Annotated in this window: 67 protein-coding genes and 1 riboswitch (2 of these 68 cut by a window edge); of the genes, 10 read left to right on the top strand and 57 right to left on the bottom strand. The window is 38.3% G+C overall.

Annotated features, from left to right (window positions below; all coding sequences use genetic code 11):
- The 4 genes from tnpA to ASG01_RS07055 all read right to left on the bottom strand — a co-directional run.
- Positions 1-42: the beginning of an IS200/IS605 family transposase gene (gene tnpA, locus ASG01_RS07070; RefSeq protein WP_202966978.1), read on the bottom strand. Its footprint begins 327 nt before the window's first position; 42 of the gene's 369 nt are visible here — the first part of the coding sequence; the start codon lies at positions 40-42; the stop codon falls past the left edge of the window.
- A 127-nt stretch (positions 43-169) separates the two neighbouring features.
- Positions 170-1,369: an O-succinylhomoserine sulfhydrylase gene (locus ASG01_RS07065; RefSeq protein ID WP_055861898.1), complete on the bottom strand. Its 1,200-nt coding sequence runs from the start codon at positions 1,367-1,369 to the stop codon at positions 170-172.
- A gap of 15 nt (positions 1,370-1,384) precedes the next feature.
- Positions 1,385-2,926, bottom strand: a complete 1,542-nt coding sequence (locus tag ASG01_RS07060) for an ACT domain-containing protein (RefSeq protein ID WP_055861895.1) — start codon at positions 2,924-2,926, stop codon at positions 1,385-1,387.
- Complete coding sequence (locus tag ASG01_RS07055; RefSeq protein WP_082498301.1) at positions 2,927-3,865, bottom strand: alpha/beta fold hydrolase; 939 nt, start codon at positions 3,863-3,865, stop codon at positions 2,927-2,929.
- A 63-nt stretch (positions 3,866-3,928) separates the two neighbouring features.
- Positions 3,929-4,036, bottom strand: a riboswitch (SAM riboswitch).
- Between the two features lie 171 nt (positions 4,037-4,207).
- Between ASG01_RS07055 and ASG01_RS07050 the strand changes: the two genes are divergently transcribed.
- Together ASG01_RS07050 and ASG01_RS07045 are read left to right on the top strand one after the other, a co-directional pair.
- Positions 4,208-6,820, top strand: coding sequence for an MGH1-like glycoside hydrolase domain-containing protein (locus ASG01_RS07050; protein ID WP_055861892.1), 2,613 nt, complete (start codon positions 4,208-4,210; stop codon positions 6,818-6,820).
- Between the two features lie 169 nt (positions 6,821-6,989).
- Positions 6,990-8,693, top strand: coding sequence for a T9SS type A sorting domain-containing protein (locus ASG01_RS07045; RefSeq protein ID WP_055861889.1), 1,704 nt, complete (start codon positions 6,990-6,992; stop codon positions 8,691-8,693).
- Between the two features lie 55 nt (positions 8,694-8,748).
- Here ASG01_RS07045 and ASG01_RS07040 read toward each other — a convergent pair whose 3' ends face one another.
- From ASG01_RS07040 to ASG01_RS07015, 6 genes are read right to left on the bottom strand one after another with little or no spacing between them, the layout of a single operon-like run.
- Positions 8,749-9,168: an OsmC family protein gene (locus ASG01_RS07040; RefSeq protein WP_055861885.1), complete on the bottom strand. Its 420-nt coding sequence runs from the start codon at positions 9,166-9,168 to the stop codon at positions 8,749-8,751.
- Between the two features lie 9 nt (positions 9,169-9,177).
- Positions 9,178-10,500 (bottom strand): DUF58 domain-containing protein, encoded by a 1,323-nt coding sequence (locus ASG01_RS07035; protein ID WP_055861882.1) that lies wholly within the window; start codon positions 10,498-10,500, stop codon positions 9,178-9,180.
- A gap of 34 nt (positions 10,501-10,534) precedes the next feature.
- Positions 10,535-11,566, bottom strand: a complete 1,032-nt coding sequence (locus ASG01_RS07030; RefSeq protein ID WP_055861879.1) for an AAA family ATPase — start codon at positions 11,564-11,566, stop codon at positions 10,535-10,537.
- Positions 11,567-11,596: 30 nt separating this feature from the next.
- Entirely contained in the window at positions 11,597-12,760 is a 1,164-nt protein-coding gene (locus tag ASG01_RS07025; RefSeq protein WP_055861875.1) for a hypothetical protein, read from the bottom strand.
- 6 nt (positions 12,761-12,766) lie between these two features.
- Positions 12,767-13,564, bottom strand: coding sequence for a DUF4129 domain-containing protein (locus ASG01_RS07020; protein ID WP_055861872.1), 798 nt, complete (start codon positions 13,562-13,564; stop codon positions 12,767-12,769).
- 18 nt (positions 13,565-13,582) lie between these two features.
- Positions 13,583-14,602: a stage II sporulation protein M gene (locus ASG01_RS07015; protein WP_055861868.1), complete on the bottom strand. Its 1,020-nt coding sequence runs from the start codon at positions 14,600-14,602 to the stop codon at positions 13,583-13,585.
- Positions 14,603-14,627: 25 nt separating this feature from the next.
- Between ASG01_RS07015 and ASG01_RS07010 the strand changes: the two genes are divergently transcribed.
- Together ASG01_RS07010 and ASG01_RS07005 are read left to right on the top strand one after the other, a co-directional pair.
- Positions 14,628-15,374: an RDD family protein gene (locus ASG01_RS07010; protein WP_055861865.1), complete on the top strand. Its 747-nt coding sequence runs from the start codon at positions 14,628-14,630 to the stop codon at positions 15,372-15,374.
- 67 nt (positions 15,375-15,441) lie between these two features.
- Positions 15,442-15,732 carry a GNAT family N-acetyltransferase gene (locus ASG01_RS07005; protein ID WP_055861864.1) on the top strand — a complete coding sequence of 97 codons (291 nt, stop codon included), beginning with the start codon at positions 15,442-15,444 and terminating at the stop codon, positions 15,730-15,732.
- On the opposite strand, the gene ASG01_RS07000 is transcribed toward ASG01_RS07005, so the two are convergent.
- The 5 genes from ASG01_RS07000 to smpB form a co-directional block, all read right to left on the bottom strand.
- Positions 15,721-16,692, bottom strand: coding sequence for a glycosyltransferase family protein (locus ASG01_RS07000; protein ID WP_055861861.1), 972 nt, complete (start codon positions 16,690-16,692; stop codon positions 15,721-15,723). The genes ASG01_RS07005 and ASG01_RS07000 overlap by 12 nt on opposite strands.
- A gap of 1 nt (position 16,693) precedes the next feature.
- Entirely contained in the window at positions 16,694-17,518 is an 825-nt protein-coding gene (locus tag ASG01_RS06995) for a UDP-2,3-diacylglucosamine diphosphatase (protein WP_055861859.1), read from the bottom strand.
- 60 nt (positions 17,519-17,578) lie between these two features.
- Positions 17,579-18,319: a YebC/PmpR family DNA-binding transcriptional regulator gene (locus ASG01_RS06990; protein WP_055861856.1), complete on the bottom strand. Its 741-nt coding sequence runs from the start codon at positions 18,317-18,319 to the stop codon at positions 17,579-17,581.
- Positions 18,320-18,416: 97 nt separating this feature from the next.
- Entirely contained in the window at positions 18,417-19,886 is a 1,470-nt protein-coding gene (locus tag ASG01_RS06985) for an OmpA family protein (RefSeq protein WP_055861854.1), read from the bottom strand.
- A gap of 77 nt (positions 19,887-19,963) precedes the next feature.
- Entirely contained in the window at positions 19,964-20,422 is a 459-nt protein-coding gene (smpB, locus tag ASG01_RS06980; protein WP_055861851.1) for an SsrA-binding protein SmpB, read from the bottom strand.
- A 115-nt stretch (positions 20,423-20,537) separates the two neighbouring features.
- Here smpB and ASG01_RS06975 point away from each other — a divergent pair, with 115 nt between their 5' ends.
- Complete coding sequence (locus tag ASG01_RS06975) at positions 20,538-22,160, top strand: ABC-F family ATP-binding cassette domain-containing protein (RefSeq protein WP_055861849.1); 1,623 nt, start codon at positions 20,538-20,540, stop codon at positions 22,158-22,160.
- Between the two features lie 125 nt (positions 22,161-22,285).
- Here the strand turns inward: ASG01_RS06975 and ASG01_RS06970 are convergent, their stop codons facing one another.
- Complete coding sequence (locus tag ASG01_RS06970) at positions 22,286-23,110, bottom strand: ferritin-like domain-containing protein (RefSeq protein WP_055861847.1); 825 nt, start codon at positions 23,108-23,110, stop codon at positions 22,286-22,288.
- Positions 23,111-23,139: 29 nt separating this feature from the next.
- The gene (locus ASG01_RS06965) at positions 23,140-23,847 is read right to left on the bottom strand and encodes a ferritin-like domain-containing protein (protein ID WP_055861844.1); all 708 of its coding nucleotides are present in this window, start codon (positions 23,845-23,847) and stop codon (positions 23,140-23,142) included.
- A gap of 218 nt (positions 23,848-24,065) precedes the next feature.
- On the opposite strand from ASG01_RS06965, the gene recJ reads away from it, so the two are divergent.
- The 3 genes from recJ to ASG01_RS06950 are packed head-to-tail and all read left to right on the top strand — an operon-like array spanning position 24,066 to position 26,767.
- Positions 24,066-25,796: a single-stranded-DNA-specific exonuclease RecJ gene (gene recJ / locus ASG01_RS06960; protein ID WP_055861841.1), complete on the top strand. Its 1,731-nt coding sequence runs from the start codon at positions 24,066-24,068 to the stop codon at positions 25,794-25,796.
- Between the two features lie 18 nt (positions 25,797-25,814).
- Positions 25,815-26,399, top strand: a complete 585-nt coding sequence (nadD, locus tag ASG01_RS06955; RefSeq protein WP_055861838.1) for a nicotinate (nicotinamide) nucleotide adenylyltransferase — start codon at positions 25,815-25,817, stop codon at positions 26,397-26,399.
- A 29-nt stretch (positions 26,400-26,428) separates the two neighbouring features.
- Positions 26,429-26,767 carry a DUF3817 domain-containing protein gene (locus ASG01_RS06950; protein ID WP_055861831.1) on the top strand — a complete coding sequence of 113 codons (339 nt, stop codon included), beginning with the start codon at positions 26,429-26,431 and terminating at the stop codon, positions 26,765-26,767.
- Between the two features lie 43 nt (positions 26,768-26,810).
- Here ASG01_RS06950 and ASG01_RS06945 read toward each other — a convergent pair whose 3' ends face one another.
- A complete protein-coding gene (locus ASG01_RS06945; protein ID WP_055861828.1) occupies positions 26,811-27,083 on the bottom strand; it encodes a hypothetical protein in 273 nt (90 codons plus the stop codon).
- A 603-nt stretch (positions 27,084-27,686) separates the two neighbouring features.
- On the opposite strand from ASG01_RS06945, the gene ASG01_RS06940 reads away from it, so the two are divergent.
- Positions 27,687-29,918: an outer membrane beta-barrel family protein gene (locus ASG01_RS06940; RefSeq protein ID WP_055861825.1), complete on the top strand. Its 2,232-nt coding sequence runs from the start codon at positions 27,687-27,689 to the stop codon at positions 29,916-29,918.
- Between the two features lie 172 nt (positions 29,919-30,090).
- Here ASG01_RS06940 and ctlX read toward each other — a convergent pair whose 3' ends face one another.
- From ctlX to eno, 4 genes are all read right to left on the bottom strand, one after another.
- The gene (gene ctlX, locus ASG01_RS06935) at positions 30,091-31,014 is read right to left on the bottom strand and encodes a citrulline utilization hydrolase CtlX (RefSeq protein ID WP_055861822.1); all 924 of its coding nucleotides are present in this window, start codon (positions 31,012-31,014) and stop codon (positions 30,091-30,093) included.
- Between the two features lie 76 nt (positions 31,015-31,090).
- Complete coding sequence (locus ASG01_RS06930; protein ID WP_055861819.1) at positions 31,091-32,005, bottom strand: dimethylarginine dimethylaminohydrolase family protein; 915 nt, start codon at positions 32,003-32,005, stop codon at positions 31,091-31,093.
- A 202-nt stretch (positions 32,006-32,207) separates the two neighbouring features.
- A complete protein-coding gene (locus ASG01_RS06925; RefSeq protein WP_055861816.1) occupies positions 32,208-33,494 on the bottom strand; it encodes a citrate synthase in 1,287 nt (428 codons plus the stop codon).
- A gap of 78 nt (positions 33,495-33,572) precedes the next feature.
- Positions 33,573-34,865, bottom strand: coding sequence for a phosphopyruvate hydratase (eno, locus tag ASG01_RS06920; RefSeq protein WP_055861814.1), 1,293 nt, complete (start codon positions 34,863-34,865; stop codon positions 33,573-33,575).
- Between the two features lie 217 nt (positions 34,866-35,082).
- Here eno and ASG01_RS06915 point away from each other — a divergent pair, with 217 nt between their 5' ends.
- Positions 35,083-35,505, top strand: a complete 423-nt coding sequence (locus ASG01_RS06915) for a hypothetical protein (RefSeq protein WP_055861811.1) — start codon at positions 35,083-35,085, stop codon at positions 35,503-35,505.
- Positions 35,506-35,563: 58 nt separating this feature from the next.
- Here ASG01_RS06915 and rplQ read toward each other — a convergent pair whose 3' ends face one another.
- The 35 genes from rplQ to rpsL form a co-directional block, all read right to left on the bottom strand.
- Positions 35,564-36,091 (bottom strand): 50S ribosomal protein L17, encoded by a 528-nt coding sequence (gene rplQ / locus ASG01_RS06910; protein ID WP_055861808.1) that lies wholly within the window; start codon positions 36,089-36,091, stop codon positions 35,564-35,566.
- Between the two features lie 6 nt (positions 36,092-36,097).
- Positions 36,098-37,093: a DNA-directed RNA polymerase subunit alpha gene (locus tag ASG01_RS06905; RefSeq protein WP_055861806.1), complete on the bottom strand. Its 996-nt coding sequence runs from the start codon at positions 37,091-37,093 to the stop codon at positions 36,098-36,100.
- A gap of 32 nt (positions 37,094-37,125) precedes the next feature.
- On the bottom strand, positions 37,126-37,734 hold the full coding sequence (gene rpsD / locus ASG01_RS06900) for a 30S ribosomal protein S4 (RefSeq protein WP_055861803.1): 609 nt from the start codon (positions 37,732-37,734) through the stop codon (positions 37,126-37,128).
- 19 nt (positions 37,735-37,753) lie between these two features.
- Positions 37,754-38,143 (bottom strand): 30S ribosomal protein S11, encoded by a 390-nt coding sequence (gene rpsK, locus ASG01_RS06895; protein WP_034756441.1) that lies wholly within the window; start codon positions 38,141-38,143, stop codon positions 37,754-37,756.
- A gap of 12 nt (positions 38,144-38,155) precedes the next feature.
- Positions 38,156-38,533 (bottom strand): 30S ribosomal protein S13, encoded by a 378-nt coding sequence (rpsM, locus tag ASG01_RS06890; RefSeq protein ID WP_050378498.1) that lies wholly within the window; start codon positions 38,531-38,533, stop codon positions 38,156-38,158.
- Positions 38,534-38,536: 3 nt separating this feature from the next.
- Positions 38,537-38,653 (bottom strand): 50S ribosomal protein L36, encoded by a 117-nt coding sequence (rpmJ, locus tag ASG01_RS15685; RefSeq protein ID WP_007839480.1) that lies wholly within the window; start codon positions 38,651-38,653, stop codon positions 38,537-38,539.
- A gap of 171 nt (positions 38,654-38,824) precedes the next feature.
- The gene (gene infA / locus ASG01_RS06885; protein ID WP_055861802.1) at positions 38,825-39,040 is read right to left on the bottom strand and encodes a translation initiation factor IF-1; all 216 of its coding nucleotides are present in this window, start codon (positions 39,038-39,040) and stop codon (positions 38,825-38,827) included.
- Positions 39,041-39,043: 3 nt separating this feature from the next.
- A complete protein-coding gene (secY, locus tag ASG01_RS06880) occupies positions 39,044-40,423 on the bottom strand; it encodes a preprotein translocase subunit SecY (RefSeq protein WP_055861799.1) in 1,380 nt (459 codons plus the stop codon).
- A gap of 9 nt (positions 40,424-40,432) precedes the next feature.
- Positions 40,433-40,882 (bottom strand): 50S ribosomal protein L15, encoded by a 450-nt coding sequence (gene rplO, locus ASG01_RS06875; RefSeq protein ID WP_055861796.1) that lies wholly within the window; start codon positions 40,880-40,882, stop codon positions 40,433-40,435.
- Between the two features lie 97 nt (positions 40,883-40,979).
- Positions 40,980-41,156: a 50S ribosomal protein L30 gene (rpmD, locus tag ASG01_RS06870; RefSeq protein ID WP_007839493.1), complete on the bottom strand. Its 177-nt coding sequence runs from the start codon at positions 41,154-41,156 to the stop codon at positions 40,980-40,982.
- 10 nt (positions 41,157-41,166) lie between these two features.
- Positions 41,167-41,688, bottom strand: a complete 522-nt coding sequence (gene rpsE, locus ASG01_RS06865; RefSeq protein WP_055861793.1) for a 30S ribosomal protein S5 — start codon at positions 41,686-41,688, stop codon at positions 41,167-41,169.
- Between the two features lie 19 nt (positions 41,689-41,707).
- Positions 41,708-42,061 (bottom strand): 50S ribosomal protein L18, encoded by a 354-nt coding sequence (gene rplR / locus ASG01_RS06860; RefSeq protein WP_055861790.1) that lies wholly within the window; start codon positions 42,059-42,061, stop codon positions 41,708-41,710.
- Between the two features lie 14 nt (positions 42,062-42,075).
- Positions 42,076-42,621 (bottom strand): 50S ribosomal protein L6, encoded by a 546-nt coding sequence (rplF, locus tag ASG01_RS06855; RefSeq protein WP_055861787.1) that lies wholly within the window; start codon positions 42,619-42,621, stop codon positions 42,076-42,078.
- Between the two features lie 17 nt (positions 42,622-42,638).
- The gene (rpsH, locus tag ASG01_RS06850) at positions 42,639-43,037 is read right to left on the bottom strand and encodes a 30S ribosomal protein S8 (RefSeq protein WP_055861784.1); all 399 of its coding nucleotides are present in this window, start codon (positions 43,035-43,037) and stop codon (positions 42,639-42,641) included.
- Positions 43,038-43,185: 148 nt separating this feature from the next.
- Positions 43,186-43,455, bottom strand: coding sequence for a 30S ribosomal protein S14 (gene rpsN / locus ASG01_RS06845; RefSeq protein ID WP_047442254.1), 270 nt, complete (start codon positions 43,453-43,455; stop codon positions 43,186-43,188).
- Positions 43,456-43,458: 3 nt separating this feature from the next.
- Positions 43,459-44,010 (bottom strand): 50S ribosomal protein L5, encoded by a 552-nt coding sequence (rplE, locus tag ASG01_RS06840; RefSeq protein WP_055861781.1) that lies wholly within the window; start codon positions 44,008-44,010, stop codon positions 43,459-43,461.
- Positions 44,011-44,021: 11 nt separating this feature from the next.
- Positions 44,022-44,348, bottom strand: a complete 327-nt coding sequence (rplX, locus tag ASG01_RS06835; RefSeq protein ID WP_055861779.1) for a 50S ribosomal protein L24 — start codon at positions 44,346-44,348, stop codon at positions 44,022-44,024.
- Positions 44,349-44,365: 17 nt separating this feature from the next.
- The gene (gene rplN, locus ASG01_RS06830; RefSeq protein WP_034684837.1) at positions 44,366-44,734 is read right to left on the bottom strand and encodes a 50S ribosomal protein L14; all 369 of its coding nucleotides are present in this window, start codon (positions 44,732-44,734) and stop codon (positions 44,366-44,368) included.
- Positions 44,734-44,991 (bottom strand): 30S ribosomal protein S17, encoded by a 258-nt coding sequence (gene rpsQ / locus ASG01_RS06825; RefSeq protein WP_052186088.1) that lies wholly within the window; start codon positions 44,989-44,991, stop codon positions 44,734-44,736. The genes rplN and rpsQ overlap by 1 nt, the downstream gene beginning before the upstream one ends.
- 11 nt (positions 44,992-45,002) lie before the next feature.
- Positions 45,003-45,191, bottom strand: coding sequence for a 50S ribosomal protein L29 (rpmC, locus tag ASG01_RS06820; protein ID WP_055861776.1), 189 nt, complete (start codon positions 45,189-45,191; stop codon positions 45,003-45,005).
- A 12-nt stretch (positions 45,192-45,203) separates the two neighbouring features.
- Positions 45,204-45,629 (bottom strand): 50S ribosomal protein L16, encoded by a 426-nt coding sequence (gene rplP / locus ASG01_RS06815; protein WP_055861772.1) that lies wholly within the window; start codon positions 45,627-45,629, stop codon positions 45,204-45,206.
- A gap of 78 nt (positions 45,630-45,707) precedes the next feature.
- A complete protein-coding gene (gene rpsC, locus ASG01_RS06810) occupies positions 45,708-46,463 on the bottom strand; it encodes a 30S ribosomal protein S3 (protein WP_055861771.1) in 756 nt (251 codons plus the stop codon).
- 7 nt (positions 46,464-46,470) lie between these two features.
- Positions 46,471-46,869, bottom strand: coding sequence for a 50S ribosomal protein L22 (gene rplV / locus ASG01_RS06805; protein WP_055861768.1), 399 nt, complete (start codon positions 46,867-46,869; stop codon positions 46,471-46,473).
- Between the two features lie 2 nt (positions 46,870-46,871).
- Entirely contained in the window at positions 46,872-47,150 is a 279-nt protein-coding gene (gene rpsS / locus ASG01_RS06800) for a 30S ribosomal protein S19 (RefSeq protein WP_055861765.1), read from the bottom strand.
- A 2-nt stretch (positions 47,151-47,152) separates the two neighbouring features.
- On the bottom strand, positions 47,153-47,974 hold the full coding sequence (gene rplB, locus ASG01_RS06795; RefSeq protein ID WP_055861763.1) for a 50S ribosomal protein L2: 822 nt from the start codon (positions 47,972-47,974) through the stop codon (positions 47,153-47,155).
- A gap of 80 nt (positions 47,975-48,054) precedes the next feature.
- A complete protein-coding gene (gene rplW / locus ASG01_RS06790) occupies positions 48,055-48,345 on the bottom strand; it encodes a 50S ribosomal protein L23 (protein ID WP_055861760.1) in 291 nt (96 codons plus the stop codon).
- A gap of 3 nt (positions 48,346-48,348) precedes the next feature.
- Positions 48,349-48,978, bottom strand: a complete 630-nt coding sequence (gene rplD / locus ASG01_RS06785) for a 50S ribosomal protein L4 (protein ID WP_055861757.1) — start codon at positions 48,976-48,978, stop codon at positions 48,349-48,351.
- The gene (gene rplC / locus ASG01_RS06780; protein ID WP_055861754.1) at positions 48,969-49,595 is read right to left on the bottom strand and encodes a 50S ribosomal protein L3; all 627 of its coding nucleotides are present in this window, start codon (positions 49,593-49,595) and stop codon (positions 48,969-48,971) included. Before rplC ends, rplD begins: the two co-directional genes overlap by 10 nt.
- A gap of 270 nt (positions 49,596-49,865) precedes the next feature.
- Positions 49,866-50,630, bottom strand: a complete 765-nt coding sequence (locus tag ASG01_RS06775; RefSeq protein WP_055861750.1) for a GLPGLI family protein — start codon at positions 50,628-50,630, stop codon at positions 49,866-49,868.
- A 3-nt stretch (positions 50,631-50,633) separates the two neighbouring features.
- Entirely contained in the window at positions 50,634-50,954 is a 321-nt protein-coding gene (locus ASG01_RS06770) for a hypothetical protein (protein ID WP_055861747.1), read from the bottom strand.
- A gap of 239 nt (positions 50,955-51,193) precedes the next feature.
- The gene (locus tag ASG01_RS06765; protein WP_055861744.1) at positions 51,194-51,682 is read right to left on the bottom strand and encodes a low affinity iron permease family protein; all 489 of its coding nucleotides are present in this window, start codon (positions 51,680-51,682) and stop codon (positions 51,194-51,196) included.
- A 710-nt stretch (positions 51,683-52,392) separates the two neighbouring features.
- Positions 52,393-52,698 carry a 30S ribosomal protein S10 gene (gene rpsJ / locus ASG01_RS06750; protein ID WP_002661363.1) on the bottom strand — a complete coding sequence of 102 codons (306 nt, stop codon included), beginning with the start codon at positions 52,696-52,698 and terminating at the stop codon, positions 52,393-52,395.
- Between the two features lie 17 nt (positions 52,699-52,715).
- The gene (gene fusA / locus ASG01_RS06745; RefSeq protein ID WP_055861736.1) at positions 52,716-54,833 is read right to left on the bottom strand and encodes an elongation factor G; all 2,118 of its coding nucleotides are present in this window, start codon (positions 54,831-54,833) and stop codon (positions 52,716-52,718) included.
- A 6-nt stretch (positions 54,834-54,839) separates the two neighbouring features.
- Positions 54,840-55,316 carry a 30S ribosomal protein S7 gene (rpsG, locus tag ASG01_RS06740; RefSeq protein ID WP_055861733.1) on the bottom strand — a complete coding sequence of 159 codons (477 nt, stop codon included), beginning with the start codon at positions 55,314-55,316 and terminating at the stop codon, positions 54,840-54,842.
- A gap of 23 nt (positions 55,317-55,339) precedes the next feature.
- Positions 55,340-55,657 carry the 3' portion of a 30S ribosomal protein S12 gene (gene rpsL, locus ASG01_RS06735; protein WP_055861730.1) on the bottom strand. 96 nt of this gene lie beyond the right edge of the window, so 318 of the gene's 414 nt are visible here — the last part of the coding sequence; its start codon lies off the right edge, out of view; the stop codon is at positions 55,340-55,342.

The raw sequence follows: 55,657 nt of genomic DNA, 5'->3' as shown, positions 1-55,657 counted from the left end.
AAAAACTATGTGAACATATATTTTACTTAAAGATTGTGACATAATTTACATCAATTAAAAAATGTTGCTGCCGCCCTTTCAGGGCTTATTATCTGTATTCTTTATTACCTGCGGCTTCACCGCAGGCTGTTGATTTTGCCCTTTCAGGGCAAACCCAAACCCAAATACTTTAACCCAACGCCTGCTTCAAATCTGCAATAATATCGTCCACATTTTCCAAACCTACCGAGCAACGAACCAAGCCTGCAGTAATTCCCACTTCATTTCTTTCATCATCAGAAAGCTTGGAGTGCGTTGTAGATGCCGGATGCGTCACAATTGTTCTGGTATCACCAAGATTGGCAGACAGTGAGCACATTTTTATTTTATCTAAAAAGTTTCTTCCACCTTCAATTCCGCCTTTGATTTCAAAAGCGACTACATTTCCACCTAGCTTCATTTGTTTTTTGGCAATCTCATAGCTCGGATGTGATTTTAAAAACGGATATTTTACCAAGTCAACTTTAGGATGATTTTCTAAAAACTCTGCAACCTTCAAAGCATTTTCACAATGTTTTTCAACACGAATTGCCAATGTTTCCAGGCTTTTAGACAAAACCCAGGCATTAAAAGGTGACATTGCAGGACCTGTATTTCTTGCAAAAAGATAAATTTCGCGAATCAAATCTTCTCTACCAACCGCTACTCCACCTAAAACGCGACCTTGACCGTCAATCAGCTTAGTCGCTGAATGAACAACTACATCAGCTCCGTATTTAATCGGCTGTTGCAAGTAAGGCGTGGCAAAACAGTTGTCTACAATAAAAATCAAATTGTGCTTTTTGGCAATCTTTCCAAAAAACTCTAAGTCTAAAATTTCTATCGCAGGATTGGTCGGCGTTTCCAGATACAAAACTTTTGTATTAGGCTTGATATAATTTTCTACATTTTCAGAATCCTCAGCTTTGAAATACGTGGTTTCAATATTCCATTTTGGAAAATATTTTGTGAACAAAGTATGAGTTGATCCGAAAACCGACTGACAGCTCACAATATGATCTCCTGCATTCAGTAATGTTGCAAAAGTTGAATAAATTGCCGCCATTCCTGTTGCGAAAGCGTACCCAGCTTCTGCACCTTCCATCTTAACAATTTTATCCGTGAACTCTGTTACATTAGGATTTGAAAACCGGCTGTATAAGTTTTTAGATTTCTCTTCAGCAAAACTCGCTCTCATATCTTCTGCATCTTCAAAAACAAAGCTTGAAGTAAGATACAAAGGCGTAGAATGCTCGTCAAACTGCGTTCTCTCGGTTTGGGTTCTTATCGCAAGGGTTTCGAAATTGGTTGATAGTTGATGGTTGTCAGTTGACAGTTTATCTTGGCTCATTTTTTTATATCGTTCTTATTTCGTTTCACTTAGTCTTAAAATATCACCAAAAACTCCTCTAGCTGTAACTTTCGCTCCGGCTCCGGCTCCCATGATGACGATTGGGTTTTCGCCATAACTTTCGGTATAGATTTCGAAAATTGAATCTGAACCTTTTAATTGACCTAAAGCTGAAGTTGCCGGCACAGAAATTAGTTTTACATCTAGTTCACCTTTTTCTTTCTGTAAATCTCCATGCAAATCTCCAACATATCTTAAAACGTGATTCGGTTCCTGATTTTTTTTGATTTTGTCATATTCATCATCCAATTCTGCGAGTCTTGAAAGAAACTCCTGTTTTGAAACTGAAAGTAAAGCTTCGGGAACTAAATTCTGAATGTTAATATCTGTAAATTCATTAATTAAATCTAATTCTCTTGCCAAAATCAATAATTTTCTTGCAACATCATTTCCTGATAAATCTTCTCTTGGATCTGGTTCGGTGAAACCTTTTTCTAAAGCTTCATTGACAATTGTTGAAAATTTATCATCTCTCAAAGAAAAATTATTGAATACATAACTTAGTGTTCCCGAAAAAACACCTTTGATTCTTGTAATATTCTCTCCGGAAAGGTGAAGAAGTTTTATGGTATCAATCAACGGCAAACCTGCACCTACATTGGTTTCGTACAAATAACGTTTGTTGTTTTTATTCAACGTATATCTTAGTTTACGGTATTCTTCAATTGGAAGGGTATTGAAAATTTTGTTTGATGAAACCAAATCAAAACCATTTTCCGCCAAAGCCTGATAGTTTTTCACAAAATCAACGCTTGCTGTATTATCAACAACGATAAGATTTTCAAGCTGATTTTCTTTTGAGAAATTAATTAATTCTTCAACGTTTGAAGATCTTTCGGCCGCAAAAACCTCATCACTCCACGTGTTATCAAATCCTTTTTTGTTGAAGGCAATTTTTCTGGAGTTGGCAACAGCAACCACTTTTAGATGTATATTTTTTCTTCTTTTAATTTCTTCAGAAGAATGTAAAACCTGTTCAATTAAAGTCTTTCCTACATTTCCGTGACCGATGATTGCTAAGTGAACCGTTTTTGGTTTTTTAAAAATTTCCGATTCAATGATGTTTTTAGTTTTCTCATCCTGAGAAGAAGTCACCACAATATTGATGCGCTTTTCACTTGAATTCTGGTTTAAAAGCAACGGGAAAACATTGTTTCTTGCCAATTCAGAAAGTATTTTATTTAGATCATCTGCCACAAAACCAATGACAGACACATTGTTAATACTGTAAATCTGAGAAACTTTACCCGATTTTCTTTCAGCAGCAAATTCTTCGATCAGACAGTTTACTGCTTTTGCAGAATCATCTTCGTGCACAAGTATTGACAACCCGTTCTCAACAGCTTGTTGAGAAATTACGCCTACACTTATTCTTGCCAAAGTGAGTGCTTTAAAAACCCTGCCGTCAATCCCGATTTCACCTAAGAAATCTGCTCCTTCAAACTTGATGATTGATCTGTTTTTTAAAAATTTTATTTCGTTTGCATTAGCTTTCATCTACAAAATATTTTTTATGATATAATTTAACTGCTCGTATTCCATTAAAAAGGCATCGTGCCCATGAATTGATTTGATCTCGTGATAGAAAACATCTTCCTTTTCCTTATTTAGCTTTTCAAAGCACATCCGAATTTCAGAAGCCGGGAAAAACAAGTCGGTATCTACAGAGACCATGTGCATTCGTGCTTTGATTTTACCTAAATCTTTATCGTTTACATTAATGTTCATCAATAAATGATTCATGAGCTGATAAGACTTTAAACTAAATCTTTCAGCAAGAGATTTCCCGTGATAAATCAGCCAGTCTTCAGATTCTAACTTTTGTTTTTCCTCATTAAAGTGAGTTTGAAATCTTTCATTCAGAGATTGAGGTGTTCTGTAACACAACATTGCATGAATTCTGGCTTTCTGAAGTGGCTCATCATTTCCGTTTAATAGAAATTGCTGAATGAGACATTGGGCGTGCAGCCAATCATGAGTTTTCGAATCACAGGCAATCGGTATAAAAAGTTCTGCTAAATCTGGCTTTTTAACCAACATTTCCCAACCAATTCCACCTCCGAGGGAACCTCCGATAACGGCGTATAAGTTTTTAATATTTAAAATTTCAAGACCTTTCAGAAATATATTCGCAATATCTGAAGGAGTAAAATCTGAAAACTCATCAATAAAGAAATCATCGTATCCGTTTCCGGGAATATTGAAGCAGAGAACTGTATATTTATTTGTATCAATAACCTCGTTTTCACCTAGCAACTGTTTCCACCAACCTTTTTCTCCGGATACATTTGAATTTCCGGTTAAAGCATGATTGATCAAAATAATAGGTGCAGAAAACAGGTCTTTCCCAAAAAGCTGATAGCTTAAAGGGATATGATATTCCTTACCGGAAATCGTTTTATACGTAAAATGGATAAATTTAAGTTCTGTTTTCAATTCTATTAGGATAAATTAATATCATTGAAAATGCCACAGGAAATGGCTGAAAAGAACTTCAGTAAGTTATCTGTCCAAAAAAAATCTGGTAGAACGTAGCACCTTCTTCGCTTGTACGAAGGGTTGCTAAGGCTTCACAGGGTCTAATCCCTCGGCCTTTCTTGATAACATTTTCAATATGTGAATGATCGAATTGCAAATATAGAGATAAATTTGAAAACGGTACAAAATTTACTTCAAGAAAAATAATTTTACCGAAAAAGTTTTATGAACAACTTTTAAAGTAACAAAAAGAAGATCTTTATCTCAAAAAATCTAAATTAGCATTGCAAAAACTTGGGGATGAGTATCGAAAAAGAGAGACTGAAAGATAAAAACTGGCAAAACTGGGGGCCATATGTAAGCAACAGACAGTGGGGAAACGTTCGCGAAGACTACAGCCCAAACGGAAATGCGTGGGGATACACCAATCATCATACAGCCGAAAGCTACACGTACCGCTGGGCTGAAGAAGGTATCGCCGGAATTTCGGATACGAAGCAGCTTCTGTGTTTTGCGCTTTCGTTCTGGAACAAAAAAGACGAGCGTGTAAAAGAGCGTTTTTTCGGGTTGAGCAATCCGCAGGGAAACCACGGTGAAGATGTAAAAGAGCTTTTTTATTACCTCGATAATACGCCGACACACAGCTACATGAAGCTGCTGTATAAATATCCGATTAATAAATTTCCGTACGAAGAACTTTTGAAGGAGAATTCTGCGCGCACGAAAAAAGAGATGGAATATGAGATTATCGACACAGGAATTTTTGACGATGATGAATATTTTGACATCTTCATCGAATACTGCAAAGAAGATCTTGATGATATCTTAATTCGCGTAACAGCGCACAACCGGAGTGAAAACGATGCGCCATTGGTCGTTTTGCCGACCGTCTGGTACCGAAACAACTGGAAATGGGGCTATAACGAATATAAAGGTGAATTTAATGCAGAAAGTGAAGGTCGAATTAAGATCAATCACAACAGCATTGCCGTCAAAAATCTGTATGCTAAAGATAAAGATTCGGAGCGTGTATTCTGTGATAACGAAACCAATGTTACAAAACTTCACGGCACTGAAAAACAGCCCGGAGAATATTTTAAAGACGGAATTAATGATTATTTAATTCGTCAGACCGAAACCGTAAATCCCGAAAAGAAAGGTACAAAAGCCGCTTTTCTGGTTGATAAAATCATTAAAGCCGGAACATCAGAAACTTTTGATTTCAGATTAAGCCCTAATGATTATGAAGATGCATTTTTTCATTTTGATGAAATTTTAAATAAAAGGAAAGCTGAAGCGGATGAATTTTATGAAGAAATTCAGCAGGATATTACTGATCCGGATGAAAAAAACGTGCAGCGACAGGCTTTTGCAGGATTACTCTGGAATAAACAGTTTTATCATTACAATGTCGGAAAATGGCTGAAAGGTGATCCGAATTTTGCGGCGCCACGCGATTTTGACGAATATGTACGAAATACAGAATGGGAACATCTTCACAATAAAGACATCATCAGCATGCCCGATAAGTGGGAATATCCTTGGTATGCCACTTGGGATCTGGCTTTTCACTGTGTACCTTTCGCTTTGATCGATGCCGATTTTGCTAAAGATCAGTTACTTCTGCTTTGCAAAGAATGGTATCTCCATCCCAACGGACAGATGCCTGCGTATGAATGGAACCTCAGCGACGTAAATCCGCCGGTGCATGCGTGGTCTTGCTTCAGGGTTTTTAAAATTGATGAAAAAAATAACGGCAAAGCAGACCTTCTTTTCCTGGAAAAAGTTTTTCAGAAACTGTTACTGAATTTCACATGGTGGGTCAACCGTAAAGATAAAAACGGGAAAAATCTCTTCGGCGGAGGTTTTCTGGGTCTTGATAATATCGGTGCTTTCGACCGGAACATGAAACTGAATGACGGCGAACATCTAGAGCAGGCCGACGGAACGAGCTGGATGGCGATGTATGCGCTCAACATGATGCGGATGGCGATGGAACTTGCACAGCATTTTCCGGTGTATGAAGATATGGCAATTAAATTTTTTGAGCATTTCTTATACATCGCGCAGGCAATGGAAAGTTTTGGGGAAGACAAAGAAGGTCTTTGGAATGAAGAGGACGGCTTTTTCTACGACGTTCTGCAGTTGGCTGATGGCGAGAGTGTAACGCTTCGTCTGCGCTCGATTGTAGGGTTAATTCCATTATTTGCAGTGGAAATTATTGAGCATCATTTGCTTGAGAAAATGCCGAATTTCCGTGCGAGGATGGATTGGGTTCTGAAGAACAAACCCGAACTCGCTAATCTCGTTTCTCATTGGGACGAAGAAGGTTCCGGCAGAAAGCATCTGATGAGTATTTTGCGCAGAGTGAGGTTGAAAAAAGTCTTATCTAGAATGCTTGATGAGAAAGAATTCCTCAGTTCGTACGGCATCCGCGCGATGTCGAAAGAGTACGAAGAAAATCCTTTTGTTTTTACCGTTCACGGTCACAAAAATGTAGTGCATTACACGCCTGCAGAGAGTGACAGCCGAATGTTTGGCGGCAACAGCAACTGGCGAGGGCCGATTTGGTTTCCTATAAATTTCCTGATTGTAGAAAGTCTGCAGCGTTTCCATTTTTATTATGGCGACAGTCTGAAAGTTGAATTGCCTACAGGAAGTGGAGATGAGCATGATCTGAACGAGGTCGCTGATAACATCAGCGAACGCCTCTGCTCCATTTTTCTGCGTGATGAGCGCGGACAGAGAGCATTCAACGGCGGAAATTACAAACTGAATTATGATAAAAATTTTAAGGAGTACATTACCTTCTTCGAATATTTTCATGGCGACAATGGTCGTGGTGTCGGCGCTTCTCATCAAACCGGCTGGACAGCAACTGTAGCCAAACTTTTGAAACCTAGAGTTAATTAATGATGTTTATCATATATAAAAGAAAGACGTGTCGCAAACTGGCAACACGTCTTATTATATTATGTTAAATGAAAATACACATATAATTAAAATTTCATTGTAAATGAGAAAATAACTTCAATATTTTATATGTTTTAACTAATTTAGCCACTTAAAATAAATTAATTATATGAAAACAAAACTATTCTCTGTCGCAGCTGCAGCACTTTTGACAACTGCTTCAATGCTGACAAACGCACAGCAATATCAGCCTATGCCAATTTCTGGCGGTTTCAATGCTGATGTTGTTGCAAACGGCGTAGGTAATGCTGCGGCCAGTACCAATAATGATGTAGACGGCGTAGGCTATGCATTTATTGCCCGTAATTTTCAGTCGACTGCTACAAGTCCTACACTTACCTACGGACTTCCAAACGACGGAGTAATCACATCCGCTGTTACTTCGCCTGCAGGCCTTACGTATCAGTTGGCGTCATACTCCGCAAATAATTCCTTAAGATTGCCGACTGCATTAACCAGTACAGGAATCTTAACATTTACGACTCCGAAAGCCGTAAAAAATCTTTATATGCTTGCCGTAAGTGGAAGCGGAGATTCTTCTGTAAACATATCTGTGAATTTTTCTGATGGTACATCGCAGCCTTTCTTATCTGTGCCGATAACAGACTGGTACGGAGGAAGCAATTTTGCCATTCAGGGAATCGGAAGAATTACGATCGCAACAAATTCGTTAGATCAAGCCGGTGGTACAAACCCAAGATTATATCAGATTCCGTTGGCCATCTCAACAGCAAATCAAACCAAGCTGGTTCAAAGTGTGACGGTGACTAAAGCATTATTGCCTTCAGGTCTTACCGGTGGAATTCCGAATATCTTTGCGCTCTCGGGTGATATTTACAATTCTTGTGAAATGCCGACTGGGTTAACTTCTAATACGACAATAACAGGAGCAACTGTTTTATGGACTGCACCTACTACTGCACCAGCATCTGGTTACCAATATTACGTGAGCACTTCATCTACTGCACCTACTGCTACTACAACTCCTACAGGAAGTACAGCTGCAGGAGTAACTTCAGTTACACTCAACAGCTTGACGACAGGAACAACTTATTACATCTGGGTACGCTCAAACTGCGGCGGTTCTTCTCAAAGTTTCTGGACAATGACTCAGTTTACTCCGGGACAGATTTCTGCTACGTACACTACTGGAGACATCAGTGCAACTTTAACTTCAGCAACTGTAACCACTTCGACTGTTAGCCCTTGCGCAGGCATCATGTCTGTTACAATACCAACAGGATATAAAATTGGATCTACCAACGTTGATTACGCAATGTCTACAACAAATGACGGGTATATGTCTGAGCAAAAAAGTTATTTAACCTGTGTTACAAACAATACTTCCGAGTCTTCAGTATCATCAGGCAGTGGCGGTTTTACAGGAACATTTAATTATTCCAGAACGGGACTTACAATTGCAAATGATTTAACAGGAACTGTGACCTTTAGACTTAATGCTTTCAAAAGTTATGGTCCTAATTCAGACTGTTTACCGACTTTTAATAAAGTTGATAACAATACCTGGAAAATTACGGTAACCTTAGTACCTGCCAACCTTGCGACTGCAGAAACTTCTGCAAAAGCGAAAGAAGCAATGGTTTATCCAAATCCTTTCTCTGATATTCTACATATTGAAAGAGCAGATAAAGTAAAAATAGCAACCGTTACTGATATGTCTGGCATCACTGTAAAAGTTATCGAAAACCCTTCTTCTGCAATTCACCTTGAAGGCGTGAAAACCGGCGTTTACATGTTAACTTTAGATATGAAAGACGGTTCTAAAGTAAGCACTAAAGTGATCAAAAAATAATCACTCTTAAACTGTAAAAGAAAAGACCGGAAGCAATTTCCGGTCTTTTTTTGTTTTAAATCTTCGCTGTATTCACGAAAATCTGCCAAGATATTTCCACGTTGGGTTCTAAAGTTTTGGAGACCGAACAGTACTTTTCAAAAGAAAGTTCGGCTGCCTTCTGTGCTTTGGCTTCATCAATTTTTCCTTCAAGATGAAAGGAAACCATGATCTTCTTAAAAGGTTTCGCATCGTCTACCGCTACTCTTTCACCTTCCACTTCTGCTTTAAATGCGGTAATTTCCTGTCTTTGCTTTTTTAAAATTGAAACTATATCAATTCCGCTGCAACCGGCAACGGCCATAAGTACGCTTTCCATTGGAGAAATGCCTTTGGCACCCGGCTGCGAAGTGTTATCCAATAAAATGGAATTTCCCTGAGCGTTGGTGCATTCAAACAGGACATCATCATTAATTCTGTTAAGTGTTATTTTCATTTTAATTTTTTATAAGATTCCTCTGGCTTTTACTTCCAGATATTTATTAATCACATCCACATTCAGATTTTCCGGGAAAGTGTAAATCGAGTGAATACCATATTTTCTGAATTCCTGGATGATCAGTTTTTTCTCCATTTCAAATTTTTCGGCGATGATCTGATCATAGACTTCCTGCATTCTTTCCGGATTTTGATGAAGCAGCGTATCAACTTCAGAATTTTTAAAGAAAACCACTATCAGCAAATGATCTCTCGCAATTCCGCGGAGGTATTTTATCTGTCGGTTTAGCGCATCAAGGGTTTCAAAATTGGTGAAAAGCAAAATCAGACTTCTTTGGTTCACCGAATGTTTCAAATCCTGGTAAAGCCTGCTGAAATCACTTTCAAAAAAATCGGTTTTAATATTATACAAAGCTTCAGAAATCTTTCGCAGCTGACCGGCTTTATTATCTGCGGCGACTTTGTTTTCGGCTTTTCGCGAAAAAGTCATTATTCCCGCGCGGTCACCTTTTTTCAAAATAATATGTGATAAAGCCATTGCGGCATTGATCGAATAATCCAGTAAACTCAGCCCGCGAAAAGGCATTTTCATCACACGCCCTTTATCAATCAGCATTAAAATGCGCTGCGATTTCTCGTCCTGAAACTGATTGACCATCAGTTTGCTGCTCTTCGAAGTCGCTTTCCAGTTGATTGTGCGCACATCATCGCCGGGCACATATTCTTTCATCTGCTCAAATTCCATCGTGTGACCCAAGCGACGAACACGCTTAATTCCGCCAAGCAAAAACTCATTTTGCAGCGTCATCAGTTCGTATTTTTTGAGCGAAATAAACGAAGGATAAGACGGCAGAACGGTATCTTTCTGAAAGATAAAACGTTTCGAAACAAAACCTAAAATAGATGAAGCGTAGACATTCAATGCACCAAAATGATATTCGCCGCGCTCTTTAGGCTCCAGATTATATTTAAAAAAGATATTTTTATTTGCCTCAATTTTCTTTTTAATTAAAAAATCACGTTTCTGAAACTGAAACGGAATTTCGTCGATAATACGAGTTTCTATAGGGAAAAAGTAATTGTTTTTAAGATCAATTTTAACATCGTTTACATCACCGTTTGAAAATTTATCCGGTAAAATACGCTGCGCCTGAACAGCATTTTTAGTGAGATAAAGCATCAGAATTTCTACCAAAGCAGCAAGAAAAATGAGAATCAAAAGGCCGTGCGCGATATTGACAAAAACCCGGAAGAAAAACCCAAATACATAAACGACGCCCACAGCGATGAGCGCAAAAAAGAACCGTGTATTGAGGTAAAGGTTTTTCATTTTTTAGGTTAATATTTTTCGGTGAAAATAAAAATTAACGCGGAATCTCAATTCCTTCTAAAATCTGGCGGATGATTTCGTCCGCAGAAATGCCTTCCATTTCGCGTTCCGGAGAAACGATAATTCGGTGTCTGAGAACAGCAAAGCTGGCTTCTTTAATATCTTCCGGTGTTACAAAATCCCGTCCACGCAATGCTGCAAAAGCTTTTGAAGCAGCCAGCAAAGCCAAACTCGCTCTCGGCGAAGCGCCTAAGTATAAGAACTGATTTTCTCGGGTATTAATGATTATTTTGGCAATATATTCAACAAGCTGCGATTCTACAACTACCTCGCGAACCAGTTTCTGATAAGAATTTAACTGGGAAGAACTAATTACGGCGTGTACAACTTCGGTCTTGTCTTCCTCTTTTGCGTTATGCTGATTTTTTATAATCGCGATTTCCTGCTCCAGATCAGGATAGCCAACATTTATTTTGAACAAAAAACGATCGAGTTGTGCCTCTGGGAGCCGATACGTTCCTTCGTGCTCAATCGGATTTTGTGTAGCAACCACAAGAAAAGGAAGATCGAGATCGTACTGCACGCCATCCATCGTGATCTGTCGCTCTTCCATCACTTCAAAAAGTGCCGACTGGGTTTTTGCAGGCGAACGGTTGATCTCATCAATCAAAATAAAACTGGAAAAAACCGGACCTTTTTTAAACTCAAATTCGGAAGTTTTCACGCTGTAAACCGATGTTCCGAGAATATCCGAAGGCATCAGATCAGGCGTAAACTGTATTCTGCTGAAAGGGACATCGATGGTCTTGGCTAAAAGTTTGGCCGTAATCGTCTTTGCAACTCCAGGCACACCTTCGATCAAAACATGACCATTTGACAGCAGCGCCGCCAAAAGATGATCGATCATCTGATGCTGACCAACAATAACCTTTCCGATTTCTGACCGAATTTTCTGCATACTTTCGCGCAGCTCGATCATATCAATACGCGATGCAAACGGGTCGTGATTTTTATGTAAATCAACAGAATTTTGACCTTCTGTATTCTCGTTTTCAAAATTTTCCATTGTATTTTTTATATTTTAAAGGATCTCTTTTTACGAAAGAATCTGATCCAAAACTGTATTCATTTTTACTAAATCTTCCCTCATCACCTGTGCGTAAGGATCTTGGGCGGCTTTGAGCATAGTTACCGCCTCCCGGATTAAATCAACCGGTTTCCCGGTTTTCAGATGAAGTTTACTGATAAAATCCTCATCCAGATTTTGTGTATCAATCAGAAGTTCGAGGCGAACTTTATACAGAAAATGCTGCGCTTTTTTTGCCATCATCTCATGAAAATCACCTTCCTGAAGATAGAGATTTCCGATACTGCGGACAAATTCCACCGATGTATTTTTCAAAGGCGTTGCCATGGGAATGATGCGCTGTTTTCTTTTAATATTAAATATCGCGAAGAGAATCAGACCGCCAAGTAAAAGATTGGCAGCATATCTCAAAGACGGATTAGCTCTTACAAATCGCAGAATGGAACGCGACTGCTCTTTCTTTTCAACCTCAGAAAACCAAACCGTTTCGCGGTCGGGCAAATAGGAAAATACATTCTGTACGTACTGCAGATTTCCGGATTTCAACATGTAATAATTAGCCAGAAACAGCGGCTCAGAATGAAGATAAATATGACCTTTCCCGAACTGCTTTCCTATAAAATTGGCGTGCTGTTCCTTATTTTTTAAAACTGTCTTACCTAATATTCTAAAATCACCATCTACAGCGACAAAAGCATCACCACCAGGAAATTTGTTGAGATTCAGGTATGAATTTTCAAATTTATAATCCGTTAGTTTCAAAATATTTGAATCGTCAAATGAAACAATATAATGTTCGAAACCGAGGCTGTCTGAAACCAGTTTTGGAATATCATTTTGTCCAAAAACCATGAGGTCCGAGCCTGCAGAAACCTCATCTACAATCGCCGACCACTGATCGAGATCTAACTTGTTTTTAATTAAAATAATATTTCTCGGTTTGCTTTTTTTCTCGATAAAATAAATATCTGGCGGCTGACTGGTTTTTTCAAACTTATCTTTAAAAAGATTTTTTACTTCTTTATTAAAAACATACAGACCAAACGGCGAGCGCGACGAGCTGTCAAAATTCTTGTCCCACTGGGTTGTCTCATCTTTTCCCAGCGAGGCCAGCGCGTAGATCAAAAGTGCGACGACAAATACAATTCCTCCAATCTTTAAAATTTTATCCATCTGTTTTTAAGATTTAAAAGATTGAAACTGTGTTTTGATACGCTCATAATCTTTGGCGTCAACCGCAAATTCGCCATACCAAACATATTCGAAAATGGAAAGAAGCTTTGCAAAATCCTGTTTCAGTGTCAGATCTGAAATTTCATTTTCGTAATCGTGATTTGTTTTTTCAGGATTCCAGACAATTTTTTTTCGGTCACTCAGTTTTTTTAAAATCAAAAGAAACTGATAGCGGATTGCCGAGCGGTAATCGTGCTCATTTTCAGACTGCGAAATGGCTTCTGCAAAATTAATTTCATGAATATTTTCGTCGATATTTTCTGCTTTGATGATGAGTTTTTTATTCCGTTTTCCGAAAAACAGATTTCCGTCTTTCCCGACCAAAAACCTGATGATGAAATACAGAACAAAGCCGGCCAAAATAATCGCAAAAAGCCGAATGGCAATCGCACCAAGGTTTCCAGAAGCTGAAGCACCCGCACTTTTACCAAAAATTTTAGCCAAAACACGATTCATAAATCTCGCAAAACGTTCCCAAAACCCAGATTTTTTCTCTTCTGGTTCCTGATATTTAAAATCGTCGCTCTTGTACCGCTGAAGCAGATTTTCTTTAAACTTTTTAGGATAAATCTGGCTTTCGGTGATGGGCCGCTCTGCTAAAACAGAATCGGCATCGTACCAACCACGCTCTTCGTACGACAGTTCAGAATCAGCTTCTGCAGGCGGCGGAGGCGAAGAGTACGTTTCCTGAGCAGAAAAAAATCCTGCTGAAATGATCAAAAAAAGAATCCAGAGTTTTTTCATAATCAATATTGCAGAAAATTAAAAACGTTCCGGATTTCTATTATTCTTCTTGGCATTTTCTAAAAGCTCATCCGCGTTTCCGCCATACTGAAAATGAATCAGCCGCGGTAAAATGATGTAATAAAAAACGATGCTGAAAAGGCAGAAAGAGATGATTAGAAAATTCAGAATTCCAGGCATTTTCAGCGCGTGACGCGTAACATAGCCTTCAATAATACCAGCACAGACTGTAAAAGGGATCGTACTCAAATATATTTTGAAAGAATTTTTAAAACCGATTTTAAAAGATTCAAACCTTGAAAATGTTTTCGGAAAAAGTATCGACGTACCGAGAATCAGACCACACATCGCCTCGATAACCATTGAGAAAATCTCGTAAACTCCGTGAAGCCAGATTCCTTTTGCGCTGTCTTTCAACGCGCCGTATTCGTAGAAAAAATATTGAAAAGATCCCAGCATAATCGAGTTGCTAAGCAAAATATACAGCGAACCGATGCCGCCAATAATGCCAAAAAGATACATTTTGGCACCTACTCCAATGTTATTAAAGGTAATAGTAATTGTGCTTCCCCACGTGCTGCCTTCCTGATAAACGCCTACCGGATTTCCGGCTTTAATATTCCGAATTGTGCGGTTTACATATTCATCACCAAGAATGATATTTACAAATTCTTTATCGTAAATCGCCGACAAAACACCGACCATCGTAAAAATGAAAAAGAAAATAAAAGCATAAGTCATGAATCTCCGGTACTCATACACGAGCAGCGGAACTTCTGTAAAGAAAAAATGCAGAAGCCGGTTTTTTTCGGTGCGCTTGGTTTTATAAATTTTCTGGTAAATTCTGGAAGAAAGATGATTGAGATAAACCGTGGTATTGCTTTTCGGATAATAGGTTTGGGCAAAGGAAAGATCGTTGATGAGGTTGATGTACAGCGACGAGAGATCATCCGGATTTTTTTTCAATTTACCGTTGATTACCTGCTCAATTCCCAACCATTTTTCTTTATTTTGTTTGATGAAGTAAACCTCTCTCATATCTAAGGCTAAAATAACAAAAAATATGTCTCAAATAGCGATCAATACGTCACAAAATGTAAATATTAATTTTAATGTTTCAAACGTTGGTGAGCGCTTCGTGGCATTTTTTATTGACTTTTTGATAAAATACAGCTTCGCGGGTTTATGTCTTTATCTGTTTTACGGGTTCTTTAAACTGGGCTATATTTTACAGGGAATGGACAACTGGAGCCAAGGTGCTGTTTATCTGATAATACTACTTCCGTCGCAGCTCTATTTTTTGGTTCTGGAAACGCTGATGGACGGCCAGACGCCCGGAAAAAAAATCATGAAACTTCGTGTGGTGAAAATCGACGGTTATCAGGCAGGTTTTGGCGATTATCTGATCCGATGGATTTTCAGAATTATCGATGTTTCGATTCTTCTAATTGGTTTAATTGCCATCATCGTTTCAAAAAACAATCAGCGTTTGGGCGACATGGCAGCCGGAACGGCGGTGATTTCCCTACGCAACGACATCAATATCTCACATACAATTTTAGAGAATATTCAGGCAGATTATGTTCCGCAGTTTCCGCAGGTTGTTGCTTTAAATGACAACGATATGCGCATCATCAAAGAAAACTACGTAAGTGCCCTGAATCTTGATGACCGCAAAGTGATCAGCAGACTTTCAACTAAAATAAAAGAGCTTCTGAAAATCGAGATTGATCCTACTAAAATGACTGAGCGGCAGTTCGTGGGAACGGTTATCAAAGATTACAATTACTATACGGGACGAGATCTTTAACGAATCATTTTTAAATCAACAAAAGACATGTCGGTTTAATTTTTGATGGAAAATATAAAACCGTTTTATGCTATTTGAAAATAAAAAAACCGGAAACGGCGGCGTGATTACTTTAAAAAAAGAAACTGCTGAAGTTGGCCGACTGACCTACACTGTTTTTCCTGAAGAAAATAAACTCATTATATCTTTCGTTTTGGTTCACCGTGAATTCGAAGGCCGTGGAATGGGAAAATATCTTGTGGAAGAAGCTATAAAATATGCGCGCGACAATAACTGGAAAGTCTATCCGCACTGCTCTTACGCCCGCGCTGTAATGTCGCGGATGAATGATGTGGAAGATATTTTTCTACATCGATAAAACGTTTTTTAGAATAGTTTCCTCAACGTCATTAGGATAGAAAACCTGATGATTTTGTTCTGAATTAACCCATTTTTGAATTTCTACAATATCCAATTTTTTTGAAGTGGGAATTCCCATTTGCTGAAGTGCAAAAGCATTACATTCCTGTTCATACTGCCGATGAATAGGAATCACAAAGAGTTTTTTATTTAAAAACAAAGCTTCTGCAGGGCCTTCGAAACCGGCATTGCACAGAATTCCTTCACACAATTCGAAACTGGAAAGAAATGCCGATTCTCCGACAGGAAAAATTTCGATGTTATTAATTCTATAATTGGTTTTAGTATATTTAGAAAAAACTTTCCACTGAACATCGACTTGCGAAAGCAGTTTTATAATATTTTCGTCTGAAAAACTGGGAAGATAAACAATATAAAAGCCATTTCTCTCTGGATTTAAATTTCTAATTTTCTCCCTGATCACCGGTTTTTTGATCTGTGAATGATAATTCTCAAAGTGGAACCCAATTTTAATTTTGCTCGGAGCGTAATGCTTTAAAAACAAGTTTCCGAAAATCTCTTTGCGTTTAGGTTTTGGCGTTTCTGCAAAACTTAAAGCTGCCTGATGACTCATTTCAATCATATTAAAACCTCTGATTTTACTTGCCCACGCAGTGATCGGTTCGTAATCGTTTATGATAAGATCGTAATGCTGCAGGTCAATTTCGCGGATCAGTTTTACAGTTTTTTTAAAATCGTTTTCAGCAATGATTTTTTTATAGGAAAGCCCACCGGTTTTGTTGTAGAGCAGAGAAATTCCGCGATGCTGAAAATCAATGTCAAAATCACCACACAGCTGCGATTGATGTCCGCTGATCAATGTATCTACGGTTGCATGTTTTTTAAGAATGGGAATGATCTGCTGAGCTCGTGCGATGTGGCCGTTTCCCGTTCCCTGAAAGGCGTACAGAACTTTCATGTTATGCAAATTGTGTTACGATTTTAAGTAAATCAGCGTGATCCATTTCAGCAAATTCTTCTTCGATCTCATCTTTCAGAAGATCTTTATGCTCTTCGTAATAGAAAATATTCCACTTTCCTAGATTATATTCTAAAGCAGAAAGATTTTCGATCCAGTCACCGGAATTTAAGTATGTGCACGTACCTTTCCTGTTAGTCACTTCACGAATCTGTGGCTGATGAATATGTCCGCAAATTACGTAATCATAAGCATTGTCGATTGCCAGTTCTGATGCTGTAAGTTCAAAATCTCCAATGTATTTCACGGCCTTTTTTACGTTGTTTTTAATCTTTTTTGAAAATGAATATTTCTCTTTTCCCAGTTTGTCCAAAAACCAGTTTACAAGATTATTAATTACAATCAGAAGATCGTAGCCTTTGCCTCCAAGCTTTGCAATCCACTTTGAGTGCTGCACGGAAGCATCAAAAACATCTCCGTGAAAAATCCAGGTTTTTTTTCGGTCAAGTTCAAGGCACAGTTTATTACAGACTTTGAGTTTGCCCAACTCAAAGTCTGTAAATTTCCTGAACATTTCGTCATGATTTCCGGTAATGTAGTATACATCTGTATTCTTGGTGGCAAAAGAAAGAATTTTCTTGATCACCTTAAGATGCGTTTTCGGAAAATAAGATTTTTTGAACTGCCAGATATCGATAATATCACCATTCAAAACGAGCGTTTTAGGCTGAATGGAATTCAAATACCGAAGCAGTTCTTTGGCTTTGCAGCCGTATGTACCAAGATGCACATCAGAAATCACTACCAGCTCAAGATTTCTTTTCATAAAAGATTTTAAGCAAAGAAAAGACTTGAAAGTGAACTGTATATGAATCTAAGATTATATTTACATCGCCTCCAGATGCGCGTCTGTAATCTCCATATTATGGAAGACATTCTGCACATCGTCATCTTCCTCGAAGCGTTCGAGCATCTTCATATTGGCTTTAAACTGCTCGTCGCTAACATCTTTTGAAAGATTAGGAATTCTCTGCAATTCAGCACTTTTTACTTCAATACCAAGCTCATCAAGCTTATGTGATAACATTCCGAAGTCTTCAAAAGCTGTGGTAATCATTACCTCATCATCGTCGCTTTCTACATCTTCTGCGCCGCCGTCGATCATTTCCATTTCAAAATCATCCCAATCCATTTTGATCTGAGCACGATCGATACTGAAAATTCCTTTTCTGTCGAAGATAAATGCCAACTCACCATTCTTACCTAAGTTTCCATCAAATTTATTGAAAATAGCACGAACGTTAGCTACAGTACGCGTTGTGTTATTGGTTGTGCATTCAACGAAAAATGCGACACCACCTTGACCGTAACCTTCATATGTGATTTCCTCATAGTTTTCTGCATCAGCTCCACTCGCTTTCTTGATGGCACGCTCCACATTGTCTTTAGGCATGTTGGCGCCTTTAGCATTCTGAATACATCTTCGCAGTGCAGGATTTGCTTCTGGATCTGATCCTCCAGCTTTTACCGCTAATGCAATATCTTTCCCGATTTTCGAAAAAGTTTTGGCCATTTTATCCCAGCGGGCCATCTTAGATGCTTTTCTATATTCAAATGCTCTTCCCATTTTTCTTTTGTAATATTTAAACAAAAATAATCAATTTCAGGCATAAAAAAAATACCTCCGGAAAACCGAAGGTATTTATAGTATTAAGAAAATCTAATTATTTTCTTTTTTTCTTAGCCGGAGCTTTTTTCTTAACAGGCGTAGCAACTGTCATATCATTTTTCTTCATGGTTTCCCACTCAGATCCTGTTACAGCTCTTACGATTACTTTTCTGTCAGCCATTCTTTCAGCGTCAGTAGCTGTTTCTGGAACTGTAGCTTCCTGCTCACCGATACCGATTGATTTAAGCACTGATGGATTTACGCCTCTCGCTTCCAAAGCATTTACTACAGATGCAGCTCTTTCTCTAGAAAGTTTTAAGTTGTAAGCATCGCTACCTTTTTTATCCGTCATACCTACTACTACAAAGTTCTCAACTGGAGCTTCTTTAATAATTTTAGCAGCATTATCTAATCTACCGTTAGACTGAGGTCTGATTGTAGCTTTGTTAAAGTCAAACAAGATATCTTTCAATTCAGTTGTCAAAACCTCAACGATTGGTGGTTTCGCTGGAGGAGGACATCCTTGGAATTCAGCAACACCTGGTACATTAGGACAAGCATCATCCTTATCTAAGATTCCGTCGCCGTCAGTATCTGGCCAAGGACAACCGTTGTTTTCTGCAGGACCTGCAACTGTAGGACAAGCATCATCTTTGTCGATAATTCCGTCTCCATCAGTATCTGGCCAAGGGCAACCGTTGTTTTCAACCGGACCAGCAACATCTGGACACTGATCGTCTTTATCTGGAACTCCATCACCGTCTGTATCAGGACATCCCTGGAATTCTGGTAAACCTGGTGTATCAGGACACAAATCATCTTTATCTAGGATACCATCCTTATCTCTATCTCTGTTTCCAAATCTAAATAATAAGGAAGCAGAAGCTTGCCAAAAGTTTGCATACTGAGCTTTGTCTGTTGGAGTACCTACGTAATCTCCAGTTACACCAAGACCGAAGTTCTTAGTCAACCAGAAGTTAGCACCAGCACCAGCAGAAACTGTAAAGAAATTAGCTTTACCGTTTTCATTACCGTTTTCTCCGTTTGTAAGAAGAAGACCTGTTACATCAGTTCTAGGAAATGTAAGACCTGTGTAATCTTGTCTAAGGTAGTTACCACCAACTCTCAAATACGGATCAAACCAAGACTCTTCGTCCCAAAGAAGACCTGCAGCTTTTACCTGAAGACCTAAACCGGTCATCAACATAAATTCTTTACCGTTATTAAATCTCATGTTCTCAACGTTACCTACAGTAGTAGACCAGTCGATTACAAAACCTTTTGCGATGTTTCTCGCAACAGTTAATTTAGATAATGGCGGAGTGATAGAATAGTTCCCTACGTTGAACATTCTCTTTTGTAAATTTTTCACAGCAAACGAACCACTGATGTCGTTACGCACTGCTATGTGATTTTCGCCGTGCGCACCAACTCCGATTAACCACGGATTGTTGGTCGTCTGGGCAAAAACAGTAGAGGCCACAGTAAGCGCCACTGCTGAAAGTCCTAACTTTAGATTTTTCATAGAATTAATTGATTAAATAATTGATATTGCAAAATAAATATAATTTTTCTTTATAAACAAAGTTTTCAAAGTGATTTTTAACTTTTCTTTAATATTCTGTCGAGGTTTCGCTTATTTTCTCTATCTTTTATGGCCTCTCTCTTATCAAAGAGTTTTTTACCTCTCGCCAATGCTATTAAAACCTTAGCCTTCCCACTGCTATTGATATACAACTTCAATGCGATAATCGTGTTTCCGGCGTCTTTCATCTTCTTTTCAAAACGCAGAATTTCTTTTTTGTGCAACAGCAATTTTCGTTCCCTTTTTGTCTTGTGATTATAAAAGGTACCCAGCTTATATTCATCGATCATCATATTAATAATATATAACTCATTATCAATAAACTGACAGAAAGATTCTGTGATAGAAGCCTTAGAAGACCTTAACGATTTTATCTCTGTTCCTGTCAGTACGATGCCGGCCTCTACCTGCTCGAGAATTTCATACTCGAATTTTGCTCTTTTGTTAAGAATCGTAACTGTCTTTTCTATTTTCATTTAAATAAAATCTGCTCGTGTGATAATCAAAAACTGCGCCTACAAAAACTTGATAATTACAATATTATAATTACCCGATTTCTTTTCGTAATTTTGCGCCAAATTTACAAACTATATGTTAACAGTATCTAACTTATCTTTACAATTTGGGAAGAGAATTCTTTTTGATGACGTAAACATCATGTTTACAAAAGGAAACTGCTACGGAATTATCGGGGCAAATGGGGCTGGAAAATCGACCTTTCTGAAAATACTTACAGGCAAGCAAGATCCTACAACCGGCCATGTTTCTCTGGAGCCAGGAAAAAGAATGTCTGTACTTGAGCAGGATCACTTTGCATACGATCAATATACTGTACTGGAAACCGTTTTACGTGGTAACAGCAGATTATTTGAAATAAAAGAAGAAATGGATGCCCTTTATGCGAAGGAAAATTTTTCTGACGAAGACGGCATTAAAGCAGGTGAACTTGGTGTAATCTACGACGAAATGGGCGGCTGGACAGCTGAGCCGGATGCGCAAACAATGCTCTCAAACGTCGGCATCAAAGACAGTATGCACTGGCAAATGATGAGTGAACTGGAAAATCAGGATAAAGTGAAAGTGCTTCTGGCACAAGCTTTATTTGGAAGTCCGGATGTTTTAATTCTTGATGAACCTACCAACGATTTGGATATTGAAACCATCGCGTGGCTTGAAAACTTTTTAGCAGATTACGAAAATACAGTGATCGTGGTTTCTCACGACCGTCACTTTTTAGATACCGTCTGTACGCATATTGGCGATTTAGATTATGCTAAATTAAATCTTTACACGGGTAATTATTCATTCTGGTATCAGGCTTCGCAGCTAGCAACCAGACAGAGAGCTCAGGCTAATAAAAAAGCAGAGGAAAAGAAGAAAGAACTTCAGGATTTCATCGCACGATTCAGCTCAAACGTTGCGAAAGCAAAACAGGCCACTGCGAGAAAGAAAATGATAGACAAGCTGAATATCGACGACATCAAACCTTCATCAAGAAGATATCCTGCAATTATTTTTGAGATGGAAAGAGAAGTTGGAGACCAGATTTTGGATGTAAAAAATCTTGAAAAAACAAAAGACGGGGAGCTTCTGTTTTCAAATATCAATTTAAATTTAAAGAAAGGCGATAAAGTAGCCGTATTATCTAAAAACTCTTTGGCAATCACCGAATTTTTTGAAATTCTTGCTGGAAATACACAGCCAGATCAGGGAAGTTTGGCTTGGGGCGTTACGACAAATCAGTCGTATATGCCGCTTGATAATTCTACGTTTTTTCAGGAAGACATTAATCTGGTAGACTGGTTGAGACAATATACCAAAAATGATGAGGAGCGCCATGAGGAATTTATGAGAGGATTTTTAGGAAGAATGCTTTTCTCCGGTGATGAGGCTCTGAAATCCTGTAAAGTACTTTCCGGAGGCGAAAAAATGCGTTGTATGTTTAGCCGAATGATGTTGCAGAAAGCCAACGTTTTGCTTTTGGATGAACCTACCAATCACTTGGATCTTGAGAGTATCACTACTTTAAATAACTCTTTATCGAATTTTAAAGGAAATCTTCTACTATCTTCACATGACCATGAAATGCTTTCTACAGTTTGTAACAGAATTATCGAACTGACACCAAACGGAATCATCGACCGCGAAACAACTTACGATGAATATCTGGCTGACAAAAAGATCAAAGAAATGAGAGAAAAAATGTATGCGTAATTAGCAGCATTATTTTAATAATAAAATTCCCGGAAAACTATTCCGGGAATTTTTGTTTTAAATAAATAAAAAATCCTCTTTTGGCAAAGCAGAAGAGGATTTGTACTATACTTAAAAGCTATTTATTACTGAATAAACAAACTAGCGATTGCTGTTGTCTGTGCAGTGGTAAGAATTTCGTCATAAGCTGCAGAACCTGCCGCTGCACCAAATTTAGTTGCTGTATTAAATCCGGCCTGAATTGTCTGCTCTTCACCTGCGTAAACAGCGTTTGTCTGAGAAGGCATGTTCCCACCATCGTTTCCTTCAATCCATCCTTTTTGAGCACGAATTCTTCTTACCATAGACGCGTGTCTCGCTTCTACTGAGTGAATCTGTAACGCTGCCTGCAACACTGCCTGGCTAGACATTACATTTCCTGCCTGACCTTTATATGCTCTTACACCAGTATCTTCAAAAGCCTGAGCTAGCACAAGAAACTGAGTGTAATTAGTCATTGGTGAGAACTGACCGTTTAAGGTATAGTTAAAGTTTGGTTTTGCTCCTGGAGTTACACCTAAAGAAGTTAAAGTACTTTTAAGGAAAGCAACGTGAGCACTTTCGTGCTTTAAAATCTGCTGGAAAATGACACGGTCCGCTGTTGGGATCAGGTTGGTCATAGCCAAACCTTTCGTGTAATAATCATCTTCAAGATATTCCAATGTAAGAGCTAACTGTAACGCATCTGTAAGTGCACTTTTCGCTGTTACAGGATTACCTGTAGTTGGCGCAGGTGTAGCTACCTGTGCTTTTGCGTTTCCAGACATTGCTCCTGCCAATCCTAGAGGAATGGCAACTGCTGCTGCTTTTTTTCCGAATGCAGTAAGATCTGAAAGTGCTCCCGCACGCGATGTTTGCTTGAACGACAAATCTTCGTTCGCAATTTTATCTAGTATTTTTAGAAAATTCATAATGGTAAATTTAAATAATTGAGGTTAGTTTAGATTCTTTCTTTCCAGGTAAATGGCGTTTTGATGAATGCTCCTGCAACACCTACGATTTCTTTTGGCTCTTTTGCCACATCAAGACCGTTTGCGTCGATTACATCATCACCTGCAAAAGAAGTTGTTCCCGGACTTATAAGCGATCTGATCGCTGATGCGTGTCTTGCTTCAACTGAAACAATCTGACCTGCAATTACCAGATAAGCTGCATTTTTAATATACTTTCCTGCACCGTTATAAGCGGCAACACCTGTATCTTCCAATGCTTTTGCAGTTGCTAAAACTGAACTTCTGTCATTAAAATTTACGTTTGGATACTGAAATTCCAAAGTTGGCAATACGTTCGCTGTAACTCCCGTTAGTGCAGCTTTGAAAAAATCTCTGTGGATTACCTCGTGATTATACAAATCTGTCATCACCTGTCTTTCCGTAGTAGAGAAGATAGAATTAAAGTTAGTTCCGTTTACTACTTTCGTGTAAAAGTCGGCTTCTAACTGCTCTAGTGCGTAAGCATAGTTTAGAACACCTACATCACCAGTACCGAGATCAAATACGTTAGTCTCGTTATAGTCAAAACGGTCATCATCGCATCCTACCAATGTAAGGCCGGCAGCCATAATACCGATGCCACTTAGTTTTAGAAAATTTCGTCTGCTGGTATCCAGAGTGGCGCCCTGGTTAGAGACTTGAACAGTTTTTTTCATAATGTTATTTTAGAAAGGTTTAGAATTAGAATTTAACTTTACTTACGATAGTTTTTATCGGGCGGTTTTTACAATTGATGATTTTTTTAAAATATTTTTAAACAATCAAAACTATCGTTAAAATTTCTTAGCAAAACATAAACCATTCGTACTCATCCTCTGATGTTTTTAAAAACGTATCAATTGAAATTACCATAAATTTTCGCTATTTTTGTGACATGAGCCAAAAATGGATTTTTAAAGAAGAGCCTGATGAAGAAATTGTAGACGCACTGAGTTCGTCTCTCGGCTTCGGCACTTTTGAATCTAAACTTTTGGTGATGCGTGGCATCGATAATTATCAGAAAGCCCGCGAATTTTTCAAGCCAAATTTCACCGACATTCACAATCCTTTCCTCATGGCCGACATGCAGAAAGCAGTTGAGCGCATTGCAAACGCAATAGAAAACGGTGAAAAAATAATGGTGTACGGAGATTACGACGTAGATGGCACCACTGCTGTAGCGCTGATGTATCTTTATCTCAGAAAAATTGTTCATAAAAAATATCTTGATTACTACATTCCTGACAGAAATTCTGAAGGTTACGGAATTTCAACTGAAGGAATCGATTTTGCCAAAACAAACGGTTTTTCTCTTATCATCGCATTGGACTGCGGCATCAAGGCAACCGATATGATAAGCTATGCCAAAGAGAAAGAAATAGATTTCATTATCTGTGATCACCACCTTCCAGGCGAAAATATTCCTGATGCGGTCGCGGTTTTAGATCCGAAAAGAACTGACTGCAGATATCCTTTTAAAGAACTTTCCGGTTGTGGCGTAGGTTTTAAACTTTGCCAGGGCCTGAATACCATCTATAAAATTCCGGAAACGGAACTTTTTGAACTCACTGATCTTCTCGCGATTTCGATTGCGGCAGATATCGTTTCTATGACTGGCGAAAACCGTGTTTTTGCAAAAATGGGTCTCAAGATTCTCCGCAAAACAAGAAATCTTGGTCTCCGGCTTTTAATTCCGGATGATAAACTTTCGCATTTTGAAATTTCAAATATCGTTTTTGAAATCGCTCCAAAAATAAACGCTGCCGGCAGAATTTCTCAGGGAAAAGCTGCTGTAGAACTGATGGTTTCAGACAATCTAAAGCACGCACACGAAATCGTCGGCGATATTATGAATCTTAATGACGAGCGCCGCGAACTGGATATGAATTCTACCCTTTCTGCTTTAAATCAGGTAATAGAATCTCAGCAACAGTCGAAGTTTGCTACGATTGTTTACCATCCTGAGTGGAACAAAGGCGTGATCGGAATTGTTGCCTCAAGACTTATTGAAACTTATTATAAACCAACGCTTGTTTTCACCGACGGAAACAATGGCGAAATGGTCGCTTCCGCACGTTCGGTAGCCGATTTTGACATTCATGAAGCACTCGATCTTTGTTCGGAACATTTCTTAAAATTTGGCGGACATCATGCTGCGGCAGGTCTTTCCATGGAAAAAGAAAAGTTTGAAGCTTTTAAAATTCAGTTTGAAAAAACCGTTGCAGAAAAGATTAAGGAACATCAGAAAGAGCCTAGCATTGCGGTAGATTCTGAAATTACGGTCGACGAAATCAACCGTGATTTTATTAATTTTCACCGGAAGCTCGCACCTTTCGGTCCGCAAAATATGAAGCCGAATCTGGTTCTCAGAAATCAGAAAATTTCAGGTTTTGTAAAGACGATGGGCAAAGAAAATAATCACGTGAAATTTTATATCAAACAGGAATCTACCGGCAGAAATATAGAATGCGTCGGTTTTAAACTTGGTCAGTTTGCCGATGATTTCCGAACCAAATCTTTCGACCTTGCCTTTACTTTAGAGGAAAATCACTGGAAAGGAAATGTAACACATTACCTCAGCATCCGCGATGTGAAGTTTCTGGAAAGCGATTATACTCAAAACTAAATCCTCATTTTTCGAAGTATGAAAAAAACAGGTTTATTTTTCGGTTCGTTCAATCCCATTCATATCGGACATCTTATCTTGGCCAATTATATTCTGGAAAATTCTGATATGGATGAACTTTGGTTTGTCGTGAGTCCGCAAAATCCTTTTAAAGAAAAAAAATCACTTCTTAAAGATCATAACCGACTGGATATGGTGCAGCTTGCGGTAAAAAATTATTCGAAAATGCGTGCCTCAAATGTTGAGTTTTCTTTGCCGACGCCGAGTTATACGATCGATACACTTACACATCTTAAAGAAAAATATCCTGATCATTCTTTCAGTTTAATTATGGGTGAGGATAATCTTGCCGGATTAAAAAAATGGAAAAATTCTGATCTTTTGGTTCAAAATCATCATATCATCGTTTACCCAAGAGTTTTTGCGAATAAAACATCGGAAAAAGAATATTTTCAGCACGAAAATATTTCAGTGATAAAAGCGCCGGTTATCGAACTTTCCGCCACGGAGATCCGGATGATGATAAAAGAAGGAAAAAATGTGCGCCCTATGCTGCCACCGGAAGTTTTTGAATATCTGGACGGCAGTAATTTTTACCGTTAATCTTGTTAGTTAAATTTAATCTTTGCATTATGGAGTTTCTGGAAAACTTTTTCTCAAAATATTCTCAAGAATTATTAGTTAAAAGATTCAGGCAGATCTGCGTGGCAGAGGCAATTTCCTGGCTGATTCTTTTCACGGCAATGATCTGGGTTCGCGTGGAGCCCGAAAATATTTTTGCTATTATTTACATCAGCGTTATCGGCAGTCTGCACGGTTTGTTTTTCACACTGTATCTTTTGCTTTTACCATCAATGCGGACTATTTTTAAATGGGATGATGAAGACACGGTTTTCTCACTACTAGCTGCCTTCTTTCCTTTTGCTACCATTTGGATTGACCTCAAACTCGCCCGCTTCGACAGGGAATAAATAAAGGACTTTGAAAAAAGTCCTTTATTGTTTTTACTTCAGGTCAATTATCCCTAATGACATGACCCGTTAAATTCAGTGTATGCGCCCCACTGTTACTTTGATAGCTTCCTGTAATAGTGAAATCAATATACTTTCCTACAGCACCAAGATTATTTACTTGTAATATCAAATTATTTCCTACGGGAGAAATTGAGCCGGCGCCATCTACTGTTCTATTATACAGATTTGTGTACGCTCCTAAACCCGCTACATTAGGAACTATCACCTGAAAGCCTCCCAAAGCTGAATTTGCAGGGAAACAAGTTATGCTCAATGTAGTGTACCATTAGAATATGACGCACCAATTGGTAGAGGAAGATTTTCGGGGTGCCTGGTTATCAATCTGGTAATTTATAAATTCATTCATAGTAGTACAAACTACTCTATTTCATAAACTAGTTAAAGGCGTCGTGGCAGTAAAATTAATATTTTGTGACATTTGAACATTGGCATTATCTACCGCAAAAAATGCTCCCTGTGAAGCGGATGAGCAACTTAAAGTATTAATTGAAAAACTTCCGTTTGTAACAAAAGTAGAAAGTGCTCCAAAAAATTAGCTGCATCTTTTGAGCCATAATTTACATACACCATTTCACTAGGCTTTTTTTAAAAATTTAACACCAATGTTATGAAAATCTAAAGACGGTCACAATCATTTTGACCGAGGTAATGAAATTGCGTTTTAAACTGTTATATGGATAAGAAAGTGCAAAGGTAAATTTATAAGAAAAACTTTTTATGCTAATTATCAATCATTTAAAATAAAAAGCAAACTTTATTTACTACTTTGTATTGCATGATACTATTTTAATTAAATATCTTTGCAATGTTAATTAATAACAAATACAAGCATCTCTATAAACTAAACATCTTCCCTATGAAAACTCCACTACTCATCGCCGCTCTTTTCTTTTCAGGATTTACATTTGCTCAGGAAACAAGACCCGATTCGGCAAAAACGAAAAATATTGAAGCCGTAACGCTCACCAAAAAAGTTTTTAAAAAGGAAAGTGACCGTTTCGTATACGACGTTGCCTCTTCGCCAGTCGCCAAAGGAAACACGACGTTTGATCTTTTGAAGCAGACTCCGCTGATCTCTACAACGGATGACAAAACCTTAAAAATTACCGGAAAAAATAACGCTGTCATTTACATCAACGGACGCAAAACAAATATGGATGCAGAATCTATGGTTTCGTTTCTAAAAAATACACCGGCAGAAAATATTCAGAAAATTGAGGTGATTACGGTTCCGGGAAGTGAATTTCAGGTGGAATCTTCCGACGGAATCATCAATATTATTTTAAAAAAGAAAATGAGCGACGGGCTGAACGGCAACATGAGAATGGCCAATTCGCAGGATAAATTTAATGCAAGCAGCGCCAGCTTTTCAGCAAATTACCGAAAAGACAAACTCGGTATCAGCGCCAATCTGAACAGCGGAGGCAACATCCGCGGACAGGAATATCTTCTGAAAAACGGAAACGCAAAATCTTCCAGCGAATCTGTGGGAACTGTAGACGACCCGAATCTGAGCCTTGGCGGTTATCTGAATGCCGATTATCAGCTGACAGAAAAAAGCAATATCGCGCTCACATGGAATTCTTACGCAAACCGCAGCTACAATTCTACGGTGAATCTCTTCAATACCATTAAATATTTTGATGATGCGAGCCAGTCGCAGGTGACGACCTACACCAACTCCAGAAACCGTGAAGATGCAAGATCTTATAACAATTCTTTGAACCTCAATTACGAACTTCACACCGATTCTCTCGGAAGTAAACTCCTTCTGAATGCAGCGTATCTTAATTTCAAAAGATTTCAGTTTACAGATAACCGCACGTATGCTGCAGATATTTTTGGGAGAGATCTCGGTCTGGAGCAGACGATTATTCAGAATCTTCCGCAGGTTGTCAATAATTTTTCGGGAATGGCAGACTATATTCAGAAGTTCAAAAATGATTTTACAGTAAGCATCGGAGGAAATTTTAACAAAACTAAAACTGACAACGATACGAAAAGCGACACTTTTATTACCGGCCAAACTCCGATGTCGATGCCGAATCATTTTATATATGACGAAAACATTTTAGGCCTGTACCTTACAGCTGAAAAGAAATTCAGCGAGAAGTTTTCCGGGAAAATTGGGACGCGATATGAGATGACAAAAAGCCTCGGAACGTCTGACAATGCCTCTCCGGAATACCGAAGCATCCGCCAGAACTACAACAATCTGTTGCCGTATCTGAGTTTTAATTATGCTTTAAACGATACCAACAATCTTTCCTACGCATTCAGCAGCCGCATGAGAAGACCGAGTTTCTGGGAACTGAATCCGGTGCGGAATATCCTTACCAGAGACAACTACACACAGAACAATCCGTTTGTAAAAGCCGCCAGCAATTACAACCAGGAGTTGACTTACATGTACAGAAACTCGTATTTTGTGATTTTAAATCATTCTTACATTAAAGACGAAATCACGCAGGTGCCTTTGCAGCGCGAGATCGAGAGAGACGGCGTGAAGTATCGCCAGCTGGCTTACATCCGCACCAATTTTGGTACGCAGCAACAGATGACCGCGTCTGCAGGTATGCAGCGTACGTTTTTCAAACAGTATCTTACCAGCAATTTCACACTTGGTTTCCAGCACAACATCATCAACGGAAGCTTAAATACTGATCCTACCACCGGACAGATTTTCGAAACGTATACCAACAACCGTAAGTCGAACAGTATTTTAATTCAGACCAACAACACGCTCCGTCTTGACAAAAAGAAAACCTGGTTTTTGGGTGTTAATTATTTCTTTACCGACAAGCAGCAGATCGAACTTGGGGTGTTGAAAAGTATGATGAGCCTCGACCTGAGCATCAAGAAAAACTGGAACGACTGGACGTTTGCTTTGAATCTGAATGACGTTTTGCGTACCAACATTGTAGAGATTGAAGACGTACAGCCAAACGGAACTTACAACTATATTAAGAATGACACGTTCCGCCAGGGTGGCTCTCTCAGCATCGTATACAACTTCGGAAACCAGAAAGTGAAGAAGGTAAGAACGATCGAAGGCGCGTCTGACGAGATTAAAAACAGAACCCGATAATCCTTATTTTTTACTTCATATTTTATATTGTTTAAAGACCTGTCGCCTTGTGTGACAGGTCTTTTCTATTATGCAATCGTTTTAATGAATGAAATAGGTAAAATTTACTAATGATTAAAAACAAAAAATCCGGTCTCATGTGAGAACCGGATTTCTTATTTTTTGCTTAAAATTAATTCTTTGGAAGGAAAACTTCGGCAAGCATGCATCTCGCACTTCCGCCGCCATTGGTTTCGATCGTATGCAGATCAGAATAAATAATTTCACAGTATTTTTCAATTGCGGAGATCTGATCCTGATGTAGAGATTTGTATGCTGTCTGGCTCATTACGAGAAATTTTTCACCTTGCATATTATTAACCTGAAGCATATTTCCGGCAAACTGCTGCATCTGCTCTTCCGAAATTTCGATGATTTCTTTACCTGAATTTTTTATGGTTTCGGCTACTTTATTGCGTTCCAGTTCGCTGTCGATACAGTTGAGGCAGATCACCACAAACTTATCGGCCACGCACATCATTACGTTGGTATGATAAATCGGCAGACGCTCTTCACCAACGTTTTGGAATGAATGAAAGACAATCGGCGTGAAATTGTATTTGTCACAAAACTCACGGAAAAGATTTTCATCAAGTCTAAGCGAAACCGAGCCATACGCGATTCTGTTTTCGTGATCGAAAATCATGCTTCCCGTTCCTTCCAGATAATGTCCCTGAAATTCCGGCAGCGACCAGTCGTCGATTTCGGAAACTTCAAAACCCTGATTTTTTATTCTTTCGATGATATCTTCACGACGTTCCACTCTGCGGTTCGTCGCAAACATCGGGTAGAGAACCACGTTTCCGTTTCGGTGAAAACTCACCCAGTTATTTGGGAAAATAGAATCTGGTGTATGCGGATCGATGGTGTCTTTAATACTGATGACGTTGATGCCTTTGCTCTTGAGTTTGTCGGCAAAATTATTAAATTCGGTAAGAGCTTTCGCCTGAATATCAGCGCCTTCCTGCTGAATCTGAAAATAATTATTCTCGGCAGTTTCTGCATTGTAGCCAAATGCGATCGGCTCGATCATTAAAACGGTATCTGTGGTCTGCATTATTTCTGATATAAAATTGAAGATTAAATGAGTTGAAGATTTTTGTCGGTGTTGAAGAAGATATTAATCTTTACAGTTACTCCCGCACCAAAGGCATCGTTGAGCATCTCAACAGTCCGCCCATTTTTGAAATCTCCCGGTATGGTATTTCTTCAACGGTCATTCCCCACACGTTTCGGAGGTGATTATTCATTCTTGTAAACGCTTTGTCTGAAACAATTACTTCTGGGGAGATTGAGAAAACATTCGGGCACATCTCAAACATTTCTTCATCCGTGACGTGGAAACAGTTTTCTGCACCGAAGATATCAAGTATTAAATTGTAATCACTTTCATCCACAAAACCGTTTTTATACACAATGCATTTATCCACCGCAATCGGGTTGAATGTGCAGTCGAGGTGAAGAATCCCCTGATACGGCTCGCGGTCGTTTTTCTTTAATTCAAAATCGAGAATACGTTTTTTCGGGAAGTACTCTTTTAAAATCTCTATCGCATATTCGTTTGTGCGTGCTGTTTTAAAATTTCGGTAATCCTGAGAGAAGCAGGTTCCTATAAAGATAAAATCATTCCACACAATTACATCCCCACCTTCTATATGAGCTGTATCCGGAAGATTGATGATGTCGCGCCATTTTACCTTCTCGAAAATATGTCGGTACGCATCCTGCTCATCGGCACGGTCAGCAATCACATTAGAGATAATCATTTTATCGTCGATCACAAAGGCCACATCGCGCGCAAAAACCTGGTTGTAATCTTCGATGATATCCGGTCGCAAAACTTCTACATCATACTTCAGCAAAACTTCTTCGAAAGCTGCCATTTCGCTGATAATATCAGACTCTTTGGGATAAATTTTATTTTGAATGGAGTGGTAAGATTTGGCATCGTAGCTTTCTGCTAAAGTAGGATCTGCGCCCATTGACTGTGGCTGTCCCAGGACTACCGATCTCAGCCTTCCGGTTTCGTTTTTAATATTTAATTTCATAAAAATAATGCAATTGATGACAAAAATGAAGCTTTTGTACTACATTGAGATTGCTGCAAATATAAACAAACACATGATAAGGCAAAAATCTTTTCTCCCAATTATTTAACATATCTGTTATCGCATAAAATGATGATAATGAGCAAAAAAAAGTCCCGAAACATGATCGTTTCGGGACTCCTTATATTTAAATCTAAACCGCTTATCTGTTGGCGATATCGATATAATCTCTCTTTTGAGCGCCTTGGTAAACCTGTCTTGGTCTGCCGATAGGGTCGCCTTTTATTCTCATTTCTTTCCACTGTGCAATCCATCCAGGAAGTCTTCCCAAAGCGAACATTACGGTGAACATTTCTGTAGGAATTCCTAATGCTCTGTAGATAATTCCTGAATAGAAATCTACGTTTGGATATAATTTTCTTTCGATGAAGTAATCATCTTCAAGCGCTACTTTTTCGAGCTGCATTGCGATATCCAAAGCTTTATCTTCAATTCCTAAAGCGACCAACAAATCGTCTGCTGCCTTCTTAATGATTTTTGCTCTCGGGTCGAAGTTTTTGTACACTCTGTGACCAAAGCCCATCAAACGGAAACTGTCGTTTTTATCTTTTGCTTTTGCAACCCACTTGTTTACGTCGCCACCATCTTTTTCGATCAGCTCAAGCATTTCGATCACTGCTTGGTTTGCACCACCGTGAAGTGGCCCCCAAAGTGCAGAAATACCTGCAGAAACTGAAGCGAAAAGACCTGTGTGCGCAGAACCTACCATTCTTACTGTTGATGTAGAACAGTTTTGCTCATGATCTGCATGAAGAATCAATAATTTATCTAAAGCTTCAACTACAACCGGATTGATTTCAAAATCAGCATTTGGATGTCTGAAAGCCATTTTGTAGAAGTTTTCTACATAATTAAGATTGTTATCACCGTGGTTTAAAGGCAAACCTAAAGTTTTTCTGTACGTCCATGCAGCAAGGTGAGCAAATTTAGCTATAAGCAGTTCTGCAGCAACGTCCATCTCTTCTTTAGAATTAACATTTACCGCTTTTGGGTTAAATGCTGTCAGCGCTGAAGTAAGTGAAGACAAAACGCCCATTGGGTGAGCAGAACGCGGGAATGCGTCGATGATTTTCTTCATCTCTTCTGCTACGAAGTTATATTTCTTAATATTTCCGTTGAATTTATCAAACTGCTCGGTAGTCGGAAGATCACCGTGAAGCAAAAGATACATCACTTCGGTAAAGTTTGATTTTTCTGCAATCTGCTCGATAGGATATCCTCTGTAGAACAATTCTCCCTGATCGCCGTCCAGATAAGTGATTTCACTGATGGTAGCGCCGGTGTTTTTGTAACCAAGATCTAAAGTGATAAGACCGGTCTGGTCTCTTAATTTAGAAATATCGATTCCTCTGTCCCCGATTGTACTGTCTACGATTGGATATTCATACGAATTACCGTCGTAATTCAATATAACTTTGTTGTCTGACATTATATTAATTTATTTATTTAATTTTTCTAAAAATACACAAAAAACAGGAACCTGAAAACAGTTACCTGCTTTATTCAATTATCTTTTGATTTTGAAGGCATCCATCCCTGGAAAGTAGGCTGTTTCTCCTAAAGCTTCCTCGATTCTCAGCAACTGGTTGTACTTCGCCATTCTGTCTGAACGCGATGCAGAACCTGTTTTGATCTGCCCGCAATTCATTGCTACGGCAAGATCTGCAATTGTTGAATCTTCAGTTTCTCCAGATCTGTGAGACATTACTGAAGTGAATCTGTTGTGCTGAGCCATCTGTACTGCGGCCATAGTTTCAGAAAGTGAGCCAATCTGGTTTACTTTAACTAAAATTGAGTTCGCAATACCTTCTTCTACACCTTTTGCAAGTCTTTCAACATTCGTCACAAACAAATCATCACCTACCAACTGAACTCTGTCTCCAATTTTCTCGGTAAGCATTTTCCAGCCATCCCAGTCATCTTCGTGCATACCGTCTTCAATAGAGATAATCGGATATTTATTAGCCAATTCAGCAAGGTAAGAAACCTGCTCGCTGCTGCTGAACTGCGCAGAATCTTCTGTCTGGAATTTTCTGTAATCGTAAATTCCGTTTTTATAAAACTCAGAAGCGGCGCAGTCTAATGCAATCATTACATCATCGCCAGGCTTGTAACCCGCTTTTTCGATCGCCTGAAGCAAAGTATCAAGTGCATCTTCAGTTCCTTTAAAGGTTGGCGCAAAACCACCTTCGTCACCTACTGCAGTAGACAAACCTCTTGAATGAAGAATAGATTTTAAATTATGGAAAATCTCAGTCCCTTTTCTTAAAGAATCAGAGAAAGATTCTGCTTTTACCGGCATCACCATAAATTCCTGGAAAGCGATCGGCGCATCTGAGTGAGAACCGCCATTGATTACATTCATCATTGGAACAGGAAGTGTGTTTGCGTTTACGCCACCAACATATTTGTATAAAGGCATTTTCAATTCCGTTGCTGCTGCTTTTGCTGCTGCCAAAGAAACACCGAGAATTGCATTTGCGCCAAGATTTCCTTTATTTTTTGTACCGTCTAGATCGATCATGATCTGATCAATAAAATTCTGATCAAATACAGGGAGACCTACCAGTTCCGGTGCGATTACTTCTCTTACATTCTCAACAGCTTTAGAAACGCCTTTGCCCATCCAGGCAGCACCACCGTCGCGAAGTTCTACCGCTTCATGCTCACCTGTAGATGCGCCGGAAGGTACGGCCGCCCGGCCCATAGCACCACTTTCGGTGAAAACATCAACTTCAATTGTAGGATTTCCGCGGGAATCTAGAATCTGTCTCGCTTCAATGTAAGAAATGTAACTCATTTTTATCTTTTTATAGTGTACACAAATTTAGTTAATTTTTAAGTTTACGCGAAAGATAGCTTCCTATTTGTGAAGATTATATGAGTTAAATTTTAGTTAATTAAATATATAAAATTGATTTTCATTATTTAAATATTTCATTTTAAATCAAATTCACAAAAACCTTATCCAGCTTTGGTTTAAAAATTAATATTTTTGTTTGTAAAGATCAGAAAGTATGATAAAAAAAATTGTCTTAATTCTTACAGTAAGCTTTGCTATTATTAGCTGCAGCAAACAGGAAAGCGGAAACAAAGCCGTTGTGGCAGCAGATGGAACACCCGTTGTGCTTGCAGACAATGGCGAAATAGACAGTACCGTAACCTACCGAACTGACGTCGACGGAAAAAAAACGATTAAGAAAGATGTGATCTACAAAGCATCTGATAACACTTTGGTAAAAGTAATTTTCGATTACACACCGGAAAAGCGTACGATCTCAATCAGGAATAATAACAAAACTTTTATTCTGGATAAAGTTTCGGCAAAACCGAACGAAACGCTTTACGAGAAAGAAGATATAAAAGCAACCGTGAAAGCTGACAGTATCATCATCAACCAAGGCAAAAATATCATCGAGCTTGAGAAGACGAAGATTTAATTGAAAACAAAAAACCGCTCAGAGATCTAAGCGGTTTTTTTTGTATCTGAGAGAATGATTATTCTCCAGCTTTTTCTTCAGTAGAATCTGTAGCTTCTGCCTTTGGAGCTTCTGCCGTTTCTTCTGCAACAGGAGCTTCAGTTGCAACAGCTTCTTTCTTGGTAGCTGTAGCAGATCTTCTGCTTCTTCTTGTTGTTTTCTTCTCTTCAGCGTTAGGATTGTAAAGCTCGTTGAAATCTACCAATTCGATAAGCGCAGTATCAGCAGCATCACCAGGTCTGAAACCAGTTTTGATGATTCTTGTATACCCGCCATTTCTTTCAGCGATTTTTGGAGCTACAGCTCTGAACAATTCAGTAACTGCTTCTTTACTTTGAAGATAAGAGAAAACTATTCTTCTGTTGTGTGTAGTATCTTCTTTTGCTTTTGTTAATAGAGGCTCAACGTATACTCTTAAAGCTTTAGCTTTAGCTACAGTAGTGTTGATTCTTTTATGCTCAATCAGAGAACAAGCCATGTTAGAAAGCAAAGCGCTTCTGTGCGAAGCCGTTCTTCCTAAGTGATTGAATTTTTTACCGTGTCTCATTATTAATTATTTATCAGCGTCTAATTTATATTTTGCAACGTCGAAACCGAAGTTAAGACCTTTTGAATGCACCAATTCTTCGAGTTCAGTCAAAGATTTTTTACCAAAATTTCTGAATTTCATCAAATCAGACTTACTGTAAGAAACAAGCTCACCCAGAGTTTCTACTTCAGCCGCTTTCAGACAGTTCAGGGCTCTTACAGAAAGATCCATATCTGCTAATTTCGACTTAAGAAGTTGTCTTGTGTGAAGTGTTTCCTCGTCATATTGAATAGATGCTTTCACAGCTTCAGTCTCCAGCGTGATTCTCTCATCAGAGAATAGCATGAAGTGATAAATTAATATCTTCGAAGCTTCTGTCAAAGCATTCTGAGGGCTGATAGAGCCGTCAGTTTCTATATCTAATATAAGTTTTTCGTAGTCTGTCTTTTGCTCTACACGGTAATTTTCAATACTATACTGTACTTTTTTGATCGGCGTAAAGATAGAATCAATAGCAATGGTACCGATAGGAGCATTGTTTGATTTGTTTTGGTCTGAAGGCACATACCCTCTACCTTTTTCTATACTAAAAGTGATCTCAAAAGTAACGTCTGAATTCAGGTTACAAATCATCAGCTCAGGATTCAGAATCTCGAAACCGTTAATAGATTTGCCCAAATCACCTGCAGTGATTACGGTCTGACCTGAAACTTTAGCGGTAACCTGCTCTGTAGTCTGGTTTTCTGCTGTAGCTTTAAGTCTTACCTGCTTCAGGTTCAGAATAATTTCGGTAACGTCTTCAATTACTCCCGGAATAGTTGAAAATTCGTGCTCTACACCTTCTATTTTGATAGATGAAATAGCGTATCCTTCCAGAGAAGAAAGCAATACTCTTCTCAAAGCATTACCGATTGTAAGCCCGAAACCTGGTTCTAAAGGTCTGAATTCGAATTGACCTTTAAATTCATCAGAGTTAAGTAGAATTACTTTATCGGGTTTTATGAATTGTAAAATTGCCATATTATTGGGTTGAGCAAAAATTTGATTAAAAATTATTTAGAGTAAAGTTCCACGATAAGCTGTTCCTTGATGTCTTCCGGAATTTGGATTCTCTCAGGAGCAGATACGAATGTACCTTGCTTTTTCTCATCGTTGAATTGTAGCCACTCGTAATTTGCTTTTGAAGCTAAAGAATCAGCAATCACTTCAAGAGATTTAGATTTCTCTCTTACTGCAATTACATCTCCTGCTTTTACCAAATAAGAAGGAATGTTCAGGATCTCACCATTCACAGTGATGTGTCTGTGAGAAACCAACTGTCTTGCACCTGCTCTGGTCTTAGAAAAACCAAATCTGTACACTACATTATCCAGTCTAGATTCGCAAAGCTGCAAAAGTACTTCACCGGTTACCCCTTTACTTCTGTGTGCTTTTTCGAAAAGGTTTGCAAATTGTCTTTCTAAAATACCATAAGTATATTTAGCTTTCTGCTTCTCCATTAGCTGGACAGCATATTCAGATTTCTTTGCTCCTCTTCTTTTGTTAACGCCATGTTGTCCTGGCGGTTGGTTTTTTCTTCTTTCGAAGTTTTTGTCGTCTCCATAAATCGCAGCACCAAACTTTCTCGCGATTTTTGTTTTAGGACCTATATATCTTGCCATACTGGGTAAATTCTAAAAATTAAACTCTTCTTCTTTTCGGTGGTCTGCATCCATTGTGTGGCATAGGAGTAACATCGATGATCTCGCTTACTTCAATACCTGAATTGTGAATAGTTCTGATAGCAGATTCTCTACCTGCACCAGGACCTTTCACATACACCTTTACTCTTCTAAGACCCGCTTCGTGAGCTACTGTAGAGCAATTTTCTGCTGCCATCTGAGCAGCAAACGGAGTATTCTTTTTAGAACCTCTGAAACCCATTTTACCGGCAGAAGCCCAAGAGATAACTTCTCCTGCTTTATTTGTTAAAGAAATGATGATGTTATTGAAAGAAGCCTGAATATGCGCCTCACCAATAGCCTCAACTTTTACTTTTCTTTTCTTAACTACTTTAGTTTGTTTTGCCATAATTCCTAACGATTATTTACTTGCCTTTTTCTTGTTAGCAACTGTTTTTCTCTTTCCTTTACGGGTTCTAGAGTTGTTCTTCGTTCTCTGGCCTCTTAAAGGTAGTCCTAGTCTGTGACGTATTCCTCGTTGGCATCCTATGTCCATTAATCGCTTAATGTTCAATTGCACTTCAGATCTAAGCTCACCTTCCACTTTAATGTTTTCAGTGATGTAATTTCTGATTGCAGCCAATTCATCGTCATTCCATTCGTTGACTTTCTTGTCTTCGCTGATACCGGCATTCTTAAGGATTTCTGAAGAAGTACTTCTTCCGATACCGTAGATATAAGTTAAACCGATAACACCTCTTTTGTTCTTTGGTAAATCAATACCTGAAATTCTCGCCATAATTTAGCCTTGTCTTTGTTTAAATTTTGGGTTCTTTTTGTTGATTACAAACAGAACGCCTTTTCTGCGAACGATTTTGCAATCAGCACTTCTTTTTTTAATTGATGCTCTAACTTTCATTTGAAATATTTAATATTTTTAAAAATACCAGATCAAATCGTGAGATCATATCTGAAATATATTTACTATTTTTCACCGTCCCGGTGCTGTCTCACGAGCGCAGCGGCGGCAGGTTTTGCAACAGAAGCCAAATGGAAAATCCGGAGACTCCATTTGGCGTTTTGCTTTGTCTTAATATCTGAATGTGATTCTACCCTTCGTAAGATCGTAGGGAGACATTTCAAGCTTCACCTTGTCTCCAGGTAAAAGTTTTATGTAATGCATTCTCATTTTGCCTGAGATGTGTGCAATAAGCACGTGCCCATTCTCTAGCTCTACGCGAAACTGCGCGTTGGAAAGTGCTTCCGTAATAACGCCGTCTTGCTCAATATGTTTTTGTTTTGCCATAAATTAATATCCAGTCGATCTTGATAATTTAGACTGCATTAAACCATCATAATGATGATTAAGCAGATAGGTATTAATCTGTTGTACCGTATCTAATACTACCCCGACCATAATAAGCAGCGAAGTTCCGCCGAAAAATAAGGCGAAAGCATCTGTCTGCACAAGGCTTCCGTGCACTATGGCCGGAAGGACTGCAAAGATAGATAAAAATATCGCACCCGGCAAGGTAATTTTAGATAAAATATCATCAAGATAATCAGCCGTTTCTTTACCCGGTCTTACCTTCGGTACCAAGCCGCCGTTTCTCTTAAGATCATCGGCCATCTGGTTTACCGGAATGGTAATCGCTGTGTAGAAAAACGAGAAGATAATAATTAATAAAGCAAACAAAACATTGTATTGCCAGCTGAATACATTTTTGAAACCTGCAAGAAACGTGTTAGACTCATCTACTTTCGTAAGCAAACCAGGTACGAACATCAGTGCCTGAGCAAAGATGATCGGCATTACACCGGCTGCATTTACTTTTAGCGGAATCCACTGTCTTGCTCCCTGCATGAGATTTCTATTTACACCTCCCCTTGCCTGAGCTCTGCTTACATACTGAATTGGTATTTTTCTTACAGCAACAGATAATACGACTGCGAGAAGTACTACCAGCATCCAGAAAATGACTTCTACCAAAATCATGATAGAACCCAAACCTCCTTTACCGTTTTGTACCGCGATTTCCTGCACGAATGCTTCCGGAAGTCTTGATAGAATACCTACCATAATCAAAATAGAAATACCGTTTCCTATTCCTTTATCGGTAATTTTCTCACCAAGCCACATCGCAAATACAGATCCTGCCACCAAGATTACAATACTTGGCAACCAGAACATAATGGAATTTGGATCTACAAAATAAGCAGACTGAAACTGAGCATAAGGTAAAAACAGCTGAGTGATCGACGTAAGATACGACGGCGCCTGCACAAGACAGACTCCGATGGTAAGCCAACGCGTGATCTGATTCAACGTATTTCTACCAGATTCCCCATCTTTCTGTAACTTCTGAAGATATGGGATTGCCATACCCATCAGCTGTACAATGATTGATGCGGAGATATAAGGCATGATACCTAACGCCATCACAGATGCATGACTGAACGCCCCACCTGTAAACGACGAAAGCAAGCCAAGGAGACCTGCTCCCTGCTTGTTACCGCCCTGATCTTTATAATGCTCTAAGAGATCTCCCACCTGCGCAAGATTAATTGCCGGCAGAGAGATGAAAGATGCGAATCTATACACAAGAATGATCCCTAAAGTAAAGATAATTTTATCTCTAAGTTCCTTAAGGCTCCAAATATTTTTGAGGGTTTGTATAAATTCTTTCATTAGTAATTATTATAGAGTAATTGCTTTTCCACCTGCTTTAGCGATCAAATCTTCAGCAGATTTAGTGAACTTGTCAGCCGAGATAGAAACCGCTGATTTCAGATCTCCTCTACCCATAATTTTCACCATTTCATTTTTAGAAGCCATACCGTTTTCTATCAAAACCTCTTTTGTGATATCTCCGGTAAGAGACCTTGTATCGATAAGATTTTGGATATCATCAAGATTAATTGCACGGTATTCCTTACGGTTTACGTTTTTGAAACCAAATTTCGGCAATCTTCTCTGTAATGGCATCTGCCCACCTTCGAAACCGATCTTCTGAGAATATCCGGCTCTTGCTTTCTGTCCTTTATGACCTTTTGTAGCAGTACCACCTTTTCCGCTACCCTGTCCTCTACCGATTCTTTTTGAACTGAATGTAGATCCTGCAGCCGGCTTTATATTGTTTAAATTCATTTTTTGTTATTGATTTAAAGATTAAATAAATTAAAGATTAAAAAATTCCGGCTAAAATAGAAAGAATAATTTAATCTTTTAATCTTTGAATTTTTAATTATTTCTGAACTTCCAGTAAGTGACTTACCGCAGCGATCATTCCTAAGATAGAAGGAGTAGCTTCGTGCTCTACCACTTGGTGAAGTTTCTTAAATCCTAATGCTTCAAGCGTTCTCTTTTGGGTTTTTGTTCTTCCAATAGCGCTTCTTACTTGTTTTACTTTGATTGTAGCCATTGTTGTAATATTAACCGTTAAACACTTTACTTAGAGAAACTCCTCTCATTCTTGCAATCTCTTCTGGTCTTCTGATATCCAACAACGCTTTGAAAGTAGCTTTCACCACATTGTGCGGGTTAGAAGAACCTTTAGATTTTGAAAGGATGTCATGAATCCCTGCAGACTCTAATACCGCTCTTACTGCACCACCGGCAATAAGACCTGTACCGTGAGAAGCTGGTCTCATGAAGATATCTGCACCACCATATCTTGCTGATGTCTGGTGAGGAATGGTGTGGTTCATTACAGGAACTTTTACCAAGTTTTTCTTTGCATCTTCTACCGCCTTAGCGATTGCAGAGGCAACTTCCTTAGATTTTCCCAAACCAAAACCGATCGTACCAGCTTCATCTCCTACAACTACAATTGCAGAAAAACCGAAAGCTCTACCTCCTTTAGTTACTTTTGTTACCCTGTTTACGGATACGAGACGATCTTTTAATTCTAATCCTCCCGGTTTTACTCTTTCTATATTATCTAGTCCTAACATATTTTCCGAAATTTAATGATTAGAATTTAAGTCCGCCTTCTCTCGCACCGTCAGCAAGAGCTTTCACTCTACCGTGGTACACAAAACCGTTTCTGTCAAACACAATATTTTCGATTCCTGCAGCAAGAGCTTTGGCAGCGATTGCTTTACCTACAGCAGCAGAAACTTCACTTTTTGTACCGTTCGCATCTACGCCTTTCTCTCTTGAAGAAGCTGATGCTAAAGTTTTACCGTCTTTATCGTCGATTAACTGAGCGTAAATTTCCTTATTACTCTTATAAACCGATAATCTTGGCAATTCAGAAGAACCTGAGATTTTTCCTCTCACTCTTCTTTTTATTCTTATTCTTTTTTCTAATTTACTTAGTGCCATTTTCTTAATTTTTATTAAGCAGATTTACCAGCTTTACGTCTAACAATTTCTCCAACGAATCTCACACCTTTTCCTTTGTAAGGTTCAGGCTTTCTGAATGAACGGATTTTCGCCGCTACCATCCCAAGAAGTTGTTTGTCGTGAGACGACAAAGTAATAATAGGGTTTTTACCTTTTTCAGTCAATGTATCAACTTTCACTTCACCAGGAAGTTCCAGTACGATACCGTGAGAGAAACCTAAAGCCAACTCAAGTTTTTGACCTGCGTGTGATGCTCTGTAACCTACTCCCACTAGTTCCAGTTTCTTTTCGAAACCGCTAGCCACACCTAAGATCATGTTATTGACCAACGCACGGTAAAGACCGTGTAGGGCTCTGTGCTGTTTAGAATCAGACGGTCTGCTGAAAGTCAGCACGCCATCATTCTGTTCTAAAGTAATTCCATCTTTAAGCTCCTGAGAAAGTTCTCCCTTTGGGCCTTTTACGGTAACTACACCATCTTTTTCAGATACTGTAATCCCGGCTGGAACTGTTATAATTGCTTTACCAATTCTTGACATTTTCCTTTGATTAAAAATTAATAAACATAGCAAATTACTTCACCACCTACTTTCTCTTCTCTAGCTTTCTTATCAGTCATCACTCCTCTAGAAGTAGAGATGATCGCTACGCCCAAACCGTTCAGTACTCTTGGAAGTTCTGTAGAACCTTTGTACTGACGTAGACCTGGTCTTGAAGCTCTCTGGATAGATTTGATTGCTGGTTTGTTTGTCTGCTTGTCATACTTAAGAGCGATTTTGATGTTACCCTGTACAGCGTTATCTTCAAACTTGTAGTTTAAGATGTAGCCTTGCTCGAATAAAATCTTTGTAAGCTCTTTTTTGATTTTCGATGCAGGAATTTCCACCACTTTGTGGCCTGCGCTTTGTGCGTTCCTTACTCTAGTTAGGAAATCTGAAATTGGATCTGTTACCATTTCTTATTTTAAATTATTGGTTAAAGAACAGTCAGTATTGAAAGGACTTGAAGATTAAAATATCAGACTTCAGAAAAACTTAGGTCTGATATTTATTTCTTTAGTTTCCAGACAACTTAATTGTCCCGATTTTTAATGTGTAATTAAATTACCAGCTGGCTTTTTTTACACCTGGGATAAGACCGTTGTTTGCCATTTCTCTGAAAGTTACTCTGGAAATTCCGAACGTTCTCATATATCCTCTAGGTCTGCCTGTTAGTTTACATCTGTTGTGTAATCTTACAGGAGAAGCATTTTTTGGCAATTTTTGAAGTCCTTCGTAATCACCTGCTTCTTTAAGAGCTTTTCTCTTCTCAGCATATTTTGCTACAGTAGCTTCTCTTTTGCGCTCACGCGCTTTCATTGATTCTTTAGCCATTTCTTAGTTCTTTTTGAACGGTAAACCGAAGTGGGTTAATAATGCTTTAGCTTCTTTATCTGTCTTTGCAGTAGTAACGAATGTAATATCCATACCCTGAATTTTCTTCACTTTGTCGATAACGATTTCCGGGAAGATGATCTGCTCAGTAATACCAAGGTTGTAGTTTCCTCTACCGTCGAAACCGTCTGCTTTGATACCAGAGAAATCTCTGATACGTGGCAAAGCTGAAGACGTTAATCGGTCTAGGAACTCATACATTTTGTTTGCTCTAAGAGTAACTTTTGCACCTACAGGCATCCCTTTTCTCAGTTTAAAAGCAGCCTCATCTTTCTTAGAGATCGTACCTACCGCTTTTTGACCAGTGATGTTTGTAAGTTCTTCTACAGCATAATCGATGATTTTCTTATCTGCCGTAGCATCACCTAAACCTTGAGACAAAATAATTTTCTCAAGTCTTGGCACCTGCATTACAGATTTGTATCCGAATTCTTCCATCATTGCAGGAACAATCGTATCTTTATATGCTTTTTTGGGTCTTGCTATATATTCCATGTTATTTAAAATTATAAAGATTCACCCGTTTTTTTGTTAACTCTTACTTTCTTGTCTCCATCGATTTTGAAACCGATTTTGATAGCTTTACCGTCTTTGTCTACTAAAGCTACATTTGAGATATGAATAGAAGCTTCCTTCTCAGTAATTCCTCCCTGCGGATTCTGCGCTGAAGGCTTCACGTGCTTTTTCACGATGTTCAGTCCTGCAACAATTACTCTTGGGTCTCTACCTTCTTTTTTGATCACCTCAATAACTTCACCTGTGCTACCTTTAAGACCTTTCTTACCGGTAGTTACGATTACGTTATCTCCTCTTTTTATTTTTAACTTTGACATTTTCTTTCTTTTAAATATTAAAGTACTTCAGGAGCTAATGAAATGATTTTCATATATTCTTTGTCTCTCAATTCTCTGGCAACCGGTCCGAAAACACGTGTTCCTCTCATTTCTCCTCCAGCGTTTAGCAAAACACAAGCGTTGTCTTCAAATTTGATGTACGAGCCATCTTTTCTTCTTACTGCTTTTTTTGTTCTTACTACTACCGCTTTAGATACCTGACCTTTTTTAGCGTTTCCTGATGGTGTAGAATCTTTGATAGTAACTACGATCTTATCACCAACTGAAGCATATCTTCTTCTGGTACCACCCAGAACTCTGATTACGAGTACCTCTTTGGCACCTGTGTTATCAGCAACTTTTAATCTTGATTCTGTTTGTAACATTACTTAGCTTTTTCAATAATTCTTACTAATCTCCATCTCTTACTCTTGCTCATAGGCCTAGTTTCTTGGATAAGAACTGTATCACCTTCTGTGCATTCGTTATTCTCGTCGTGTGCAGTATATTTTTTCGTTTTAAGAACGAATTTACCGTACATCGGGTGCTTTACTCGCGTAGTCTCACTTACAACAATGGTCTTTTCCATTTTATTGCTGGAAACTATTCCGATTCTCTCTTTTCTTAAGTTTCTTTCCATAATCTATGAAAATCTTATTGTTGTTTGTTAGTTACTTGCGTGTTTAGTCTTGCGATCGTCTTTCTCAAATCTCTGATTTGAATAGGATTTTCAAGCGGGCTGATCTTGTGCGCAAGTTTCATTTTAGAAAACTGTGCTTTAGCTTCAGCTAATTTTGCCTGAACATCTTCAGTGCTTAGATTTTTAATTTCAGCGTTTTTCATTGTATTCAGAGATTAAAGAGGTTTAACAAAATCGTTGGCCACTACAAATTTGGTAACGATTGGTAGTTTCTGTGCCGCAAGTCTAAGAGCTTCCTTAGCGATCTCGTAAGGCACACCTCCTACTTCAAACATTATTTTACCAGGCTTCACTACGGCTACCCAATATTCTACAGCACCTTTACCTTTACCCATACGTACTTCTGCAGGTTTTTTGGTAATCGGCTTATCCGGGAATATTTTGATCCACAGCTGACCTTCTCTTTTCATATATCTTGTCGCAGCGATACGAGCAGCTTCGATCTGTCTAGCAGTAATCCAAGCGCCTTCTGTAGCTTTGATGCCGAAAGTTCCGTAGGCAAGTTGATTCCCTCTCTGGGCAATCCCCTTCATCTTCATCTTGTGAACTCTACGGAATTTGGTTCTTTTTGGTTGTAACATAATTTCTTAAATTTTAGATTTTAGAATTTAGATTTTAAAAAAGTAACGGTCATTTAAAAACTATCCTCTAAAATTTTATTAATTATTTCTTCTTGGTTTTCTGTCGCCTCCTCTGTTGTCTCTGTCACCGCCTCTTTCTCTGTCACGGTTACCACCACCTGAAGGACCTCCTTTCTTCTGTTGTCCTACTAAAGGCATAAGATCTCTCTTACCGTAAACTTCTCCCTTCATGATCCAAACTTTCACACCCAGTTTACCGTACTGCGTCAAAGCTTCACCGATATGATAATCGATATCTGCTCTGAAGGTAGACAATGGGATCCTTCCGTCTTTGAAGTTCTCAGATCTTGCCATCTCAGCACCGTTTAATCTACCAGAGATCTGTACTTTGATACCTTCTGCACCCATTCTCATAGATGAAGCGATCGCCATTTTTACAGCTCTTCTGTAAGAGATACGGTTTTCGATTTGCTTGGCAATGCTGTCTGCAACAAGTACTGCATCAAGCTCTGGTCTTTTGATTTCGAAAATATTGATTTGAATATCCTTACCTGTAAGTTTCTTCAATTCTTCTTTTAACTTGTCAACTTCCTGTCCTCCTTTACCGATGATCAATCCTGGTCTTGCAGTAGTGATCGTTACGGTTACTAATTTTAATGTTCTTTCAATATAGATTTTTGAAATCCCACCTTTAGATAATCTTGCCTCAAGGTATCTTCTGATTTTGTAGTCTTCAGCGATTCTGTCTCCATAATCTTTACCACCAAACCAGTTAGAATCCCATCCTCTGATGATACCTAGTCTGTTACCAATTGGATTTGTCTTCTGTCCCATACCTTGATTAAATTTCTTTATTACCTAAGATTAATGTAATGTGGTTTGATCTTTTTCTGATTCTGTGCCCTCTACCTTGTGGTGCAGGTCTCAGTCTCTTTAATTGTCTTGCACTGTCTACAAAAATTTCTTTTACGATAAGATTTGCTTCTTCAATATCAGCACCTTCGTTCTTCAGCTGCCAGTTTGCCATTGCAGAAAGTAATACTTTCTCCAATTTGTTTGAAGCATCTTTTTTAGAAAACTTAAGGATAGCCAAAGCTTTATCTACTTCTACACCTCTGATGATATCAGCAACCAATCTCATTTTTCTTGGTGAAGAAGGGCAATCGTTGTGCAGTGCTTTCACTACATCCTGATTTGTTAATTTACGTGCTAATGCACTTTCTCTTTTTCTTGAACCCATGATTATCTGCTTCCTTTGTTTTTGTTACCACCATGACCTCTGAAAGATCTTGTTGGAGAAAATTCGCCTAGCTTGTGACCTACCATGTTTTCTGTAACATAAACCGGGATAAAAGATTTCCCGTTGTGCACTGCGATGGTTTGTCCTACAAAGTCTGGAGAGATCATAGACGCTCTAGACCAAGTTTTGATTACTGTCTTCTTACCAGACTCTACATTTGCCTGAACCTTCTTATCTAAAGTATGATGAATGAATGGTCCTTTTTTAAGTGATCTTGCCATAATTATTTACGTTTAGATATGATATGACGGTTAGACGCTTTGTTTTTCTTTCTGGTTTTGTAACCTTTAGCTGGCATACCGTTTCTAGATCTTGGGTGACCTCCGGAAGAACGTCCTTCACCACCACCCATTGGGTGATCTACAGGGTTCATTACTACCGGTCTTGTTCTAGGTCTTCTACCCAACCATCTGCTTCTACCTGCTTTACCTGAAACAGTAAGCTGATGATCAGAGTTAGAAACCGATCCGATCATTGCAAAACACTCAGTAAGAATCATTCTAGATTCTCCTGAAGGAAGTTTGATGATTGCATATTTACCGTCTCTGGAAGTAAGCTGAGCTGAAGATCCTGCGCTTCTTGCCAAAATAGCACCTTGGCCAGGCTTCATCTCTACACAAGAAATCACAGTACCCAATGGGATGTTCTTCAATTTCATTGCGTTACCTACATTCGGCTCTACGCTTTCGCCAGAGATAATCTTCTGGTCTACTTTGATACCGTTTGGAGCGATGATATATCTCTTCTCTCCGTCTGCATATTCCACCAATGCGATGAAAGCAGTTCTGTTCGGATCATATTCTACAGTTTTTACCGTCGCTTCAACATCATGCTTGTTTCTTTTGAAGTCGATAATTCTGTATTTCTTTTTGTGTCCACCTCCGGTGTAACGCATGGTCATTTTACCCGTTTGGTTACGTCCACCTGACTTTTTAATACCAACTGTTAGAGACTTCTCTGGTTTGTTGGTAGTAATTTCCTCAAAGTTATTTACAACTCTGAATCTCTGTCCTGGGGTGATAGGTTTTAATTTTCTAACAGACATTACTATTATTTAATAAGATTGTTGTATTGCTAAAGCTTCCCGTATCTGCATCCGCAGGCACTTTCCGCATTTTGCCTTTTTTAGTTTGTAGCGAAAATATCGATAACCTCGCCTTCAGCAAGTTTGATAACCGCTTTTTTCAGTTTGTTGGTCTTTCCTACCTGGAGACCTTTCTTAGTGTATTTCGAAGAAACCTTCGGAGCATAAATCATTGTATTAACGTCTGCTACCTTTACACCGTAAGCTGCTTCCACAGCATTCTTAATCTGGATTTTATTCGCCTTAGGATTTACTAAGAAAGAATAAGTACCTCTTAGATCTGTAAGGTAATTAGCCTTCTCGGAGATCACTGGTTTAATAATAATAGACATGACTTATTTCTTTAAATTTTCCTGGAATTTCTCAACTGCACCTTCTAAGAAAACGATCTCACCTGCATTCATTAAGTCGTAAGAAGAAATTTCGTTGAATTTCATCACCTTAGTCTTAGGTAAGTTTCTTGAAGATAAATACACACTCTTGTTTGTATCAGCTAAAATGAATAAAGACTTCTTGTCGTTTAATGCCAAAGCATTCAGTACAGTGATGAAATCTTTAGTTTTAGGAGCAGCAATGCTAAGTCCTTCAACGATTCTGATGCTGTTTTCTTTCATTTTCTGAGAAAGAACAGACTTTTTAGCCAATCTCTTAAGCGCTTTGTTCAATTTGAATCTGTAATCTCTTGGCTTAGGACCGAATACTCTACCTCCACCTCTGAAAGTCGGAGATTTAATATCACCGTATCTCGCAGAACCAGATCCTTTTTGTTTCTTAAGTTTCTTGGTAGAAGCAGTAATTTCGCTTCTTTCCTTTGATTTATGAGTACCTTGACGCTGTGCAGCAAGATATTGTTTTACTTCTAAGTAAACCGCGTGCTTGTTTGGCTCAATTCCGAAGATAGATTCGTCTAGAGTTACTTTTTTTCCGGTTTCTTTTCCTGATGTATTTAATACTACTAGTTCCATTTTCTGATAATTACATAAGAATTTTTTGCTCCCGGAACAGCACCTTTTACTACTAAAAGATTTTGTTCTTGATCCACTTTTAATACCTGAAGGTTTTGTACAGTTACCTGCTTACCTCCCATTCTGCCTGCCATTCTCATCCCCTTGAATACTCTTGATGGATCTGATCCCGCACCGATAGAACCTGGAGCTCTTAATCTGTTGTGCTGACCGTGAGTCGCCTGCATTACACCTCCAAAGCCGTGTCTTTTCACAACACCCTGGAAACCTTTACCTTTCGATGTACCTGTAACGTCAACAAATTCGCCTTCTGCGAAAAGATCAACTTTTACTTCATCTCCTACGCTTACGGTATCTACGAATTCTCTGTAGAATTCTACCAATTTAGCCTTTGGAGCAGAACCAGCCTTTTTGAAATGGCCAATTAACGCTTTACCAACGTTCTTTTCACTCTTGTCATCGAAACCCAACTGAACAGATTTGTATCCGTCATTTTCAATGGTTCTGACCTGTAAAACCGAGCAAGGACCAGCCTGAATAACGGTGCACGGCATATTTTTGCCGTTTTCGTCAAACAGAGAAGTCATCCCGATTTTTTTACCAATAATACCTGACATTATTTATATAATATGTTATAAAATTTTCTTGTCTGAAATGCTCACTTTTCGGTTGCTCAAGCAATTACTACTTTTGAATTAGGCATACTCTTCCCCTAAAATGAGTGTGCAAATTTAGGAATAAATTTTAATACAGCAAATAATTTCACAGAAATATTTTGATTTATAGAAAGTTAAAGCCTTCCGGGATTTCCGGAAGGCTTTGTTTTCATTTTTAAATGAACCTAAGTACGAGAAACGCTCAAAATTTCAGATTTTGCAAAATATATTTTATGGTACAAGCTCAATTGGATTATTGAACATCTTTTTTTTTCTCTCCATTCTTTCATCAAAGTCTTTTTTCATAGATCCAGTCATTACAGGATAGCCAGCTCCAGAGAACTCCAAATTTTTCTTGGCTTTGAGGTAATCATTTTTATTAAATTTCTTGTATGGTGACAAGTTAAAACTAAATACCTTAGAGTATTTTTCTATTTTGCTGACAGTAAAGTGATATTGATTTTTTGTATCATAAAGTTCCATTATTAATCCAGGCAATCCATAAAATTTGTAAGGACCAATATTTTGTTTGTATTCATTAGAAAAATAAGCTATCCATCTACGACCAAACTTGTTCGTAGCTGCCATTTGACACTTAACTCCTGCAACCATCTTAGTTTCTGAATATATTATCCATTTGATATCCACATCTTCATCATATCTGATTTTACTATCTAAGTAGGATAATAAAATATTTACATTATTATTAACTTTAACGCTTCGCTCTTGAAAATAATCACTGACTGCAGAAACATCAAAACCTTTCGATTCGTATTGACCTGTATCATTTAGAAAGTTTTGATAAGCCGCAAAATAGAAATCTTGTGAATTGCCAATTAGAACAAAAGTCTGATTTTTTTTAAAATTTACACCCAATTGCAATTCTGATTCATAAGTAACTTTCAAGTTCGCTTTAAACTCAATTTTTTGTCCGAAACTATAAATAAAAAAAAATATAAAGAAAAGATATAAATTTTTAGAAATATATTTTGTCATAGACTATAACATTTCTTCTGAGATTCCAATTATAACATTACTTGGGCGAACACCACACATATCTAAATTATAGTCAGATATGTACTGAGCCATTTGCTGAATAGACCAACCACCACTGAATGATGTTTGGTATGTAGTACCACAAGTAGATGTCCATTGAAAAGTTAATGTTCTAGAAACATCAGAATCAATTCTCACAAGAATAATTACATCTCGATCCTTTTCAGAATTTGAATATTCAATTGAATTGGCTGTAAAAGAAGATTCAGATGAAATAACACCACTTTTAGCACTCACTAATCCTGCAACTCCGAAGGCTGCCACTAATAATAATTTTTTAATAACGTTAATTTTTTAATTTGTTTAACGTTTTAAAACTAAAACTAAAACTATGCAACTATTTTTCTAATTAATTTGAAGTATTTTATTATGTTAAATCATTAAAAAAGGATAATTCACTTTTTATAAATTATTGATTTTACTTAAATTGCGTTTATTCAAAAGATTTATCTGCAGCTTACAAAAATAACGGAAAAGTGACTTAATGATACTTCTCCGGTCAGTTAAATTTTATTTTTCTTTGCCAGCCACTCCTCATGTTTCCTCTTAAAAAATTCATGCTTATAATCCTGGTTGCGTTTTGCTGCATCGATCGAATGCGATCTGTGAATGTCTTCATCTTCTTCCGCAAAATCTGAAAGTTGCTCATAAAAAAGATGCAGCTGATCGAGTTCCTTTTCGGTAAGATCTTCTATATCAACTATTCTGTTGCTGGCTTTTTCGTTGGCAGCGATCAATTCGTTAAGTTTAATCTGTATGGCTTTAGAATCTTTATTCTGCGCGTTTTGAATCAGAAAAACCATGAGAAATGTGATGATCGTCGTTCCTGTGTTGATCACCAGCTGCCAATTTTCGGAATATTTAAAAACCGGTCCGGAGACTGCCCAGAGAATCACGATCGTCAGCGCACCGAGAAATGCGTACGAACTTCCGGTATATTTTGCGGCCCAGTTTGAAAATTTTTCAAAAAAAGTCTTATCGTTTTGCTTCATGTTTTTTCAGATGAATTTAGCAAATGATTATCCACGTTTTGCACATACCCTATATTTTTTTTAAACCTTGTGAAACTTTAACGATGATTTTTTAAGATTAAAAGAAAAAAACTCTAATTGAATTTAATAATATGATGCGGAATAAACATTCCACAGACAAAAATTAAAAAAGCAATAACGACACAGTACAAAATATCTTTAAGTTTAAACTGAACAATGAGAATAATCAATATAAATTTTAAAAGATCAATTATCAGTTCGGAAAAAACAAATTCCTCATTCCGCACAACCGGTTTTTTTTCATATAAAAGCAAGGTTTAATTTCACCTTCAAAAACATAAAATATGGACCAAAAATTACCCTCAAAATAGAACTGAGGAAAAAATACTTAAGAATCTCATTTAGCGTAAAATCCTTTTTGAAATAAACAAAAATTAAGACACAAGCGAGAGCAAAAAACAGCGAAAACAAAGATGTTCCCATGTTGTCGTTGATGAGATAATTTCTTAAAACCTGAAATAAAAATTCGTAAAGCAATGAGGAAAGAACGACGACTGCTAAAATTTGAAAAAACTGTTTCAAATTCATCTCTATGTTTTTTGAAGTCTAAAACTAAAAATTTTACATGATGATTGAAGTGCAAAACCAAAAAAATCCCTCTTCTTTCGAAAAGGGATTGTATTAGAATGATAAGCCAAAAGGCTTAATTATCACACTTTAATTTCTACGTCTACACCTGAAGGAAGTTCTAATTTCATTAGAGCATCAACAGTTTTAGAAGAAGAAGAGTAGATATCCATCAGTCTCTTGTGAGCTGATAACTGGAACTGCTCTCTTGCTTTCTTGTTTACGTGCGGAGATCTTAGTACTGTAAAGATTCTCTTATTCGTTGGCAATGGAATTGGCCCGTTTACAACAGCACCAGTAGCCTTTACCGTTTTTACGATTTTCTCAGCAGACTTGTCTACCAAATTGTAATCGTAAGATTTTAATTTTATTCTGATTCTTTGTGACATTTCTTGTACTTTAAAAATTAACCTTTTGCTTTAGCAATGATATCTTCAGCAACGTTTTGAGGAGTGGCTTGGTACTTCTCTAATTCCATAGAAGAAGTAGCTCTTCCTGATGAAAGTGTTCTTAGAGTAGTTACATATCCAAACATTTCAGATAATGGAACTGAACCTTTGATTACAACGGCACCGTTCTTCTCTTCCTGTCCACTGATCGTACCTCTTCTCTTATTCAAGTCACCAATGATGTTACCCATGTATTCCTCTGGAGTTACAACCTCCAGTTTCATAATAGGCTCCATAATTACCGGCTTAGCAGCACGTCCCGCTTCTTTGAATCCTAATTTTGCAGCCATCTCGAAAGATAGAGCATCAGAATCCACCGCGTGGAAAGATCCGTCTTTAAGAGTAACTTTAATACCTTCAACTTCGAAACCAGCCAAAGGACCGTTTTTCATTGCAGCTTTAAAGCCTTTTTCAATAGATGGAACAAATTCTCTAGGAACGTTACCACCTTTGATCTCATTAACGAATTCTAAACCGATTTTACCTTCGTCAGCTGGTCCAAGTTCAAATACGATATCAGCAAATTTACCCTTACCACCAGATTGTTTTTTGTAAACTTCTCTGTGTTGAGCAACTCTTGTTAAGTTTTCTTTGTATTCTACCTGAGGCTGACCTTGGTTAACTTCAACTTTGAATTCTCTTCTCATACGGTCTACAAGAATGTCAAGGTGAAGCTCACCCATTCCTGAGATAATCGTCTGACCAGAAGCTTCGTCAGTTTTAACCTGGAAAGTAGGATCTTCTTCAGCTAATTTAGCCAAAGCGTTACCCATTTTATCCTGATCTGCTTTAGTTTTAGGTTCTACAGCGATACCAATTACCGGATCAGGGAAAACCATCGATTCCAGAACGATTGGGTTTTTCTCGTCACACATTGTATCACCAGTTTTGATAGATTTGAAACCTACAGCTGCACCAATATCTCCTGCTTCAATATATTCTACAGGATTTTGCTTGTTAGCGTGCATCTGATAGATTCTTGAGATTCTTTCTTTATCTCCTGAACGGGTGTTCAAGATATAAGAACCTGCATCTAATCTTCCAGAGTATGCTCTGAAGAATGCCAATCTTCCTACGAAAGGATCGGTAGCAATCTTGAATGCCAAAGCCGCGAAAGGCTCTTTTACGTCTGGTTTTCTTGTAATTTCAAGATCTGTTCTTGGGTCAGTACCTTTGATATCATCTTTATCCAATGGAGAAGGCAAGTATTTACATACCGCATCCAACATAAACTGTACTCCTTTATTCTTGAATGAAGAACCACAAGTCATTGGGATAATAGATAAATCGATAGTAGCTTTTCTAAGAGCTTCGTTGATTTCGTCTTCTGAAATTGAATCTGGATCTTCGAAGAATTTCTCCATCAAAGTGTCATCATAGTCAGCAACTGCTTCAACTAATTTCTCTCTGTATTCCAGAACTTCCGCTTTCATGTCTTCAGGAATTGGAACTACCTCGAAAGTAGCACCTTGTCCAGCTTCATCCCAAACGATCGCTCTGTTTTTAATTAAATCAACTACACCTTTGAAATCTTCTTCAGCACCGATTGGTAAAACGATTGGAACTGCGTTTGATCCCAACATTGTCTTAACCTGGTTTACCACGTTAAGGAAGTCAGCACCTTGACGGTCCATTTTGTTTACGAATCCCATTCTTGCAACTTTATAGTTGTCAGCAAGTCTCCAGTTTGTTTCAGACTGAGGCTCTACTCCATCTACCGCAGAGAATAAGAATACCAAACCATCTAATACTCTCAAAGATCTGTTTACTTCTACTGTGAAGTCAACGTGTCCCGGTGTATCGATGATGTTGAAGTGATAAGGTTTTGTCTCAGGAAGAACTTTACCTTGGTCTGTAGGGAAGTTCCAAGAACAGGTGGTTGCAGCTGAAGTAATGGTAATACCTCTTTCTGCTTCCTGCTCCATCCAGTCCATTGTAGAAGCACCGTCGTGTACTTCACCAATTTTGTGGTTTACTCCTGTATAGAATAAGATTCTTTCTGTAGTAGTAGTTTTACCGGCATCAATGTGCGCAGCAATACCGATATTTCTTGTAAATTTAAGATCTCTACTCATTTCAGATTAGAATTTGAAGTGTGAGAAAGCCTTGTTAGCTTCCGCCATTTTGTGCGTATCTGTTTTCTTTTTGTAAGCAGCACCTTCTTCTCTTGAAGCGGCAACTACCTCGTTAGCCAATTTCAAAGCCATAGACTTATCATTTCTCTTTTTAGAGTAGCTAATTAACCATTTCATCGCCATAGAAATTTTTCTATCCGCTCTGATTGGCATAGGAATCTGGAAGTTTGCTCCACCTACTCTTCTGGAACGTACTTCTACGTGAGGCATAACGTTAGTTAATGCATCTTTCCAGATTTCAAGGGCAGTCTTTTCAGTTTCTCCTTTTTTAGTATCTACGATATCCAATGCATCATAGAATATTTTGAATGCGATAGACTTTTTACCATCCAGCATCAAATTGTTTACAAATCTAGTTACCAATTGATCATTAAATTTCGGATCTGGTAACAACGGTCTTTTTTTCGCTTTTGTCTTTCTCATTGTTTCTGTACCTTATTTAATGATTATTTTTTCTTTCCTTTTGCCGGTGCAGCAGCTGCCTGACCTGGTTTTGGTCTCTTAGCTCCGTACTTCGATCTTCTCTGTGTTCTTCCATTTACACCAGCGGTGTCTAGCGCACCTCTTACGATGTGGTAACGTACTCCCGGTAGGTCTTTCACCCTTCCGCCTCTAACCAATACTATCGAGTGCTCCTGAAGATTATGTCCTTCGCCCGGGATATAGGCGTTAACTTCTTTACCGTTAGAAAGTCTTACCCTTGCAACTTTTCTAAGTGCAGAGTTAGGTTTCTTAGGTGTGGTAGTATATACTCTCGTACATAC

The sequence above is a fragment of the Chryseobacterium sp. Leaf180 genome (genome assembly GCF_001424585.1).
In the GTDB taxonomy this organism is placed as follows: domain Bacteria; phylum Bacteroidota; class Bacteroidia; order Flavobacteriales; family Weeksellaceae; genus Chryseobacterium.
The sequence above is the reverse complement of the archived record's forward strand: the minus strand, read 5'-3'. Positions and strand labels throughout refer to the sequence as shown.

What these genes read in the sequence shown, in the direction of transcription:
- ASG01_RS06985 (WP_055861854.1), bottom strand. Translation starts at nt 19,886, where the DNA reads ATGAAAAATCTAAAGTTAGGACTTTCAGCAGTGGCGCTTACTGTGGCC.
- rplC (WP_055861754.1), bottom strand. Translation starts at nt 49,595, where the DNA reads ATGTCAGGTATTATTGGTAAAAAAATCGGGATGACTTCTCTGTTTGAC.
- ASG01_RS06925 (WP_055861816.1), bottom strand. Translation starts at nt 33,494, where the DNA reads ATGTCAGACAACAAAGTTATATTGAATTACGACGGTAATTCGTATGAA.
- rpsG (WP_055861733.1), bottom strand. Translation starts at nt 55,316, where the DNA reads ATGAGAAAGACAAAAGCGAAAAAAAGACCGTTGTTACCAGATCCGAAA.
- ASG01_RS06940 (WP_055861825.1), top strand. Translation starts at nt 27,687, where the DNA reads ATGAAAACTCCACTACTCATCGCCGCTCTTTTCTTTTCAGGATTTACA.
- eno (WP_055861814.1), bottom strand. Translation starts at nt 34,865, where the DNA reads ATGAGTTACATTTCTTACATTGAAGCGAGACAGATTCTAGATTCCCGC.
- infA (WP_055861802.1), bottom strand. Translation starts at nt 39,040, where the DNA reads ATGGCAAAACAAAAACATATTGAGCAAGACGGCGTTATTACGGAAGCA.
- ASG01_RS07040 (WP_055861885.1), bottom strand. Translation starts at nt 9,168, where the DNA reads ATGAAAATAACACTTAACAGAATTAATGATGATGTCCTGTTTGAATGC.
- ASG01_RS07050 (WP_055861892.1), top strand. Translation starts at nt 4,208, where the DNA reads ATGAGTATCGAAAAAGAGAGACTGAAAGATAAAAACTGGCAAAACTGG.
- rpsE (WP_055861793.1), bottom strand. Translation starts at nt 41,688, where the DNA reads ATGTTAGGACTAGATAATATAGAAAGAGTAAAACCGGGAGGATTAGAA.
- ASG01_RS07065 (WP_055861898.1), bottom strand. Translation starts at nt 1,369, where the DNA reads ATGAGCCAAGATAAACTGTCAACTGACAACCATCAACTATCAACCAAT.
- rpsN (WP_047442254.1), bottom strand. Translation starts at nt 43,455, where the DNA reads ATGGCTAAAGAATCAATGAAAGCGCGTGAGCGCAAAAGAGAAGCTACT.
- rplN (WP_034684837.1), bottom strand. Translation starts at nt 44,734, where the DNA reads ATGTTACAAACAGAATCAAGATTAAAAGTTGCTGATAACACAGGTGCC.
- fusA (WP_055861736.1), bottom strand. Translation starts at nt 54,833, where the DNA reads ATGAGTAGAGATCTTAAATTTACAAGAAATATCGGTATTGCTGCGCAC.
- rpsC (WP_055861771.1), bottom strand. Translation starts at nt 46,463, where the DNA reads ATGGGACAGAAGACAAATCCAATTGGTAACAGACTAGGTATCATCAGA.
- ASG01_RS06905 (WP_055861806.1), bottom strand. Translation starts at nt 37,093, where the DNA reads ATGGCAATTTTACAATTCATAAAACCCGATAAAGTAATTCTACTTAAC.
- ASG01_RS06965 (WP_055861844.1), bottom strand. Translation starts at nt 23,847, where the DNA reads ATGAAAAAAACTGTTCAAGTCTCTAACCAGGGCGCCACTCTGGATACC.
- ASG01_RS07015 (WP_055861868.1), bottom strand. Translation starts at nt 14,602, where the DNA reads ATGAGAGAGGTTTACTTCATCAAACAAAATAAAGAAAAATGGTTGGGA.
- rplB (WP_055861763.1), bottom strand. Translation starts at nt 47,974, where the DNA reads ATGTCTGTTAGAAAATTAAAACCTATCACCCCAGGACAGAGATTCAGA.
- smpB (WP_055861851.1), bottom strand. Translation starts at nt 20,422, where the DNA reads ATGAAAATAGAAAAGACAGTTACGATTCTTAACAAAAGAGCAAAATTC.
- rplO (WP_055861796.1), bottom strand. Translation starts at nt 40,882, where the DNA reads ATGAATTTAAACAATATAAAGCCGGCTGCAGGATCTACATTCAGTTCA.
- rpsH (WP_055861784.1), bottom strand. Translation starts at nt 43,037, where the DNA reads ATGGTAACAGATCCAATTTCAGATTTCCTAACTAGAGTAAGGAACGCA.
- rpsJ (WP_002661363.1), bottom strand. Translation starts at nt 52,698, where the DNA reads ATGTCACAAAGAATCAGAATAAAATTAAAATCTTACGATTACAATTTG.
- ctlX (WP_055861822.1), bottom strand. Translation starts at nt 31,014, where the DNA reads ATGCAGACCACAGATACCGTTTTAATGATCGAGCCGATCGCATTTGGC.
- rplE (WP_055861781.1), bottom strand. Translation starts at nt 44,010, where the DNA reads ATGGAATATATAGCAAGACCCAAAAAAGCATATAAAGATACGATTGTT.
- rplF (WP_055861787.1), bottom strand. Translation starts at nt 42,621, where the DNA reads ATGTCAAGAATTGGTAAAGCAATTATAACAGTTCCAGCCGGGATTACA.
- rplD (WP_055861757.1), bottom strand. Translation starts at nt 48,978, where the DNA reads ATGGAACTAGTAGTATTAAATACATCAGGAAAAGAAACCGGAAAAAAA.
- ASG01_RS07035 (WP_055861882.1), bottom strand. Translation starts at nt 10,500, where the DNA reads ATGAAAAACCTTTACCTCAATACACGGTTCTTTTTTGCGCTCATCGCT.
- ASG01_RS06930 (WP_055861819.1), bottom strand. Translation starts at nt 32,005, where the DNA reads ATGAAATTAAATATTAAAAACGAAACCGGAAGGCTGAGATCGGTAGTC.
- ASG01_RS06995 (WP_055861859.1), bottom strand. Translation starts at nt 17,518, where the DNA reads ATGAAAAGAAATCTTGAGCTGGTAGTGATTTCTGATGTGCATCTTGGT.
- ASG01_RS06775 (WP_055861750.1), bottom strand. Translation starts at nt 50,630, where the DNA reads ATGACAAAATATATTTCTAAAAATTTATATCTTTTCTTTATATTTTTT.
- ASG01_RS06990 (WP_055861856.1), bottom strand. Translation starts at nt 18,319, where the DNA reads ATGGGAAGAGCATTTGAATATAGAAAAGCATCTAAGATGGCCCGCTGG.
- ASG01_RS07000 (WP_055861861.1), bottom strand. Translation starts at nt 16,692, where the DNA reads ATGAAAGTTCTGTACGCCTTTCAGGGAACGGGAAACGGCCACATCGCA.
- rpmD (WP_007839493.1), bottom strand. Translation starts at nt 41,156, where the DNA reads ATGGCTACAATCAAAGTAAAACAAGTAAGAAGCGCTATTGGAAGAACA.
- ASG01_RS07005 (WP_055861864.1), top strand. Translation starts at nt 15,442, where the DNA reads ATGCTATTTGAAAATAAAAAAACCGGAAACGGCGGCGTGATTACTTTA.
- rpsM (WP_050378498.1), bottom strand. Translation starts at nt 38,533, where the DNA reads ATGGCGAGAATTTCAGGTATTGATTTACCAAAGAACAAAAGAGGTGTT.
- ASG01_RS07045 (WP_055861889.1), top strand. Translation starts at nt 6,990, where the DNA reads ATGAAAACAAAACTATTCTCTGTCGCAGCTGCAGCACTTTTGACAACT.
- recJ (WP_055861841.1), top strand. Translation starts at nt 24,066, where the DNA reads ATGAGCCAAAAATGGATTTTTAAAGAAGAGCCTGATGAAGAAATTGTA.
- rplQ (WP_055861808.1), bottom strand. Translation starts at nt 36,091, where the DNA reads ATGAGACACGGTAAAAAATTCAATCACTTAGGAAGAACGGCTTCGCAC.
- ASG01_RS06970 (WP_055861847.1), bottom strand. Translation starts at nt 23,110, where the DNA reads ATGAATTTTCTAAAAATACTAGATAAAATTGCGAACGAAGATTTGTCG.
- ASG01_RS06765 (WP_055861744.1), bottom strand. Translation starts at nt 51,682, where the DNA reads ATGAAGCAAAACGATAAGACTTTTTTTGAAAAATTTTCAAACTGGGCC.
- rpsD (WP_055861803.1), bottom strand. Translation starts at nt 37,734, where the DNA reads ATGGCAAGATATATAGGTCCTAAAACAAAAATCGCGAGAAAGTTTGGT.
- secY (WP_055861799.1), bottom strand. Translation starts at nt 40,423, where the DNA reads ATGAAAGAATTTATACAAACCCTCAAAAATATTTGGAGCCTTAAGGAA.
- rplW (WP_055861760.1), bottom strand. Translation starts at nt 48,345, where the DNA reads ATGTCTATTATTATTAAACCAGTGATCTCCGAGAAGGCTAATTACCTT.
- rpmC (WP_055861776.1), bottom strand. Translation starts at nt 45,191, where the DNA reads ATGAAAAACGCTGAAATTAAAAATCTAAGCACTGAAGATGTTCAGGCA.
- rplV (WP_055861768.1), bottom strand. Translation starts at nt 46,869, where the DNA reads ATGGGTTCAAGAAAAAGAGAAAGTGCATTAGCACGTAAATTAACAAAT.
- ASG01_RS07020 (WP_055861872.1), bottom strand. Translation starts at nt 13,564, where the DNA reads ATGAAAAAACTCTGGATTCTTTTTTTGATCATTTCAGCAGGATTTTTT.
- nadD (WP_055861838.1), top strand. Translation starts at nt 25,815, where the DNA reads ATGAAAAAAACAGGTTTATTTTTCGGTTCGTTCAATCCCATTCATATC.
- rplX (WP_055861779.1), bottom strand. Translation starts at nt 44,348, where the DNA reads ATGTCAAAGTTAAAAATAAAAAGAGGAGATAACGTAATCGTAACTACC.
- rpsK (WP_034756441.1), bottom strand. Translation starts at nt 38,143, where the DNA reads ATGGCAAAACAAACTAAAGTAGTTAAGAAAAGAAAAGTAAAAGTTGAG.
- ASG01_RS07010 (WP_055861865.1), top strand. Translation starts at nt 14,628, where the DNA reads ATGTCTCAAATAGCGATCAATACGTCACAAAATGTAAATATTAATTTT.
- ASG01_RS07025 (WP_055861875.1), bottom strand. Translation starts at nt 12,760, where the DNA reads ATGGATAAAATTTTAAAGATTGGAGGAATTGTATTTGTCGTCGCACTT.
- rpmJ (WP_007839480.1), bottom strand. Translation starts at nt 38,653, where the DNA reads ATGAAAGTTAGAGCATCAATTAAAAAAAGAAGTGCTGATTGCAAAATC.
- rplP (WP_055861772.1), bottom strand. Translation starts at nt 45,629, where the DNA reads ATGTTACAACCAAAAAGAACCAAATTCCGTAGAGTTCACAAGATGAAG.
- rpsS (WP_055861765.1), bottom strand. Translation starts at nt 47,150, where the DNA reads ATGGCAAGATCACTTAAAAAAGGACCATTCATTCATCATACTTTAGAT.
- ASG01_RS07060 (WP_055861895.1), bottom strand. Translation starts at nt 2,926, where the DNA reads ATGAAAGCTAATGCAAACGAAATAAAATTTTTAAAAAACAGATCAATC.
- ASG01_RS06975 (WP_055861849.1), top strand. Translation starts at nt 20,538, where the DNA reads ATGTTAACAGTATCTAACTTATCTTTACAATTTGGGAAGAGAATTCTT.
- ASG01_RS06950 (WP_055861831.1), top strand. Translation starts at nt 26,429, where the DNA reads ATGGAGTTTCTGGAAAACTTTTTCTCAAAATATTCTCAAGAATTATTA.
- ASG01_RS07030 (WP_055861879.1), bottom strand. Translation starts at nt 11,566, where the DNA reads ATGGAAAATTTTGAAAACGAGAATACAGAAGGTCAAAATTCTGTTGAT.
- ASG01_RS06915 (WP_055861811.1), top strand. Translation starts at nt 35,083, where the DNA reads ATGATAAAAAAAATTGTCTTAATTCTTACAGTAAGCTTTGCTATTATT.
- rplR (WP_055861790.1), bottom strand. Translation starts at nt 42,061, where the DNA reads ATGGCACTAAGTAAATTAGAAAAAAGAATAAGAATAAAAAGAAGAGTG.